Genomic DNA, 54,233 nt, shown 5'->3' on the forward strand with positions numbered 1-54,233 from the left:
GGTGGGTTGGCGGGGGCGTAGAGCGCCATGGATGGCGCGAAACGAGGCCCGCATGGACGCAGTTATTGCCGTCCCCCGCAAACCCACCCCGCCCCGCCAACAGGCAGCCCTGCAGCTGTTGCTGTGGCTGTCGCTGTTGCTCTGGCTTGAAAAAGCGGGCCGCCGGGCCGCAGGCCCGGCAACAACAAGAACTCAGCCCGCGCAGCGGGCGCAGAGTCCGTGCACTTCCAGCGTCTGTGCCTGCGGCTGGAACCCCAGCTCCTTGGCGCGCTTTTCCAGCTGGCTGACGATCTCGCGGTCTTCCAGCTCCACCGCGCTGTGGCAGCTGTTGCAGATCAGGAACGGCACCGAATGCGCCGCACTGCTCGGATGGTGGCAGGCCACGAAGGCGTTCACCGATTCCAGCTTGTGTACGAAGCCGTTGGCCATCAGGAAATCCAGCGCGCGGTACACCGTCGGCGGTGCATCGGCGCCCACGCCCTTGCCACTGCGCACCCACTCCAGCAGTTCATACGCCTTCACCGGCTTGCCGGCCTCGGCGATCAGCCGCAGCACATTGGCGCGGATGGGAGTCAGCCGCAGTCCGCGCTCGCGGCACACGCGCTCGACCACCCCCACGAAGTCCGACGCGTCGTGGACGTGGTGGTGCGGGGCCGTACAGGCGTGCTTGGCGGACATGCGGGTTCTCCAGTTCGGGCGGATTTCAGGCCGCAGCCACTACCTTGGTAATGGCAACATCGATGCGTTTCAAGGCCTCATCGCGACCGGCAAGGTACACCGTCTGCGAAATGTCCGGGCTCACCTGGGTACCGGTGATGGCCACGCGCAGCGGCTGGGCGACCTTGCCCATGCCGATCTCCAGCGCTGCGGCGGCATCGTGCAGCGCCACCCCCACGCTTTCGGCAGTCCACTCCGGCAATGCCGACAGCAGCTCGCGCGCCTTGCCCAGCGGCAGTTCGGCGCCGGCCTTCAGGTGCTTGGCCACGGCCGCCTCGTCGTAGGTTTCCAGCGGCTGGTACCAGACCACCGCCTTTTCGGCCATTTCCTTCAGCGTCTGCACGCGCTCGCGCAAGGCGACCACGACATCTTCCGCGGACGGGCCTGCGTTCAGGTCCAGGCCCAGCTTCTCCAGCTGGTAGACCAGTGCCGGCGCGATGGACGCGGGCGCTTCGGTCTTCAGGAAATGCTGGTTGACCCAGCCCAGCTTGGCCATGTCCAGACGGGCCGCCTTGGAGTTGCAGTTGGTCACGTCGAACAGGTCGATCAGCTCCTGGCGGGTGAAGATCTCCTGGTCACCGTGCGACCAGCCCAGGCGGGCCAGGTAGCTCAGCAGCGCCTCCGGCAGGTAACCGGCATCCTTGTACTGCATCACGTCGGCCGCGCCGGTGCGCTTGGACAGCTTGGCACCCTGCTCGTCCAGGATCATCGGCATGTGGCCGAACTTCGGCACCGGCGCGCCGATGCCCAGGTACAGGTTGATCTGGCGCGGGGTGTTGTTGATGTGGTCATCGCCGCGGATCACCTCGGTGATACCCATGTCCCAGTCGTCCACCACCACGGCGAAGTTGTAGGTCGGGTAGCCGTCCGGGCGGAAGATCACCATGTCATCCAGCTCGCTGTTGGCGATCTCGATCGGCCCCTTGATCAGGTCATCGAACACCACCGTACCGTCGAGCGGATTCTTGAAGCGGATCACCCGGTTCGGGTCATCGCGCCAAGGCAGGTTCTGCTCGCGTGCGGCGCCGTTGTAACGCGGCTTTTCCTGCTTCGCCATGGCCGCCTCGCGCATCGCGTCGAGCTCTTCGCGGGTCTCGTAGGCGTAGTACGCCTTGCCCTCGGCGACCAGCTGTTCGGCCACTTCCAGGTAGCGCGCCACGCGCTGGGTCTGGTAGATCGGGCCTTCGTCATAGCCCAGGCCCAGCCAGTCCATCGCCTCCAGGATCGCGTCGATCGCGCCCTGCGTGCTGCGCTCCCGGTCGGTATCTTCGATACGCAGCACGAACTCGCCGCCACGGTGACGGGCCTCCAGCCAGCAATACAGCGCCGTGCGGGCGCCGCCGATGTGCAGGTAGCCGGTAGGACTGGGGGCAAAGCGGGTGCGGCAGGTCATGGGACGCTCGGGGAACGAATATCCGCCGATTTTAGCAAAAGGGGACGGAGGGGATTAAGTCGCGATCCCCCCACCCTTCACGCCCGACCTGCGCCGTTTACGACTTAATCCCCTCCGTCCCCTTTTTGCGCCTTGCGCGGGAACAGGTCCTCGCGCGTGGCGGCGTTGTAGACGAACGAGGCCACGATCGCGGCGGCCTGCTTCAGGTCTTCCGGTTCGGCGTGGTCCCAGGTATCCAGGTGGCTGTGGTGGACGTTGCTGAAGTAGTCCAGCTTGTCCTGGATGAACTGGAAGCCCGGCAGCCCGACGCGGTCGAAGCTGATGTGGTCGGTGGAACCGGTGTTGCGGGTCGCCACGGTGGTCGCGCCGACATCGTTGAACGGCTTCAGCCAGGCCTCGAACACCGGCATCGCCGCCAGGTTCTCCTGGGCGTAGATGCCACGGAAACGTCCCGAGCCATTGTCCATGTTGAAGTACACCGAGAACTTCTCGTAATCGCGGCGCTTGACCAGTGCACCGGTCGGTTCGCGCAACGACGCCGGCAACGCCTTCTGGCCGGCATCGGTCGGCTCGGGGAACTGCGCGAAGTGCTTGGCCACGTACGCCTGCGAGCCGATCAGGCCCTGTTCCTCGCCGCTCCACAGCGCGACCCGGATGGTGCGCTTGGGCTTGGCGCCGACCGCCTTGAGGATGCGCATGGCTTCCATCATCACCGCCACGCCGGCGGCATTGTCGGCTGCGCCGGTGCCGGTATGCCACGAATCCATGTGGGCACCGAGCATCACCACTTCATCGGCCTTGCCGCTGCCGCGGATCTCGGCCAGCGTGTTGTAGCCGGGCTGGTTGCTGTCATCGGTGAAGCGTGCCGCCACGTCCACGCGCAGCTTCACCGGCTGCTTGGCCAGCAGCGCGCGTACCAGCGGATTGAAGTGTTCGGAGATCATCGCCAGCTCCGGGATGCCAGCTGATTCGCCGGCCTTGCGCGAACCGCCACCAGCGACCCGGATGATGCCGTTGTCCCAGCCGCTGATGCTGATCGCCGCCAGTGCGCCTTCTTCCACGAAGAAGGCATTGACCGCCTTGGCCAGCGCCTGGCGCTCGGTGTACTCCTTGACCCGCTTTTCCTTGTCGGCCGCGGCATTCTTCGGCACCGTGAACGCCTGCAACCCTTCCAGCGAGGTCGCATCGTGGCGATGCGAATCCGGCTCGGTGCCGCGCTTGTACTCGCGTGCCTCACCCAGCAGCAGGATCCTGCCGCGCAGCTTGCCCTTGTACTTTTCCAGGTCGGCCAGCTTCTTGATGTCCACCTGCACCAGCTCGCCTTCCACCGGGCCGTTGGTGCCCGGGGTCCAGGCCTTGGGCAGCGCATGCAGCGGCTGCATGCGATCCCCCTGCGCACCGCTGCCCAGCATCAGCACCGATGCCGAAGTGAACTCCCAGCCGCGCCCGAAATCTTCGAACGCTTCGTCGTGGACGTTGACCAGGCCCCACTCGTTGAACTTGCCGCGCGTCCAGGCGTTGGCCTGGGACATGGCCGGCGAATTGGTCAGTCGCGGGCCGATGCTTTCGGTCAGATGACTGAAGGTATCCATCACCTGCGAGCGATGGAACGCTTCCTGGCGGATCTTGCTGACCATGTCCAGGTCGACCGGCTCGGCGCGCTGCGCCACGGCCGGATTGCTCAACGCCAGCGCGATCGCCAGCACACCCCACTTCCCCATCGTCCAGCCCCCGGCACGCGCCGTCACAGATCAATCCCCGAGTGTAGGGCGAAGGGCCGCGCACGCCAGATGCCTAAGGTCACGCAACGCAGCAGCGCCACATTCCGATCCGGAATGTGGCGCTCTGGCATGCGTGCCGGAAAGAATCAGCCGAGACTGCGCGGCGCGGTGTCCGCAGGCAGCGCCGGGGGCGTTCCCATGCCCAGCGCGTACCAGTCCACCCGGCGGGTCACCCACATCACCAGCGCGAGGATGCCGAACAGCAGCAGCGAGCCCATCAGCAGCGCATTGTTCTCCGACACCAGCAGGCCATACAGCGCGCCGTACAGGACGGTCAGCATCAGGGCGAAGCCCATGCCGCGCTTCCAGTGGCCCAGCACGTTGGCCAGGTAAACCGCCTGCAGGCCGATGCAGGCCAGCGCCGATACCAGATAGGCCTGCCAGAAGGCGATGTGCTCGGACAGGCTGATCAGCAGCAGGAAGAAGATCGCCAGCGCCAGGCCGACCATCAGGTACTGCAGCGGATGGATGCGCAGCTGGCGGATCAGCTCGAACAGCAGGAAACCGACGAAGGTCAGCAGCACGAACAGCACGCCATACTTGGAAGCACGATCAGCCTGGGTATATACATCCACCGGATCCACCAGCGAAACCTCCACCGCCTGCGTCGACGGATCACCGGCACGAAGCTGCCGCTGCGCATCCGAAGCCAGCGAAGACACGGTCCAGCGTGCCTCGAAGCCCTGCGCATCGACGCGGCGCTCATTGGGCAGGAACGCACCGGCGAACGAGGGGTGCGGCCAGCGCGAACGCAGCGCGATCTGGTTGTCATCGCCCACCGGCACCACCGCCAGCGAGCGGCTGCCATCCACCTGCAGGTCCAGCTCGATCCGGCTGGCGGCCAGCGTGCCACCGCGTGCATCGGCGAACCCGGCGACCTCGGCGTGCAGGCCACGCCCCAGCGCGTCGGCCATGCCGACGCCCGGCTGCAGCCGCAACGGGGCACCGTTGACCCGCAGGTCCGGCGTGCCGACCAGGCCGCGCACATCACTCAGGCCGATGGCGAGGTACGGCGTGCCATAGCTGCGCCCCTCCCTGACCGGGTAGTCATCGGCAGCGAAGTCCGCCGCGATGTGCCCCTGCCAGCTGTACACCGGCACCTTGAACAGGCCGACCGAGCGCAGGTCCGGCGCCAGCCGGCCATCCACGCTCAACTGGCGGGGCATCTGCAACCAGTGGCCCTGGGTGATCTGCACTTCGTTGCTGCTCTTGCCTGCCTTGTCGACCACCACCACCGTGGTGCGTTCGATCCACGGCACCACGCGCACCGGGCCGACCAGCTGCTGGGTGCCGGCGCGGCTTTCGGCGACCCGGCGGAACGCCTCTTCGCGGTACTCGCTGCGATCGGTGATCACGCTGCGGATCAGCATCAGCGGAACCAGCAGCAGCAGGATCAGCCCGCCGACAATGGCGAAGCGCAGGAACAGGTGCAGGGATTTCATGGTCCATCCTCGTTGGAGAGGCCTGCAGGATGGACACCCCAGATGTGCGGGGTTTGAGCTGGGTTTGAAGCGAATGTGAAGTGGCCGCTAGCGCGGCAGCCACAGCACCGCGCGGGTCCCGCCGGATGCGCCCTCTTCCACGCTGGCGTGCCCACCATGCAGGCGTGCCACCTCGCCGACGAACGGCAGGCCCAGGCCGGAACTTCGTACGCCGGTGGCCGGGCGTGCCAGCGAATAGAAGCGTTCGAACACTCGCCCACGCGCGAACTCCGGAATGCCGGTGCCCTGGTCGACGACCTGCAGTGCGATGCCGCCGGCCTGCACCGCGGCGATCAGCTGGATGCTGCTGCCGGCCGGCGAGAAATCGATCGCGTTGTCCAGCAGGTTGCCCAGCGCCTGGCGCAGCAGGTAGCCATCACCCTGCAGCGTCATCGCGCCGGCGGGCTGCACCTGCACCTGCACGCCGGCGGCCTGCGCGCGCAGCTGCGCACCCTGCTCCACCGCGGCGAACAGCGTGGCCACCGACAACGTGTCACGCGACTGCAGCCAGCCGTGCTGCTCCACTTCGGCCAGCGCCAGCAGCTTGTCGATGGTCTGGGTCAGCCGCTGTTGCTGGTCGACGATGCTGCGCGCGAAGCGCTCGCGGTCTTCGGCAGGCATCGGCTCCTGCAACAGCTCGGCCGCGCCGCGGATCGCCGCCAGCGGGCTCTTCATTTCATGGGTGAGCGACTGCACGTACTGCTCCACGTACGCCTTGCCTTCCAGCTTCCGGCGCATGGTTTCCAGCGCGCGGCCGAGGTCACCTATCTCATCGCGCCGCGGCTTCGGCGGGGCCACCGGCTCACCGGCACTGACCGCCTGCGCATAACGGTTGAGCCGTCGCACACCGGTCATCAACCACGCCGTCATCAGGATGCCGATCAGCGCCGACAGGCCGATCAGCCACGCACCGCGCAGCATGATCTGGCGCTGGCTGGCGGTGATGAAAGGATCGATGCTTCGGTTGGGCTGGGACAGCGACAGCACGCCGATCAGCGTGCGGCCATCGGCCGGGTCGTACACCGGCGCCGCTACGTGCATCACCGTGTGGGTGGCATCGCCGGGCACCTCCGGACTGGACCGCGCGCCGTACTCGCCACGCAGGGTGCGATGGACATCATTCCAGCGCGAGTTGTCGCGGCCGACGTCACGGCCCAGCGAGTCGTACAAGACGATGCCCTTGGCATCGGTGATGGTCACCCGGTAGTCCAGCGCGCGCTTGGGAAAGCGCCAGACCATCGCCTTCGGGTCGCGGCGTTGCGCGCGGGCCAGGCTGGAGGTGAAGCCACCGCGGGCCAGCGTGCCGGCCTTGAGTTCGGGCGCCGCCAGTTCGGCGAGCACGTTGGCGGCATCCACCAGGGTGGACTCCATCGCTTGGCGCACCCCTGGCTTCACTTCCTCCACGAACACGCGCATCACGAAGAACGCGGCCAGGCCGACGATCAGGAAAAAGCCCAGGAACAGTTTCAGCCCCAGCCGCATGCTCAGGCCTCCAGCGCGTAGCCGACGCCGCGATGGGTGCGGATCGGATCATCGGTGGCCCCGGCACCGCGCAGCTTGGCGCGCAGCGTCTTGATGTGGGTGTCCACAGTGCGGTCGGCGCTGTCGGCGCTGGCATCCCAGCCGCGGTCCATCAGCTGGGCGCGACTGAGAATGGCGCCGGGCCGCTGCAGCAGCGCCGCCAGCAGCGCGTACTCGTAGCGCGTCAGGTCGAGCAGCTGCTCGCCATAGCGGATGCGGCGGCCCTGCCGGTCGATATGGAACGTACCCTGCTGCTGCCAGCGGCCATCGGACGCGGTCCCCGCCACGCCGCTGCGGCGCAGTCGGGCACGCACGCGCGCCACCAGTTCGCGCGGCGAAAACGGCTTGGTGACGTAATCATCGGCGCCCAGCTCCAGCCCCATCACCCGGTCGACCTCATCGTTGCGCGCGGTCAGGAAGATCACCGGCAGCTGTCCCACCGCGCTCGGCAGCGCGCGCAGGCGACGGCAGACCTCGAATCCGCCCAGGTCGGGCAGGCCCACATCCAGCATCACCAGATCGAATGCGCCTTCCTGCAGCTGCTGCAGGGCCTGCCCGCCGAGCAGGCAATGGCTGGCCGCGAAGCCTTCGCTGCGCAGGGCATACAAGACGGTTTCAGCGATGGCGGCCTCGTCTTCGACCACCAGCACGCGGGCAACGGGTTCTGTCATGGGCGGCAGCATAGCCGCTGCGATAGCCGCTGCGCCTGCCGACCCGTACACTGCGCCCCATGAACTACCGCCACGCCTTCCATGCCGGCAACCATGCCGATGTCCTCAAGCACATCGTGCAGCTGGCCCTGATCGACAGCTTCAAGCGCAAGGACAGCCCGTTCTTCGTGCTGGACACCCATGCCGGCCGCGGCCGCTACCTGCTGGCCAGCGAAGAAAGCCGCAAGACCCTGGAAGCCGAGGACGGGGTCATGAAGCTGATGTCCCAGCCGAAGCTGCCCGAAGTGGTCGAGCGCTACCTCAAGGCCGTCCAGGCCGACAACCCGGTCGGGGCGATGATCACCTACCCCGGCTCACCCCTGCTGACCGCCCAGGCGATGCGCCCGCAGGACCGCCTGGCCGCCTGTGAATTGCAGCCAGAAGAGGCCGCCGCGCTGAAGAAGCTGTTCGCCGGTGATGCTCGGGTCGGCGTATACGAAGGCGACGGCTACGAGAAAATCCGGGCTCTGGTCCCACCGAAGGCAAACGGCGCCAAGATCGGCCGCGGCCTGGTGTTGATCGATCCGCCTTACGAGGGCCAGGACGCCGAGTACATCCGCATCCTCGCTGCCCTGAAAGAAACCCACGAGCGCTGGCCGCAGGCCACCTGCGCGGTCTGGTTCCCGATCAAGCAGCGCCGCACCATCCTGCATTTCCTGCGCAAGGCCACCGCCCTGCCCTATAAATCCGCGATGACCATCGAACTGCTGGTGCGTCCGGATGAATCCCCGTTGCGCCTCAATGGCAGCGGCATGCTGATCCTCAACGCCCCGTTCCAGTTCGATCGCATGGTTGGCCCCGCTCTGCCCGCCCTGAAGCAACACCTGGGCGAGCCCGGCGCCAGCACCCGCCTGGACTGGTTGAAGACCGCCGACTAAGGCGTCCCGGCCGCTGCCTCCCGTGAACCTTCCGTTCACGGAATGCGGCCATGGGGATGCCACAATCGCTGGACCACCAAGGAACTACCCGGTATGGCCACTCGCAACCGCATGCCGCCCTGGCACGAGATCTTCAAGGCCCCCAGTGGCCATGAACTGCTGATCCGTCCCATCCGGCCCGAAGACGGCCCGCCGTTGCAGGCGGCCTTCAGCCTGTTCGGCCCGGAAGAAATCCGCGACCGCTTCCTGCAGGCGGTGACCGAACTGTCGCCGGAAACCACCCAGCGGCTGACCCATCCCAACCCCAAGACCGAAATCACCCTGGTCGCGGCCGAGTCGCTGCCTGCCGGCGAAGCGGTGGTCGGTGCCGTCGCGCGTGCCTCGATCATCCAGGGAACCCGTGAAGCGGAGTACGCCATCCTGATCAGCCGCTTCCTGATCGGACAGGGCCTTGGCCGGCAGTTGATGCGCAAGCTGGTGAAGTGGGCGCGCGGCAAATACCTGGATCGCCTGTATGGCGATGTCGCCGAAGAAAACGAGCCGATGAAGCAGCTGGCCGATTCGCTGGGCTTCAAGCCGGTGCCGCATCCGCAGGGCACGCCCGGGCTGGTGCGCATGGTGCTGGAACTGGATAACTGAGGCCGCTGCCGTCGGTAGCGCCGAGCCATGCTCGGCGAGCGCAGCGGTCGATCAGGCAACGCCGAGCATGGCTCGGCGCTACCCCTGCGTGACGTGGTTTTGTCCGGGCCTGCACAGCCGGCTCTGGTAGAATCTGCGGCCAATGTCGCGCTCTCCTTATCCCCTTCCGCCGCTGCCCCGTCCGGGCCAGCTCCGCGCCTGGTGGCGCGCTCCCAGCTCGCCCACCGCGCTGGCCTGGTACCTCGCCCGTGCGGCGCAGGCACACGACGGCCCGGTGCTGGTCGTCGCGCCGGACAACCACGGCGCCAACCAGATCGAATCCGATCTGCGCACGCTGCTCGGCGATGATCCGTCGCTGCCGGTGGTGGCGTTCCCGGACTGGGAAACCCTGCCCTACGATCGCTTCAGTCCGCACCCGGACATCATTTCCCAACGCCTGTCCGCCCTGCATCGCCTGCCCGGGCTGAAGCGTGGGTTGGTGGTCGTTCCGGTGCAGACCCTGATGCAGCAACTGGCGCCGAAACAGTATGTGATCGGAGGCAGTTTCGACCTGGAGGTCGGCCAGCGGCTGGACCTGGACGCGGAAAAGCGGCGATTGGAAAGCGCCGGCTACCGCAACGTGCCGCAGGTCATGGATCCGGGTGATTTCGCCGTGCGCGGCGGCCTGTTGGATGTGTACCCGATGGGTGCCAGCGAACCGCTGCGCGTGGAACTGCTGGACGAGGATATCGACACCATCCGTGCCTTCGACCCGGAGACCCAGCGTTCGCTGGAAAAGGTCCAGGCCGTGCACATGCTGCCCGGTCGCGAAGTGCCGATGGACGATGCCAGCATCTCGCGGGTGATGGATGCCCTGCGCGAACGCTTCGATGTCGATACGCGGCGCAGTTCGCTGTACCAGGACCTGAAATCGCGACTCGCACCGGCGGGCATCGAGTACTACCTGCCGCTGTTCTTCGACCACACCGCGACGCTGTTCGATTACTTTTCCGCCGACGTGCTGCCGGTGATCGCCGCCGGCGTCGGCGAAGCCGCAGCTGCCTTCTGGGCGCAGACCGGCCAGCGCCATGAACAGCGCCGGCACGACGTCGAACGCCCGCTGCTGCCACCGGGGCAGTTGTACCTGTCGCCTGAACTGCTGCGCGAAAAGCTCAACGACCTGCCCCGCGTGGAAGTGTGGCCGCCCGGCCATGCGCGCATCGAGCAGGCCCACGCGCTGGGTGACACCGCGCTGCCGCCGCTGCCGGTCGCTGCGCGTGATGCCGCCGCAGGCCAGGCGCTGGCCACCTTCATCGAGCAGTATCCTGGCCGCGTGCTGATCGCCTCCGATACCGCCGGGCGCCGCGAAGCATTGCTGGAAGTCCTGCAGGCCGCCTCCCTGCGTCCGCCGGTGGTCGCCGACCTGCCGACCTTCCTGGCCGGCAGCGAACGCTTCGCGATCACCGTTGCGCCGCTGGAAGACGGCTTCGCGCTGGACGATCCGCGCATCGCCGTGCTGACCGAACGCCAGCTGTTCCCCGAACGCGCGGCGCACCAGCGGCGCTCGCGCCGTGCCGGTCGCGAGCCCGAGGCGATCATCCGCGATCTGGGTGAACTGACCGAAGGCGCGCCGATCGTCCACGAAGACCACGGCGTGGGCCGTTACCGCGGACTGATCGCGATGGACGTCGGCGGCATGCCCGGCGAGTTCCTGGAAATCGAATATGCCAAGGGCGACCGGCTGTACGTGCCGGTGGCCCAGCTGCACCTGATCAGCCGTTACTCCGGCGCATCGGCGGAAACCGCCCCGCTGCATTCGCTGGGCGGCGAACAATGGACCAAGGCCAAGCGCAAGGCGGCCGAGAAAGTCCGTGACGTAGCCGCCGAGTTGCTGGAGATCCAGGCGCGCCGTCGCGCCCGCGCCGGGCTGGCGCTGGATGTGGACCGCGCGATGTACGAACCGTTCGCCGCCGGCTTCCCGTTCGAGGAAACCCAGGACCAGTTGGCAGCCATCGACGCGACCCTGCGCGATCTTGCCAGCAGCCAGCCGATGGACCGCGTGGTCTGTGGTGACGTCGGCTTCGGCAAGACAGAAGTGGCCGTCCGCGCGGCGTTCGCCGCGGCCAGTGCCGGCAAGCAGGTCGCCGTGCTGGTGCCGACCACGCTGCTGGCCGAACAGCATTACCGCAACTTCCGCGACCGCTTCGCCGATTACCCGATGAAGGTGGAAGTGCTGTCGCGCTTCAAGTCCACCAAGGAGATCAAGGCCGAACTGGAGAAGGTGGCCGACGGCACCATCGACGTCATCATCGGCACCCACCGGCTGCTTCAGCCGGACGTGAAGTTCAAGGACCTCGGCCTGGTCGTGGTCGACGAGGAACAGCGCTTCGGCGTGCGCCAGAAGGAGGCGCTGAAGGCGATGCGTGCCAACGTGCACCTGCTGACCCTGACCGCCACGCCTATTCCGCGAACGCTCAACATGGCCATGGCCGGGCTGCGCGACCTGTCGATCATCGCCACCCCGCCGCCGAACCGGCTGGCGGTGCAGACCTTCATCAGCCAATGGGACGATGCGCTGCTGCGCGAAGCCTTCCAGCGCGAACTGGCCCGCGGCGGCCAGCTGTACTTCCTGCACAACGACGTGGAAAGCATCGGCCGCATGCAGCGTGAGCTGTCCGAGCTGGTACCGGAAGCCCGCATCGGCATCGCCCACGGACAGATGCCCGAGCGCGAGCTGGAACGGGTGATGCTGGAGTTCCAGAAGCAACGCTTCAACGTGCTGCTGTCGACCACGATCATCGAATCGGGCATCGACATCCCCAACGCCAACACCATCATCATCAACCGCGCCGACCGTTTCGGCCTGGCCCAGCTGCACCAGCTGCGCGGCCGCGTGGGACGTTCGCACCATCGTGCCTACGCCTACCTGGTGGTGCCGGACCGCCGCTCGATCACCCCGGATGCGGAGAAGCGCCTGGAAGCCATCGCCTCGATGGACGAACTGGGCGCAGGCTTCACACTGGCCACCCACGACCTGGAAATACGCGGTGCCGGCGAACTGCTGGGCGAAGACCAGAGCGGGCAGATGGCCGAAGTGGGCTTCAGCCTGTACACCGAACTGCTGGAACGCGCCGTGCGCAGCATCCGGCTGGGCAAGCTGCCCGACCTGGATGCCGGCGAGGAAGCCCGTGGGGCCGAAGTGGAACTGCATGTGCCCTCGCTGATCCCCAACGACTACCTGCCCGACGTGCACACCCGGCTGACCCTGTACAAGCGCATTTCCAGCGCGCGCGACAGTGCGTCGCTGCGCGAGCTGCAGGTGGAGATGATCGACCGCTTCGGCCTGTTGCCGGATGCGGCCAAGCACCTGTTCGCCATCGCCGAACTGAAGCTGCAGGCCAACGAGCTGGGCATCCGCAAGCTGGACCTCGGCGAGGCCGGCGGGCGCATCGTGTTCGAGGCCAAGCCGAACATCGATCCGATGTCGGTGATCCAGCTGATCCAGAAGCAGTCGAACCTGTACAGCATGGACGGCCCGGACAAGCTGCGCATCAAGCATCCGCTGCCGCTGCCGGAAGACCGGTTCAATGCGGCCAAGGCCTTGTTGACGACGCTGGCGCCGGGCTGACCCGGCGCACCGCCCGGTAGCGCCGAGCCATGCTCGGCGAGCGCAGCGGCAACAGAGCGACAGCGTGACGACCAACGGTCGTCACCCACCAGGGCAAGAGCGTGACGACCAACGGTCGTCACCCACCAGGGCAAGAGCGTGACGACCAGCGGTCGTCACCCACCAGGGCAAGAGCCTGACGACCAGCGGTCGTCACCCACCAGCGCTACACCGCCGCAAAAGAAAAACCCGGCTTGCGCCGGGTTTTCCAGGCTTCAACAGCAGCGCATGATCACCAGATCACGACGCGCTTGTCGTCGGCCCGCACCATCGGCTGGCCGGCCTTGCACTCGAACGCCGCCGCGAACGAGGGCATGTTCGACGGCGCACCGTTGGCACGGAAGTTCGCCGGCGCATGCGGATCGGTATTCAGGCGTACGCGCAGCTCGCCATCGGTGAAGTTGCGGCGCCACACCGTGGCCCAGTTCATGAAGAAACGCTGGTCCTGCGTGTAGCCGTCCACCGGTACGTTCTTCGAAGGATCTTCCTTCAGCGCCATCTGCAGCGCGTCATAGGCCACGGTCAGCCCGCCCAGGTCGCCGATGTTCTCGCCCAGGGTCAGCTTGCCCTTGACGTTGACGCCCGGCACCGCCTCGTAGCCATCGAACTGCGCCACCAGCTGGTCGGTGCGCTGGGTGAAGGCACTGCGGTCCGCGTCGGTCCACCAGTTGTCGAAGTTGCCGTTGGCGGCGAACTGGCTGCCCGAATCGTCGTAGCCGTGCATCATCTCGTGGCCGATCACCGCACCGATGCCGCCGTAGTTCAGCGCCGGATCGGCCTTGGCGTCGAAGAACGGTGCCTGCAGGATCGCCGCCGGGAACACGATCTCGTTCTTGGTGGCGTTGTAATACGCGTTGACGGTCTGCGGGGTCATGCCCCACTCGGTCTTGTCCACCGGCTTGCCGATCTTGTCCAGCATGTAACGGTAGTTGTACGCACGCGCTGCCTGCATGTTGCCCAGGAAGCTGTCGCCGTTGGTCTGCAGGCCCGACCAGTCACGCCACTTGTCCGGGTAGCCGATCTTCGGGGTGAAGCTGGCCCACTTCTCCAGCGCCTTCTTGCGGGTGTCTTCGCCCATCCACTCCAGCTTCTCCAGGCGGGCCTTGAGCGCTTCGGACAGGTTCTCCACCAGGTGCTGCATCTGCTCCTTGCTTTCGGCCGGGAACACCGCATCCACGTACAGCTGTCCGAGCGCTTCGCCCATGCCGTTGTTGACCGAATCCAGCACGCGCTTCCAGCGCGGCTGCATCTCCTGCTGGCCACGCAGGGTCTTGCCGTAGAAATCGAAGTTGGCCTTTTCCACGTTGCTGCTCAGGTACGGCGCGGCATCGTCGATGGTGTGGAAGCGCAGGTAGGCCTGCCAGGTGGCGGCCGGGACATCGGCCAGCATCTTGTCCACTTCGGTGAAGAACTGCGGCTGGGCCAGCGAGAACTTCTGCGCGGCCGGCACCTTCAGCGTGTCGAACAGCGCGGTCCAGCTGAAGTTCGGGGTGAGCTTGTCCGCGTCGGCGGCACTGACCGGGTTGTAGCGCTTGGAGGGATCACGCATTTCGATGCGCGACAGCGAGGCCTTGGCCAGGCGGGTTTCGAAGGCCAGCACGGCCTTGGCCTGGTCGGCCGCCTGCGCGGCGTCCACGCCGGACAGGGTCAACACCTGGGCGATGTAGGCCACGTAGGCATCGCGGATCTTCGCCTGCGATGCATCGAAGTAGTAGCCCTTTTCCGGCAGCCCCAGGCCACCCTGGCCGACATAGGCGATGACGTTGGCCGAGTCCTTGTAGTCCGCGTTGGCGAACAGCGAGAACAGCACGCCCTGCCCCTGCGCCTGGCTTTCGCGCAGGTACCGGGTGATCGCGGCGGTGTCGCCCAGCGCGGCGATCTTGTCCAGCTGCGGCTGCAGCGGCGCCAGTCCGGCGGCATCGATCTTCGCTTCGTCGCTGCCGGTCTTCCAGATGTCACCGATCTTGGCTTCCACGCTGCCGGCCTTGGCTTCGCTGGCAGCGGCCTGCTCGACCAGTGCATGCTGCACTTCCAGCGAGCGCTCGCGAAGGATCTCGAAGCTGCCCCACGTGGTCTGGTCGCCCGGCACCGGGTTGGCGCTCAACCACTTCTGGTTGACGAAGGCATTGAGGTCGGTACAGGCCGAGATGGCAGTGTCCAGGTCGGCGCTGTTGAGCGAGATCAGCGGCGTCTTGATCAGCGACTGGTCGAAGGCCGGCTTGGCCGCATCGGCAGTGGCGGCGGGCGCGGTTTCGGTCTTGCCGCAGGCCGCCAGCGAGGCGGCGATGGCAACGGTCAGGCCCAACGGGGCCAGGGTGCGCAACTTCATGGGACTCTCCGACAGGTAATCCCCGAGGGTAGCCCGGACACGGGACCCGGGGGACCGCCAAAGGTCACGCCGCGCGCATGACCGCCACACGTGTGACACTGGCGGTCGTCCTTCACGACCAGCGGGCAGGGTTTCACATGACAACAGCGGAAAGACCCCAGGACCGCAAAGTGGCCGACGATATCCGCGCGCACGGCTGGCATTGCCTGCACATCCTGCCCGGACCGGATGGCGAGGCTGGCTTTTCCTATTCGATCGGCTTCCAGACAACCTACAACGCCCCGGAAGTGATGGTGTTCGGGCTGCAACGCTCCAAGGCGCACGCGCTGCTGAGCGAGTGCGCGCAGCTGCTGGCCGGCGGCCACCAGATCCATACCGGCGTGGAGGATGCCGATGTGCTCGATGGCGGGTACAAGGTCATCTTCCGCGCGGTGCGCGAGGACTGCCATGACGACTACCTCGGCATGGCGGTGCGTCATCGCGGCGGGCAGCCCCTGCAGGCCGTGGTCATGTTCCTGCCGGACAAGGAACACCGCTTCGCCTGGCAACCTGATTACGACGATGCCCAGGCCGATGAGGCGCTGGGCATCGTCGTATAGGGGTTACTTCGCCTTGCCCTGGTTGGCCACCGCTTCGGCGGCCTTGCGCGCGGCTTCCGGGTCGCCCAGGTAACGGAACGACTGCACCGTCAGGTCATCGTTGAGCTCGAACAGCAGCGGGATGCCGGTCGGAATGTTCAGTTCCAGGATCTGCTCGCGCGAGACGTTGTTGAGGTACTTGTACAGCGCACGCAGCGAGTTGCCATGCGCGGTGACCAGCACGGTCTTGCCGTCCTTCAACTGCGGGGCGATCGAATCGAACCAGTACGGCAGCACGCGGTCCAGCGTGGTGGCCAGCGACTCGGTACCCGGCAGCGCGTTGCGGTCCAGCGTGGCATAGCGGCGGTCGTGCAGCGGATGGCCGGGATCCTCGATGTCCATCGTCGGCGGCGGGATGTCGTAGGAACGGCGCCAGATCTTGACCTGGTCCTCGCCGTGCCTGGCCGCGGTTTCCGCCTTGTCCAGGCCCTGCAGGCCGCCGTAATGGCGTTCGTTCAAGCGCCAGCTCTTGCTGACCGGCAACCAGTCCTGGTCCATTTCGGCCAGTGCACCCTGCAGGGTGTGGATGGCACGCTTGAGCACGGAGGTATGGGCCACGTCGAACTGCAGGCCTTCTTCGCGCATCAGGCGACCGGCGGCGGCCGCTTCCTGGCGCCCCTTATCGGTCAGCTCCACGTCGACCCAACCAGTGAAGCGGTTGTCCAGGTTCCACTGGCTCTGGCCGTGGCGCAACAGTACGAGTTTACGAGTCACTGCAGGGTCTCCAACGTCGGGAAGGCAGGCGGCCATTGTAGACGGTGAACGAACGCCGGGCGCCGGCTCAGTGGTGGACATGACCGTGATGGCCGTGACGGTCGTGGTCGTGACCATGTCCGTGTGCGGTCGGCGCCGGTCCCACCGCGCAGGCATCGCCACAGTGCTCGGCTTCCAGTTGCAGGGTCACATGGTCGATGTCGTGGCGCTCGTGCAGCGCATCAGCCAGCTCGCGCCGCACCTGGTCCGCATCGGCACCGTCGCGCAGCACCACGTGGGCGCTCAACGCGGGCGTGCTGGAGGCCAGCGCCCATACGTGCAGATCGTGCACGTCCACCACCGCGCCGTGGTTGCACAGGCTGCTGCGGACATCGGCCAGCACGACGCCTTTGGGCACGCCTTCCAGCAGCACGTTGATCGCTTCACGCATCAGCACCCAGGTCCGCGGCAGCACCCACAGGCCGATCAGCACCGCCAGGATCGGATCGATCACCTTCCAGCCGGTCCAGCGGATCAGCAGCGCGCCGATGATCACCGCCACCGATCCCAGCATGTCCGCCCAGACTTCCAGGTAGGCGCCTTTCACGTTCAGGCTCTCGCCGCTGCCGGCCTTGAGCAGGCGCATCGACACCAGGTTCACTGCCAGGCCCACCGCGGCGATCACCAGCATGCCGGTGGAAGCGATCTCCTGCGGCTGGCGGAACCGGGCGATGGCCTCCCACAGGATGTAGCCGGCCACCACGAACAACATGCCACCGTTGAACATCGCACCGAGCGCTTCCAGCCGCGCGTAGCCATAGGTACGGCGGGCATCGGGGGGACGCCGGCTCAGCCGTACCGCGACCAGCGCGATCATCAAGGCCAGGGTGTCGGTGGCCATGTGCGCCGCATCGGACAGCAGCGCCAGGCTGTTGGTGACGAACGCGCCGATGATTTCCACCAGCAGGAACGCGGCGGTCAGGCCCAGTGCCCACCACAGCGGCTTTTCGTGGCGGATTTCAGTGGGAAGATGGTTGTGGTCGTGGCCCATCGGGGTCTCCTGTGTGTTGCCGGCAGGCTACGCCCCGCGTGCAGGGGATACCATCACACCGGTTATAACATCGCCCTCGACGCGTCAGTGGCAGCGCACCGCGACGGCCCTGCGCCAGCGCGCCGCGCCCCACCAGAGGCAGGCCAGCAGCGCAACGCCCGCGCCTGCGATGCAGACCCCCGTCCACCCCACGTGCGCCTGCAGCGCGGGACCGGCTGCCGCCCCCATGCCGCTGCCCACCGCATAGAACAGCATGTACAGCGCGATCAGCTGCCCGTGCACGGGCTCGGCCGCCCGCAGCACCAGCGCCTGGTTGCTCACATGCAAGGCTTGGCCACCGAGGTCCAGCAACACGATGCCCAGCAGCAGCCACCCCAGTGAAGTGGGCAGCTGCCGCAGCGGCAGCCAGGCCAGCAGCATCAGCAACAAGGCCGCCGCGCTCACCGCGCGCCCATGACCGTGGTCCATCCAGCGGCCCACGCGCCCGGCCAGCAAGGCGCCCGCCAGCCCAGCCAGGCCCAGCGCACCGATACCCGTCGTGGACCAGGACAATGGCGGTGCCGACAGCGCAAGCGAAGCCGCACTCCAGAACAGGTTGAGGCCGGCGAACAGCAGCAACGCCAGCACGCCCCGTTCGCGCAGCGTCGCATCCGCGCACAGCAACCGCCACATCGACGCCATAACGCCGCGTTGATGGACTCGCGCCTGCGCCACCGGCATCGGCGGCAAACACCGCCACAGCAGCATCCCCAGCGCAGCAATCAGCACGGCCGAACCCGCGTACACCGCGCGCCATCCCAGCCCGGCGGCTACCGTGCCGGACACCACGCGTGCCAGCAGCAGGCCAACGAATACACCGCCCTGCACGGTACCGACGTGGCGGCCGCGTACCGCTGGCGCGGCCATGGCCGCCGTGCAGGTGATCAACGCCTGCGTGCAGGCCGTCCCGAACAGCCCCACCAACAGCATGCCGACCAGCAGGGACACGCTTCCGCGCGCCGCAGCCAGCCATAGCAGCGACAACGCCAGCAGACCGAACAGCAACAGCAGCAAGCCCCGGCGTTCACGCCGATCAGCAAGCGGCAGCAGGATCAACAGCGCAAGCACACTGCCCACCTGGGTGGCCGCCACCACCATTCCGGCCATCGCGGCATCCATCCGGAAGGCATCGGCCAGGCGCTCCAGCAGTGGCTGTGCGTAGTAGACATTGGCAACGCTGGCGCCGGCTGCGCTGGCAAGCAGGAACAGCGTGGGATCGACAACCGGGGAGGGGGGTGGCTTCTTCATGCACCAGTTTCAAATTGCAACCGCTCGCACCGTAGGCAGTTTGGTTTTAAAATGCAACCAGAATCCATCGCAGAACCGCCCATGCCCAGTTCCTCCCCCTGCCCCGTGGCCCGCGCCACCGCGCTGCTCGGCGACCGCTGGATCCTGCTGATCGTCCGCGACGCCTTCGATGGCGTGCACCGCTTCAGCGACTTCCAGCGCAGCCTGGGGGTGGCCCGCAACATCCTCAGCGAGCGTCTGCGCCGCCTTGTCGACGGGGGCGTGCTGGCACTGCAGCCGGCCGCCGATGGAACCTCTTACCAGCAGTACGTGCTAACCGACGCCGGCACTGCGCTGTTTCCGCTCGTGGTTGCGTTGCGGCAGTGGGGCCAGGCGCAACGCTTCACTCCGGGCGAGCCGCACTCGCGGCTGGTGGAGCGCAACAGCGGCCGCGAACTGCCGTACATGCACCCCCGCACGACAAAAGGTCGCGTGCTGGAGGCCGCCGACACCCTGGTGCTCAAGCTCGACCAGGGCTGATCCGCATCCCCCGACCGAGGGGTCGACAGCACGGCGCTGACCCGGCATCCGCGTAGCGGGTAGGATCACGGGCGGGGCCTTCGCGGCCCTGCCCGATTCTCTCCGGATGTCCCGCCATGAGCCATTGCACCACGCCCCTTCTGCTGCTTGCCGGCCTGCTTGCCAGCACGGCATCCAGCGCGCGCGAAGTCCCCGCGCCAGCCGCCCACGTCGACGCCGATGGTCCTTACATCGTGCGTGACGGCGAGCAGGTGCAGGCGCGCTGGATATGCGATGACAAGGTGGTCACCCGCGAGCAGACCGCCACCCGCGTCGCGCCGGTCTGTGGTTATCCGCACCCCGTGGACGTCGCCCCCGGGGCGGTCGCAGCGGTGGAAGTACTGCCTGCCGTGCCGCGCGTGGTGGTGCTGTCCGACATCCACGGGCAGTACGACCTGCTGGTGCAGCTGCTGCGCGCCAACGGCATCATCGATGCGCAGGACCGCTGGGCGCGGGGTACCGACACGCTGGTCGTGGCAGGCGATGTGTTTGATCGCGGGCCGAAGGTGACCGAGGCCTTCTGGCTGCTGTACGGCCTGCAGCAGCAAGCCAGCGCTGCAGGCGGCGCGGTGCACTTCGTCCTGGGCAACCACGAAACGATGGTGCTGTACGACGACCTGCGCTACGTCAATCCGAAGTACCTGCGCAGTGCGCAGCTGCTGGGTCGCAGCTACCCGCAGCTGTATGGTCCTGACTCGGTGATCGGCCAATGGCTGCGCACCCGTCCGGTCCTGCTGCGCATCGGCGATACGCTGTTCCTGCACGGGGGCATCTCACCGGACGCACTCGCGCTGGCGCTGGATCCGGCGGCGACCAATGCCGCCTACCGGTCCTCGCTGGGCCTCCCGCGCGAGCAGGTGAAGGCCGACCCAGCCACCGCGTCCCTGTATGACGGCAAGACCAGCCCGATCTGGTACCGCGGCTATTTCGATGGCCGTCTGGATACCGATGGCGTGCAGGCGGTGCTGGATCGTCTCGGACTGGAACGCATCGTGGTCGGCCACACCTCGATGCCGCACGTCAGCAGCTTCCATGGTGATCGCGTCATCGCGGTCGACAGCAGCATCAAGAACGGCGAGAACGGCGAACTGTTGTTCATGGAAGAAGGCCGGCTGAGCCGTGGCCTGCTGGACGGTAGCCGGGTGCCGCTCGCGCCTGGCCTGATCGGGCTCGACGACTGAGCCTTCCCTCCCGGCGCACCCTGGCCCCTTCAGCCGCAGTCACAGACGGAAGCGCGCGCCCACCGTGTAGGTGCGCTCGGGCGAGGAGAAATCGCGCGGGAACGCCGGACTGCCGAAGTAGTTGCGGGTTGACCCGCCGAGCAGGTTGGTCGCCTCGGCGAACACGGTGACACGCTCGTTGACGTCGTAGTTCAACGCGACGTCCAGCCAGTCCTCGTCGCCATGCCGGATTTCGCTGGGCTGGTCCCCGGAACTGTTGAAGCTGGCCGTATAGTCGGTACGACGGTTCCACGCCAGGCGGGCCGAGAAGCGGTCGTACTGGTACATCAGCACCGCGTTGAAGGCATGCTTGGACACATTGGTCAGCGGCTGCATCTGCCCGGTCGGCGATTCGGCTTCGGCGCTGATGCGGGTGTAGTTGAGCTGGGTCCCGAAGCCGGACAGCCAGCCCGGCAGGAAGTCGTAGAACTGGCTGTAGCCCACCTCGAATCCCTTCAGCGTGCCTTCGCCGGTATTGCGCGGGCGGGTGATGGAATACGTGGTGCCGCCGATCACCTCATCATCGGCATAGCGCTGCACGTAGCCGTCCAGCCTGCGATGGAACACGGCGGCCGACAACAACGAGCCGGGCTGGAAATACCACTCCAGCGAAGCATCCAGGTTCTTTGATTCCACCGCCTGCAGCTCCGGATTACCGCCGTTGCCACGCGCCGGCAGGGTATCGGTGGACTCATACAGGCTCAACTGCGGATTGAGGTCGGCGAAGTTCGGCCGGGCGATGGTCTGGCTGGCGGACAGCCGCAGGACCAGGTCTTCGCGCAGCGAGAAATTGGCGCTGGCGTTGGGCAGGAATTTCGTCTGCGATGTCTCTATCCGGCTGGGTACGTCCACGCCGTCGAGGGTCCGCGTGCCGCTGAGCTCGGATTCCAGCCGGGTGGCGCGCACCCCGATGCGGCCATCCACCGGGATGCTGCCCAGCGTGGTGCCCCAGTTGAGCTGCAGGTAGGCGGCATAGTTGTCTTCGCGGTTGTCGAAGAACAGCGAGGCCAGCTCGGCCGGTGCCTCCGGCGACTGGCCCATGACCTGGCGCAGCTGCGCGGTCTGCTGCAGCAGGTAGGCCGCGTTGGCAACCGCCCAGCGGTCGGTGGAGAACGCGCGGGCGCCATCCAGCATGCCACCGGGTGACACGTCGGCCAGCCCGGGGACATCGCTGGCGTACACCCGGCTGCCGGTGATGTTGTCCATGGCGCCCGGATCGCCACCGTGGTTGGAAGCGGTGCGACGGCTGATCCGCAGCCCGGCATCGAGTGAACTGAACGGACCGGCGTCGAACTGGAACGTGCTGTCGCCGCGCCATGCCCACTCCTCGCCTTTCTGTTCGTCCCAGCTGTCGTAGTACTGGCTGAGGTACCAGTTGGCCGGGTTGGTGACATCGTATGCCGAGCCATCGGCGTGGGTGACCCACGTATCGGGCACGCCACCGGCATCGCGCATATGCATCAACGGCGCATCCATGCCCATGTCCAGCGTCATCGCACGGTGTTTGTTGGTGCTCCAGGTGTAGGCCAGTTCGGTGGAAAGGCTGATGGTGTCGTTGTGCCACTTGCCGCCCAGTGCGGCCTGGAACGTATCGGAGGTCTGCTTGTGTGCCTGCGTGCTGGACAGCGTGTAGAGGTCGCGCGCGACGAAGCCATCCATCACGTTGCTGCCGGGGCGAAGGCTCACTGATTCCACGTTGCCCGGGTTCACCAGGCCGGGGAACGGCATCCAGTAGTTGACGTTGTTGCGGCCCTCGTAATTGACGTAGAACGTATCGAGATAGACCTCGCTGTTGTCCGTCGGCGCCCATTGGAAGGTGAAGTTGGCCGCGCGGCGCTTGTGTGTGTTGTTCGCCACCAGCCCGCCGGCGTTGTACGGCACGAAGATCTCCTGGGAGGGATCAGCCGGATTGGCAACCCGGTCGTAGGTGCCATGGAAGCTGTTGCTTTCCTGGTAGGGGCGCTGCTGCAGCGAGACGCTGCCCAGCACGCCCATCCGCCCGTGTCCGCTGTCCCAGTTGTGTGCTGTGGTCAGGCTGCCGTTGGGCTTGGTGTCCCCCGCCTGGTCACCGCGGACGGCACTGATGCTGCCGGCAAGCGTGGTGTCCTTGTCCAGGTCGAACGGCTTGCGCAGGTGCACGTCGATGCTGCCGCCGATGCCCCCTTCCAGGAACTTCGCGCTGCCGGTCTTGTAGACATCCACGCTCTGCAGCAGGTCGGCCGGGATGTCCTGCAGGGCAATGCCGCGCCCGCTGGCGGTGAACACGTTGCGGCCGTCGAAGGTCGTCACCACGTCCGGCAGGCCGCGTACCAGCACCGTGCCGACTTCCGCACCGCCACGCGCCACCTGCACACCGGTGACCCGCTGCAGTGCGGCGGCCACGCTGTTGTCAGGCAGCTTGCCGATGTCTTCGGCGACGACTGAATCGCTGATCTCCGCCTTGGCCTGCTTGGCCTCCACCGCCCCGGTCGCACTGCCGCGCACGCCGCGCACCTGCACCGAATCCAGTTGCTTCGCTGCCACCGGCGCGGACGCTTCCGATGCCGTGGCCGGCGCCGGCGCCTGCGCCTGCGCAGTGCCCACCATGCCCATGATCATCGAAGGAAGCAGCGCGCGCCGAAGCAGGAGGGGCGCCGGCATGCGGCAGCGGCGCGGGGGAGCGGATCGGGACATGCAGGGTGTTCCTTTCGAGGTGCGCCGCTAGACGAGGGCGTGCACCTTCCCGGCCGGCAGCAACGGGTGCGCAGGGGGATCCTGGGGGAGCACGCGCCAGGCAGGCAGCGCTGGACGGAGTGACGTGTTGTGTGCCGATCCCGACAGATCGGTCGTGCGCATTAGAACAACCAAAAACGTAAATTTACGTTCGCTGCCGGTGATCGAGTCGTTGCGCGCCGCACATGCCCCTGCACATGCAGTGCACGGATCAGATTCATAAGCCGCAGGCGGGTCGCACGCGGTACGCTTTGCCAATGTCATCCAGTGAAAGGCCTTCCATGAATTTCGGCAGTGACAACCAGTCCGGCGTTTCGCCACGCATCCTCGAAGCACTCATCGCGGCGTCCTCGGGCAGCGCCGCCTCGTATGGCAATGACGCGTGGACCCGCCAGGCCGAACAGGCGATCGCGCGCGTGTTCGAGCACGACGTCAAGGCCTTCTTCGTGGCCACCGGCACCGCCGCCAACTGCCTTGCCCTGTCTGCAGTGGCGCAGCCCTGGAATGCCATCCTGTGCCATGCACAGGCGCACCTGATCAGCGATGAATCCACTGCACCGGAGTTCTTCACCGGTGGCGCGCGCCTGCTGCCGATCGCCACCGACAGCGGCAAGATCACCCCGGCGGCGCTGCGCGATACGCTCAAGCGGCTACCCGATGCGCGTCCGCACAGCATCAAGCCGGCGGCGGTGTCGCTGGCACAGGCCACCGAGAACGGCCTGGTGTACACGCCCGCCGAACTGAAGGCGCTGTGCGACCTTGCCCATGAGCATGGCCTGCACGTGCACATGGATGGGGCGCGCCTGGCCAATGCGGTGGCGGCGCTGGGCTGCACGCCTGCCGAAATGACCGTGCACGCCGGCATCGACGTGCTGTCCTTCGGGGCGTCCAAGGACGGCGCCTTGGCGGCAGAGGCGGTGGTCTTCTTCAAGCCGGAACTTGCCGAAGGATTCGATTACCGGCGCAAGCGCGCGGGCCAGCTGGTATCCAAGGGACGCCTGTTCGGCGCCCAGTTCACCGCCTGGCTGCAGGACGACCATTGGCTGGACCTCGCCCATCAGGCGAACCACGCCGCACAGGTGCTCGCCGTCTCCCTGCAGGCGCATGCAGGCATCCGCCTGGCCTGGCCGGTGCAGGCCAACGAAGTATTCGTGGTGATGCCCAAGGCCCTGCTCGAACGCCTGCTGGCTGCGGGCGCGGAGTGTTATGACTGGTATCCGGACAGCCTGCCGACCTCGATGCCACTGGGCGCCGATGAGGTGCCGGTGCGCTTTGTCACGGCGTGGTCGACAAGCCAGCAGCAGCTGGACGAATTCGCCGAGGTGCTGGGCAGCTGATGCCTGCAGGCGGGTACGCTCCCGGCGTGTTCGTCGGGCGTGCCACGAACGCAGGAGAGCGGCCGAAGCCGCTCTCCCGTTGCTGCTGTCACAGTCGCGGTGCGCCTGTCAGCGGTGTTACCTGTACTCGCGCTCGCAGCGACGCTCGACCACGCGATCACCGGTCTTCTGCTGGTGACGGCCCTGGATGTTGCGGCCTGCCGCGCCGCCGGCCACGGCGCCGGCGACGGTGGCCAGCTTCTTGCCGTTGCCGCCACCGATCTGGTTGCCGAGCAGGCCACCCACCACCGCGCCGGTGGCGGTACCTGCGATGCGGTTGGAATCCTTGCTGTTGCGCTGCACTTCCACGTTGCGGCAAACCACGCGGCTGCCGTCGTCGAAGCGGCGGCCCTCATCGCGCGGCCCGTACGTCTGCGCGGACACCGCCGAGGATGCGGCCATCAGGGCGCCAGCGCACAAAAGAGGGATGGACATCTTCATCGGGGGACTCCTTCACGGTCCGGGTGTATGCCGACAGTCTTCCTCTGACGTTGGCAAACCCGGGTGAATTCCCGTGCAGGGACTGTGCAGGCGGGTCGCCCTGTTCAGCCAGCGGTGGGCCGTGGCGACCGAGGCGCGTCTTCGCTGCGCGACAGCAGTGCGTCCGCGCGACGCACCAGCTCGGCCGCGGAAAACGGCTTGGCCAGTACCTCCATCCCTGCCTCCATGTGCCCGGCGCCGACCGCCGCACTGGCCGCGTAGCCGGTGATGAACATGACCGGTAAGCCGGGGCGGCATTGCCGGCCGGCGTCGGCGACCTGCCGGCCATTCAAGGGCCCGGTCAGCCCGACGTCGGTCAGCAGAAGATCGATCGGCTCCACCGAGCGCAACACGTCCAGGGCAGGCGGTCCCTCGGAGGCTTCGATCACCCGATAGCCTGCCGACACCAGCACCTCACTGACCAGTACGCGCACCGCGGTTTCGTCTTCCACCAGCAGCACGGTGCGCATCGGCCCGCGCCGCACTTCGTTCTCGGCCACCGCCGCCGCTGGGTCCGCCGGCGCCTGCGTGCCTTCGGCCATCCGCGGCAGGTAGAGATGCATCGTGGTGCCCTGCATGGGACGGGAATCCACTTGGACCTGACCACCGGACTGCCGCGTGAATCCGTAGATCATCGAAAGCCCGAGGCCGGTGCCCTGGCCGATCGGCTTGGTGGTGAAGAACGGCTCGAACACCTTGGCTACGACGTCCGCTTCCATGCCCGTGCCGCTGTCGCGTACCGACAAGCGCACATAGGGGCCAGGCGGAAGTTCAAGCGCTGCTGCATCGGTACCGGCCAGTTCGACGGCGTGGCTGCTGATGTCCAGTGTTCCGCCATCAGGCATGGCATCGCGTGCATTGATGCACAGGTTCAACAGCGCATTCTCCAGCTGTGGCCCATCGACCTGCACCGCGGCACCGCCATCGTCGAAAGCGGTGCTGATGGCGATCGAAGGCCCCAGCGAGCGCGTGATGATCTCCATCATCCCGAGCACCATCTGCTCCACCACCACACCGGTGGGGGCGAGGGTCTGCCGCCGCGAGAACGCCAGCAGTCTCTGGGTCAGCGCCGCGGCGCGGTCGGCACCGGAACGCGCCATTTCCACGTAGCGGCCCAGGTCGTCGATACGTCCCTGCGCGACCCGCATTTCCAGCAGTTCCAGTCCCATCGACACCGACGTCAGCAGATTGTTGAAATCGTGCGCGATGCCGCCGGTAAGCTGGCCGACCGCTTCCATTTTCTGGCTCTGCCGCAGCTTTTCTTCGGTCATCAACAACTCGGCACTGCGCTCGCGCACGCGCTCTTCCAGGGTGACCGTCAGCTGCTGCAGCCGCTCTTCGGCCTCGCGTTTCCCGGTGATGTCCGTGGCCGTGCCGAACCATTCGCTGACCGCCCCGTCCGCATCCAACATGGGGACCACGCGCATCAGCACCCAGCGATGGCTGCCGTTGCGCAGCGGCGTGCGGTGCTGGATCTCGAACGGCTTCTTCTGCCGGTCCGCCTCGGCGATGGCGGCATCCACCATGGCGCGGTCATCAGGATGTACGAAGGCTTCCCGCCAGTTCCAGTCCGGCGGCAACAATTGCGCGGTATCGCCCTGGCGCAGGATCTGCCGGCGCTCGCGCCAGTCCGCCGACAGCGCATACAGTACCTGCGAAGAGGCAGCCACCAGCGCGCCAAGCCGCCGCTCGCTGGCAGCAAGGGCATCGACCGCAGCCCGCTCCAGGGTGCGGTCGCGCAGCACGATGACGAAGCCGATCGCAGTGCCCTCCTCGTCGCGCAGCAGGGTCAGTGCGCCCTGCGCCCAGAAGGTTTCGCCGGTCTTCCGCAGCAAGGGGCGCTCGCCGGACAGCCCGCCTTCGGCCAGCGCCACCTTCATTCCGTGCTGGAACCGGCCTGCCCGGCGATCCTTCTCCAGGTAGAAGCGCTCGGGGGTCTGCCCCAGCATCTCCGCTTCGGTCCAGCCAAGCGTATGCCGTGCACCTTCGTTCCACAGCGTGATGCGCCCTTCCAGGTCCATGGCGAAGATGGCGTAGTCCATCGCACTGTCCATGATCTGCCGGTGCCGCGCCTCGCTGCGCCTGAGCCTGCGCTGCAACGCCACCTGCGAGGTGACATCCAGGCCCTGCACGAACACGCCGATCGACTGGCCCGCCTCGTCCTTGACCGGCTGGAACACGATGTCCAGCTTGCGCGGCTCGGCCGTGCCGCCATCGGCAGCGAGCGGGTCATAGGTGACCTCCGTGCCGATGTATGTCTCCCCGCTGCGGTACACCTGGTCCAGCAGCGGCAGGTAGCCCTGGTCGATGACTTCCGGGATCGCATCGGCCAGCCGCTGGCCGATCACCGGCCGATTCCCGACCATCTCGGCGTATCGCGGATTGGCCAGCTCCACCCGGTGCTCCGGCCCACTCAGGAAGGCCATGAACATCGGTGATTTCTCGAACAGCGCGATCAGCCGCTCGTTCTCATGGGCCAGCCGCCGCTGCGCCACGATGGCCTGGGTGACTTCGCGGGTCACGCAGAACACGCCGCCGATGCTGCCATCCTCACGATGGATCGGCGAGAACGAGAAGGTCCACCAGGTCTCCTCTTCGACGCCATAACGGTTCATCCGTACCGGCATATCGACATACCGCGATGATCCGCCGGCCAGGGCCTGTTCCACCGGCCCCTTCACTGCATCCCAGGCGTCCGCCCACAGCGTGCGCAGCGGTGCGCCCATCGCCTGTTCCAGCCGCGGGCCGAGGATCGGGCTGTAGGCATCGTTGAACAGGAACACCAACTCATCGCCCCACACCAGGTACATGCTCTCCGGACTGGCCAGCATCAGGCTGGTGGCATGCCGCAGCGCGAGTGGCCAGCCATCCGGATGGCCAAGCGGACCAGCGTGCCAGTCATGGCAGCGCACGCGATCGGCCGCCTCCCCGACAGTGAAGGGGAATCCGCGTTGGGCCTTGCCCAGGTAGGGGGAAGTCGACAAGACTGCGCACGCCAGGACCAGGAAAGCGGGCAATCTAATGCAGAAGTGGCGGCGACAGGTGTCAACGCGCTCCCTCGTGGGGCCTTGCATGAGCATCGAATTCACGCTGCACGGCAGCGTTATTCTCGATATTCCCTCGCTCTACGCCGAGCTCAACCGCGTGTTCATGGCAGACGAGGACTGGGCGCTCGGCAACAGCCTGGACGCGCTGGATGACCTGCTGTATGGCGGCTATGGCGCACTGCAAGGCCACAAGGCAGTGACGGTGGTCTGGCAGGACATGGAAACCAGTCGCGCCGCGCTCGGCGTGGCAGCCACCACAGCCTGGCTCCAGCAAAAGCTCGACCAGCCAGGGCGTTTCAACAGAGCATCCCTGCAGGCACAGCTGCTCGCCCTACAGCAAGGCCACGGCCAGACCTACTTCGACATCGTGCTGGACATCTTCGCCAGCCACCCGCATATCCACCTGCAGCCCGCATAACCGTCCGGGCGCCGAGCCATGCGCAGCGGTTCTGCGCTGGCCGTGGTAGCGCCGAGCCATGCTCGGCGGATGCCTCAGGTGACGACCAAGGTCGCCACTACGGTGCGGACTTGCCCGGCAGCAGATAGCGCAACCCCAGCGTGAAACCACGAGGGGCGATGCTCAGGTGGTCCTCGTCGTTCAACACATCCAGCCGCATCACCAGCGAGGGATAGCCGCGGCTGCGCAGCGTGCGCTCCATGCGGCGCGCATCCTCCACCATGTCATCGTCCTGCAGGTAACGCGGATCGCCGACCCGCTTCGCCTCGTATTCGCCGATGTAGAAGTACACCTTGGCCGGTATGTCCTTCAGGGTTGCCGCGGATGCCTGTTCCATGCGCTCCATCACGTGCTGGTCGAACCAGTACGACGGGCTGCCCAGCACATAGCCGGCAAACAGCGATGGCTCGCTCAGCAGGATCTGCGTGCCCAGCAGTGCGCCGTAGGAATGGCTCAGGAACAGGCGCTGCGTCTCATCGGTGCGCAAGCGCCTGGCCACGAACGGCAGCACCTGGTCGCGCAGGTAAGCGGCGTGAGCCGCCCCGCCGCCATGCACCGCATCGGCCGGCGCACCGTCTGCGCCGTTGACGGTCGGGGTGTAGTCGCGGCGGCGGCTCGGCATGCCTTCCTCACCCACTGCGTAGGACACCCCGACCAGGATGAACTCCTGCACCGAACTGCCCAGCCGGCGGCCAACCTGGCGTAGTACCGGGAAGGCATAGTCGGCATCGGTGACATACAGCACCGGGTAGCGGCGCGCAGGCTCCTTCTCATACGAAGCAGGAAGCTGCACGAACACCTGGTAATCGCGTCCGGAGACGGGATCCGGCACGTCCCATACCTGGCTTCCGATGATTTCGTACGGTTGGCCGTGTCCGCGCTGTGCAGGGGCGCGCTCACCCGCGCTTGCACCGCCCACCAGCAGCACGGCGAACAAACTCGATACCAGCAGGCGCATCATTCCAGCTCCCCGATGCGCTCAAGCACCGGCGCAGTGGACATGTCGTTCGGGTTGGTGCCCGGCGCCCCCTGGGGCACGTCCATGCCGCGGCTGCGGTAGAACTCCACCCAGTACGGCGACACGTCTCCCGTCTGCAGGTTCTTGAAGTTCATCGGCTGGGTGGCGAATACCTGTTGCGCACGGAACGCACGTTCGATGAAATCCGAGCAGTAGTAGCTGTTCTCATCCTGCACGTAGGTGTCGTTGTAGGGCTTGCCCAGCAGGGTGCGCGCCTTAGCGATGGCCGCCGGAATGGCCGCACGCTGTTCGCCCTTCAGGCGGTACAGCACCACGTGGCGGTGCTTGGCACGGGCATCATCGAGGAAGCTTTCCAGCGTCTGTTCGCGCGATCCCTTGTCATCGGCATGCAGCACGACCGCGCCGCCGGATGGGCGTGCGATCAGTGCGACGTGGTCGTAGCTCAGGGTACCTGGCTTGCCGGTCGCATCATTGATCGCACCGCTCAGGCCGGTGGTGGCGGCGGTGACGAACAGCAGGTCCCCGTTCTGTGGCTGGGGCGGCGCGGCCTGCGCCGGCAGCAGCGGTGCAAACAACAAGGCAAGGCATAGCAGGGCGACTCTCATGGACGATCACACGGCAGGACAAGACCGTGATGATGCCATGCCACTCGTGCCGCGGGAGGGTCCGCAGTGCGCCCTGCACGCAGCCGGCACGGCCGTTTGCCGATGATGTAGCCCCCCACCCGTCTGCCCTGCCATGGCCAAGCCGTCCGGTTCCCGTCTCGTCATCTACGCCGCCCTCGCCGGCAACCTCGCCATCGCCATCGCCAAGTTCATCGCCGCCGGCCTGTCCGGCAGCTCGGCCATGGTCAGCGAAGGCGTGCATTCGCTGGTGGACACCATCAACGAGCTGCTGTTGTTGTACGGCCTGCGCCGCGCCGAACGCAAACCCGATGCAACGCATCCGTTCGGCCATGGCCGCGAGCTGTACTTCTGGAGTTTCATCGTCGCGCTGCTGGTGTTCGCCGCCGGCGCCATCGTGTCCGGCTACCAGGGCGTGCAGCACATCCTGCACCCGGAGCCGGCCACCAACCACCTGGTGAGTTACATCGTGCTCGGTGTTTCGATGGTGTTCGAAGGCACTTCGTGGTGGATCGCGCTGCGCGAATTCCGCGCTACCAAGGGCAGCATGGGCTACTTCGAAGCCTTCCGGCGCAGCAAGGACCCCACCACTTTCACCGTGCTGCTGGAAGACAGCGCGGCGCTGCTCGGGCTGGGCTTTGCGATGGTCGGCCTGCTTGCCGCACAGCTGCTGGACATGCCGGTGCTGGATGGTGTGGCGTCGCTGTGCATTGCCGCCGTGCTGGCTGCCACCGCCTTCCTGCTGGCCCGCGAAACCAAGGGCCTTCTCGTTGGCGAGGCCGCACACCCGCATGTGGCTGAGCGCATCCTGGAAGTAGCCAGCGCCGATCCGGACGTGCGCCGTGCCAACGGCCTGAGCACCATGCAGATGGGACCCAACCAGGTCGTTGCGATGCTCAGTGCAGAGTTCGAAGACGACCGCACAACGCCGCAGATCGAGGAATGCATCACCCGCATCGAGCAGGCGGTGAAGCGCGAGTATCCCGAGCTGACGGCCTTGTTCATCAAACCGCAGACGCCGGAGGTCTATCGCGCGCGTCGGGCGGCGATTCTCGCCGGGCCGCCCTGACAACAACGCATGGTCGTCCGGCCGTAACTTGTCAACCGGCGCGTGCGTTGGCGTGCCGAAGCCGATTCCTCACCGCTTGAAGAAGAAAACACCGGCAGCGGCAGACTGCACGCCGCTGAGGATCATGACCCACTGCCGATGGCCACGGTGACAACCTGTAGGCGAACAAGCAATCCACCGTCATTCGCCCCGCGGCTCAGCGCGAGGGGGCGTTGAGTTCCCGGTTGAGGGCAACGATCGCCGCGTGGTCCGCGTCGGGGCCGAGACGGCTGCCATAGTCGCTCATCATCCGGTCCCGTTTGGACGGGGCTTCGCCCTTCCTGGCTGCTGCAATCGCTCTCTGCATTTCACTGGCATCGAAATCGCAGCAGTAGGCCGGGGTCGACGGCTGGATTCTCCAAGAGTCCTCCAGGCTGCCCGCATCCACGACGTCAAAGCCCATATCGTCAACGATGCGGCTGGCAATGGCCTTTGCTTCACCATCGTCACCGGCGACGGCGACCGCCAGGCGACCAGGCTGCCCTTTGGGCTTGCCCAGCGCGGCAAGCGAGTGCGCCAGAATGTTGTTGAATGCCTTGGTGACCGGGCGACCGAGTTGCCCCGAAACCCAAACGCTCTCCGTCATCCCCTCATCGATCGCGGCAATGTTGGGATCGCGCATCCCAGGGTAGTAGTTGCCTGTGTCAATGAGCGGCGCGTGCTTCGGAAGGGCGCCAAAGAGACCCTTTGGGAGGGCCGCAACGGCCGGCAACGGGATCGACAGGATGACAGCGTCTGCGCCTTCCACCGCGCCGTGGATGTCGACCGGCTCCGCTCCAAGGTCCGCTGCAAGCGCACGCACGCCCTCAACGCCACGCGAGTTTGCAACGCGAACCTCATGTCCTGCCGCGACCAGCTTTCGTGCCAGCGTGCTGCCGATATTGCCAGTGCCTATGATGCCAATTTTCATGTCGGATCCTTATTCGGAAGAGAGTCTGGGGTGGTGACAGGCATAGCTTTGCCGATCTGACTTTTCATGCACTCACTCGCGGGTCGAGCCCGTATTGCACGGGCGCGCCCAGATGCTCACGCAGCGTTGCCCCCTCATAGTCAAGCTGGAACAGCCCACGCTCCTGCAGAATCGGCACCACGCCATCCACGAACGCGTCGATGCCGTCGTCGTTGACATCCGAGGAGATCCAGAAGCCGTCTGCCGCCCCCGCCTCGAACCACGCTTGCATGTGGTTGGCTGCCTCCTCAGGGGGTCCCACGATCACGGGGTGATAGTCGATGACGCCATGAGCCAGGATGTCCCTCACGCTCCACCCTTCCTGAGCGGTTTTCAGTGCATGCGCTGAACGCGGATCGCGCGGCGATGGTCTTGCCGCAGCGAGCTGGGAGGCCGACAGGGGTTGATCGAGCGCATTGGGATCAACCCGAATGCCGAGCATATGTTGCAAGTAGGCCACGGTCCGCGGGAAGGAACGCTCCGCCAAGGCGATGCGGCGATCCAGAGCCGTGCGCCGATCCTTGGCGATGGTGGTCATCAAGCCCGGGATATATTTGATTTCGTCCGGGTCGCGCCCGGCCCGTTCTGCCGCATTTCGGAACGCCATTCGCTGCTCACGGGCGTCTTCAATCGTGAACGATGCGCCGATGACCGCATTGGCGAAGCGGCCTGCCAACTCATGCGCGTTGGGGCTCCCCCCGGCATGGAAGATGATGGGCTGCCCTTGCTCAGAAGGCGGGATGTAGAGCGGTCCGCGCGAACCCACGAACTTTCCGCGCAGGTTTATCGGCTTGATCTGATCAGAGTTGGCGAACTGTCCTGATTCTTGATCGTGAAGCCATGCGTCTTTACCCCAGCTGCCCCAAAGCGCCTGAACCAGCTGCACGAACTCGTGTGCGCGACCGTAGCGATCAGCACTCGACGGGATCTGTCGACCATAGTTGGCGGCCACATCCTCCCCGCTTGAGGTGACGGCATTCCAGCCGGCTCGACCGTGACTCATGACATCAAGCGCTTTGAACTGGCGCGCTAGATTGAACGGCTCGTTGAAGGTCGTCGACCCTGTAGCGACCAGGCCAATACGCTCGGTCGAACGTGCCACGGCCGCCAACGTCATCATGACGTCAAGATTGAAATGAGGCGGCTCGTTGGCAATGTCAGCCACTGCGCTCGGACCATCGGGCAGAAAGATGAACTGGAATTTTCCGCGTTCGGCAGCCTGCGCTTGGCGAACGCGTGCATCAAAGCTTGTGTAGTTGGTCGGGTCGACCCAAGGCATACGCCAAGCGCCGGATTGCGACCCGTAGCCGTTGCCCAAGTGGAGCCCGAGGAGCATTTTCTTCGCGTGGTTCACGGTGTTCGACCTTGGAGCCGGGGTGTGGGGGCTGCATCCATCGGGAGGCTGTGCAGTGCTGTCTCGACGAAAAGGAGACTGTCTCCGCTTTATGGATGGACTATATGGAGATACACTCCGGATATCAACCCCGCCGTCGACCTCATGTCAAAACTTCCTCAAGCTCGCCGTCCCCGTGCTGATGCGCAACGCAACCGAAGCCACATCCTGGATATCGCGCGGATCGCGTTTGGAGAGGAAGGGATCGACGTGTCCATGGACAGCATCGCCAAACGGGCCGGCGTAGGTCCCGGGACGCTCTATCGCCATTTCCCGACCCGCGACGCGCTGCTGGCGGCGCTGCTCGAAAAGCACTACGCGGATCTGGAAGACATACGCGTTTCCATCGAAGCAGACGAGCCCGAGCCGGCCGCGGCGCTACAACGCTGGATCGGCGCGCTCGGCGAATGGATGAACGCCTACGAGGGATTGCCTGAACCCCTGCGCGCGGCATGGTCTCAACCGAGCTCGGTACTGATGCCGACGTGCCAGTCGCTGGTCGACGCGTCAGAGCGTTTCCTCAATGCTGCGCAGCACGCTGGCAGCGCCAAGGCGTCCCTCACCGGGCGGGATATCTTTCTTGCCGCCATGGCTGTCGCGTGGGCGAGCTCGACGAAAAACGCCGATGGCAACGCGGTTGCCGCCCTGCAGGAAATGCTGCGCACGGGCTGGGTGGCGCGTGGCTGTCCGTAGCGGCGTTGGCGGTTCCTATCGATAGTTGCGACTGCGATGAACAATGAGTTCATGCCAGAAGGGCTTCTGCTTCCTGCCTTCCAATCCTATCGTTCTCCTGGTGCCCGGCGCCCTTGGATCAGCCTGATCAAGCGCAGGGCCATCCATGCAAACCGTCAGTCACTGCCATCAACAGGCGGCTGAACAAACAGGAGAATCCAGATGGCACGTCATGTCCGCTTCCATGAAACCGGTGGTCCCGAAGTTCTCAGGATTGAAGAGGTCCCCACCCCGGAACCCAAGGCCGGCGAGGTTCGGATAAGTGTCCGCGCCTTGGGCTTGAACCGGGCAGAAAGCATGTATCGGACGGGTCGTTACGTCATCGAACCACGGTTCCCGGCCACGATGGGCTATGAGGCTTCGGGCGTTGTCGATGCGATCGGGCCGGAGGTCAAAGAGCTGAACGTGGGTGATGCAGTCAGCGTGATCCCGGCCTTCATGTTCGATCAATACGGCCTCTACGGTGATCTGGTGATTGCCCCCGCCCGTGCCGTGGTGAAGAACCCCGACAACCTGTCATGGGAGGCTGCCGCAGCCACCTGGATGCCGTTCACCACCGTGTGGGGGGCCCTCATCGACCTCGCCAAGCTGGGAAAAGGTGACTACGTCGTTCTTTCGGCGGCATCCAGCAGCCTGGGCCTGGCCGCCCTGCAGGTGGCGAATTCTGTCGGCGCCACCGCGATCGCGATCACGCGGAAAGGGGAGAAAGTCGAAGAACTGAAGAGCGCTGGCTTCGCGCACATCGTTCAAACCGGTTTGGATGACGTCACCGCTGAGATCATGAAGATCACTGATGGTGCGGGCGCTCGCGTGGTGTTCGACCCGGTTGGTGGCCCGGACTTCGAAGGCATCGTAAAGGGCACGGCCAAGGATGCCTTCGTCTTCATCTATGGCGCCCTCAGCCACGACGTCACGCCGATCCCGGTCCTCCACGTCCTGGCCAAGCACACCACCATTCGTGGCTATGAGTTCATCGAAGTAACGGCCGACGATGAAAAGCTCGCGCGAGCGAAGGCTTTCATCACTGACGGCCTGGCCAAGGGCGTGTTCAGCCCGCAGATCGCGAAGGTTTTTCCCTTCGAGGAGATCGTTGAAGCCACCCGTTTCCTCGAGTCGAACACGCAGTTTGGCAAGATCGTGGTCACGCTGTAAGCCGGCGTTGCACCAACGCTGAAGCCCGGCCCGGTTCCAACGAGTCCGACTGTCGGGGTCCGGGCCTTACCGTTCGCTCCCCCTGTTGGCACCAAGCCATCTGGGATCAAGGGTCGCAACGTGTTCCGACACCCACTCTGCAAAGGCTTTCAGCGGGGGCGCGAGGTGTGCTCGGCTGTGGTATACCAGCGACACAGGCCGGGCTGCTGGACGGAAGCTGCCAAGCACCTCAACCAGGCTGCCGTCCTGCAGATACCGGTCCACGAGCAGACCAGGCACCTGGATGACACCAAACCCTGCGCGCGCACACTGGACATAGGCGGACGCATCGCTGACCAGCATGGTGCTTCTGGGCGCAACGACGGCGTCCTGCCCTTGAATCCGGAAATGCCACGGCAATGCCCGCCTGCTGAGTCCCGACAGGAAATTCACGCATGCCTGGTCAGCCAAGTCGCTCGGCAGCTTGAGGGCCGGAGCGGCTTGGACGTAACCAGGAGAGGCGCAGGTGATCATCTCCAAAGCGCCAAGCCGTCGCGCCACAAGGCTTGAGCTTGGCAGCTCTCCGATCCGCAGAACGCAATCGACGCCCTCGGCGATCAAGTCGACTGATCGGTCGCTTACTCCCAGCGTCATGGAGACCGCGGGATAGGCCTGTTTGAACCTGCCTATCATCGCCATGAACGATTCGACGGCGAATGCAGAAGGGACATCAATTCGCAAACGGCCGCGCACCGTGTGGCTCGGCGCGCTGAACATGGTCACCGCCTCGTCCACGCCGCCGAGGATCTCTTCTGCCTTCGCAAGGAAGGCTTCGCCTTCTGCCGTGAGGCTCACCCTTCGCGTCGTTCTCTGAAATAGGCGAACCCCCAAAGACGCCTCCAACTGGTTGATCGCCAGCGTGACCTGGGGCCGCCCGATCTGAAGGGCGTCGGCCGCTTTGGTGAAACTCTGCAACTCAGCGAGTTTCGAGAACAGACGGATCGACTGAAGCAGCTCCACAGCGTTCTCCTGGTGGGCCTGGCGGGAAGCCAAGGCGACCACGCCCTGACACCCGATGATTAGACAGCACCCATTGTAAGTTCTACGCGCAACAACGATGGGTCCGGCCCACGCCGTAGCTACGCAGAAAAAGAGCGACGGTTGCAGCACTGTCGGCGACGGGCCACGCCCCGGGAGGCAGGCCACGCTCCAGGAGTATGAGCGTGAGAAACATCTCGCTGTCGCGTGCGTTTGCCGAGCGCACTGATGCCTGCGCAAAGACCCGCTCTGCAACGTCGAGATACGGTTCCAACAACACCCCCCAGCGGTTCAGATAAACATCACGGGGCCAACCTGAGCGCGACAACGCCTTGCAGAACGCCTGGCAGGAGGAGTCCGCCGCCGTTCTTTCGATTGCGTCTGTGATGCGAAGCAGCGCGTCGCCAGGATCGGTCACTGCATGAAGGTCGAGCTCACAGGAAGGCATCGATGCCAGATGACCGTCCATGACCGACGTGTAGAGATGCTCCTTGTCGCGGAAGTGTGCATAGAGGGTCACCTTGCTGAGGCCACAGACCTCAGCGATCCGCTTCATCGTGGCGCGCTCGAAGCCTTCCTCCGCGAACACCGCTCCGGCCGCGTCCAGGATGCACTGGCGGCTCAGCGCCCGGGCGGCCTCCCAGCGCAGCGCGGTTCTGCTCGGGAAGCGGGCAGTTGCGGAAGTCTTCACAGGCGCCGGAACACCGCGCTGGCATTCACGCCGCCAAAGCCAAATCCGTTGGTCAGCGCAAACGCGATGTCCGCCTTGCGGGGTTCCCCGGCGACGATCGCCAGCCCTTCGGCCAATGGATCCGGGCGAACCAGATTGAGCGTCGCGGGCGCGACCTGATCACGCAACGCGAGCACGGTGAAGATGGCCTCGATGCCCCCCGCCGCCCCCAGCAGATGCCCGGTGCTGGACTTGGTGGCAGAGATCAGAAGGTCGGGACGGGAGCCAAATAGCGCACGCATCGCCGCGAGTTCTGCGCGGTCGCCCACCTGGGTGGACGTGGCATGCGCGTTGATGTGATCGACCTGCGCCGGCGTAATGCCTGCCTGTGCCAGCGCGATCTCCATCGCCCGCCGCGCCCCGCTGCCGTCGTCGGGCCCGGCTGTCAGATGGTAGGCATCGGAGGTCGTGCCGTAGCCAACCAGCTCGGCAAGCGGCTTGGCGCCGCGCGCCAAGGCGTGGTCCAGGCGCTCGATCACCACCAGCCCTGCCCCTTCGGACATGACAAACCCGTCCCGCTGCTCATCAAATGGGCGAGATGCAGCTTCGGGCGAGTCGTTGAACGACGTGCTGAGCGCCTTGGCCGCCGCGAAGCCGCCCAGGCTGACCCGGTGCATCGCCGCTTCCGCCCCGCCGCACAGCGCGATGTCCGCCTCACCGGACCTGATCAGCCGTGCTGCATCACCGATGGCCTGGACACCCGCCGCGCACGCCGTGACCGGCGCCCCCTGCGGGCCCTTGAACCCGTAACGGATCGACGCCTGCCCGGACGCCATGTTGGCCAGGAAGGTCGGTGCGGTGAAGGGCGACAGCCGCCCAGGTCCACGGCTTTCGGTGGTGTGCACCGCATTGACGATGGAGCCGAACCCGCCTATCCCGGTGGCAATCACGGTCGCCGTTCGCAGCAGCCCGCGCTCATCGGCTTCACGCCAGCCCGCCTGCTCCAGCGCTTCGTGAGCGGCGACCAACGCGAACTCGACGAACCGGTCCATCTTCTTGAGGTCCTTCGGCGCGATGATGCCGGTGGAATCAAAGCCCGCCTCGGGATCTTGAACGCGGTCAGGCACGCGGCCACCGACTGCACAGCCGGTGCCCTCTGCAAGGTCTTCGCCCAGCGATCCGATCCCGGAGTGCCCCGCCAGCAGGCGCGACCATACTGTTTCAACCCCGCATCCGAGCGGACTCACCACGCCCATTCCGGTCACCACGATGCGGTCTTTGTCAGCAATGCTCATGAATCAATTCCCATATAAAAGAGGTCCGCGCCAATGTCAGGCAACGGGGGTCTTCTCCGCTCGGACCTTGAACCAGATGGCATACATCGCCGGGAGGAAGACCAGCGTCATCACGGTGCCGGCGATGGTGCCGCCGATCAACGTGTAGGCAAGCGTTCCCCAGAACACCGAATGGGTCAGCGGAATGAAGGCAAGCACCGCCGCCAACGAGGTCAGGATCACCGGGCGCGCGCGGTGGACCGTCGCTTCGATGATGGCGTGGAAGGTGTCCATCCCCGCTTGTTCGTTCTCGTGGATCTGACCGATGAGGATGAGCGTGTTACGCATCAGGATGCCTGACAGCGCGACCAATCCCACCAGCGCGTTGATGCCGAATGGCTGCTGGAACAGCAGCAGGGTGGGCACCACCCCGATCAGCCCCAACGGACTGGTCATGAAGACCATGATCATCGCGGAGATGGACCGCACCTGCAGGATGATGATGAGCAGGGTCACCGCCAGCATGATCGGGAACAGCGGCAACATCGCACTCATTGCCTTGCCCGATTCCTCGATGGAGCCGGCCTGGGCGATGGCGTAACCCGCCGGAAGCGAGGCGATGAGCGGCTCAAGCTGTCTGCTGATCGCCGCCGATACATCCGGTGGCTGCAACGCATCGTCGATGTCACCGCGCACGGTGATGGTCGGCACCCGATCACGACGGCGCAGCAGCGGCTCTTCCATCCGCACCTCGACCGAGCCGATCTGGGACAGCGGCACACGCTGGCCACCGGCGCCGACCAGGGTGAAGTCCGCAATCCGCGCGGGATCCAGGCGTGTGTCCCCGCCCGATCGAGCGACAACCTCGACGGTGCGGATGTCCTCGCGTACGGCAGTGACCGGCACCCCGCTCAGGAAGAACTGCAACTGCTGCGAGACCGACGCCGAGGTCATGCCCATCGCTTGCAGCCGATCCTGATCCAGCGTGAAGTGCAGCGTCGGCGTGCGCACGCCCCAGTCCGTGTTGACCGTGCGCATCATCGGGCTGGCGTGCAGGGTCTGCTCGACTTTGGCCGCGATACCACGGATGACGTCCGGATCCGGACCGCTGACCCGATAGGCCACCGGATAGGGCGAGTAAGGCCCGAACACCAGCTGCGTCACACGCACGCGTGCTTCGGGCGCCAGGCCCTCCGCCACGGCCTGACGCAGGCGTGCTTTCAGGGCATCGCGCTGGTCCTGGCTGTCGGTGCGCACCACGATCTTCGCAAACGCCGGATCCGGCAATTCCGGTGAGATGGCCAGATAGAAACGGGGCGCGCCCTGGCCGATGTAGGCGGTGACGATCTTCGCTTCTTCCTGCCCAGCGAGCCACTGTTCCACCTTCCTCGTGGCCAGGCTGGTCTGTTCGATAGCCGTGCCGTAAGGCATCTGCACTTCGACCAGGACCTCCGGACGGTCAGAGATCGGGAAGAACTGTTTCTTCACCACGCCCATGCCCACCACCGAAAGCACGAACAGGCCGATCACCGAACCTGCGGCAAGCCACTTGCGGGCGATCACACGCGCCAGGATCGAACGGAAGCGGTTGTAGCGCGGCGTGTCGTAGAGGCTGTTGTGGCCGCCTTCCACGGTCTTGAGTTCCGGCAGCAGCTTCACCCCCAGGTAGGGCGTGAAGAACACCGCGACCACCCACGACACGATCAGCGCGATGCCCACGATCCAGAACATGTTGCTGGTGTACTCGCCAGCCGTGGAGCGGGCGAAGCCGTTGGGCATGAAGCCCACTGCGGTCACCAGTGTGCCGGCCAGCATGGGCGCTGCCGTATGGCTCCATGCGTAGGCCGATGCCTTGACCCGGCTGTAGCCTTCTTCCATCTTCACCACCATCATCTCGATGGCGATGATCGCGTCGTCGACCAGCAGGCCAAGCGCCAGGATCAACGAACCGAGCGTGATGCGGTCGAAGTTCTTGCCGGTCGCAGCCATCACCATGAACACCGCAGCCAGCGTCAGCGGCACGGCTGCGGCCACCACGATGCCGACCCGCCAGCCCATGCTGACGAAGCACACCAGCATCACCACCAGCAGCGCGGCGAAGAACTTCATCATGAACTCGTCGACCGACGCACTGATGTTCACCGCTTGGTCGGTGACCTTGTCCAGCGTCATCCCCACGGGCAGCCCTTCGTTGATCGACTTGACCTCCGCATCCAGTGAGGTACCAAGATCCAGGCCGTTCCACCCGTCACGCATGACGATGCCCAGCAGCATGGCGGGCTCGCCACCGTTGCGGATCATGAAGGTCGACGGATCTTCATAGCCACGCTTGACGGTGGCGATGTCACGCAATTTGAGGGTCTTTCCCTGCGCGACGATGGGCGTGTCGCGGATCTTTTCCAGCTGGTCCAGCGCGCCATCCAGGCGGATGAATATCTGCGGTCCTTTGGCTTCGACGGAGCCGGCCGGCGTCAGGGCGTTCTGCCCGTTCAGCGCTCCGAATACCTCCTGCGGCGTGATCCCGAGGTTGGCCAGCCGCTCATGCGAAAGCTCCACATAGATGCGCTCGGGCTGCTCACCGATGATGTTGACCTTCTTCACGCCGGGCACGTGCAGCAGGCGCTGGCGCAGGGTTTCGGCGTCGCGTGCCAGCGCGCGGAATGGTTCGCCCTTCGCTTTCAACGCAAACAGCGCAAACGTGACATCCGCGTACTCATCGTTGACCATCGGGCCGATCACGCCTGACGGCAGGTTCGCCGCTTCGTCGTCCATCTTCTTGCGCGCCTGGTAGAACTCCTCCTGCACCTGCGAAGGCGGCGTGCCGTCCTGCAATGTCAGCGTGGTGAAGGACAGGCCAGGCCGCGTGTAGGTTTCGCTGCGGTCGTACCAGCGCAGTTCCTGCAGGCGCTTTTCCAGCTTCTCGGCGACCTGGTCCTGCATTTCCGTGGGCGTGGCGCCCGGCCAGGCCGTCACGATGGTCATGACCTTGACGGTGAACGCGGGGTCCTCGGCGCGACCGAGCTGGAAGAAAGAAACAATGCCGGCAACGGAAACCAGGAAGATCAGAAAGACCGTGATGGCGCGCTCGCGCACCGCAAGCGCCGACAGATTGAACCCACTCACTGCTGGGCCCCGTTCGCAGGAGCAGCGCTCGTGGCCACGTCGGCAAGCCGGACCACCTGCCCTTCGCGGAGCAGGTGCGCGCCAAGCGCCGCCACGCGGTCCGACGCTTTCAAGGCGCCCTCGACCAAGGCCTGGTCATCGCCCAGCTGCTTGACTGCCACCGGCTTCCAGCTGGCTTTGAGTGGCTCGCCGCTGACCACCCATACGCCGGTTCCGGTGCCGGGATCAAACAGCGCCCCCAGCGGAACCTCAAACCCGGCGGAGACGCCGGCGGGTGCGGCGCCTGCAAGCTCGACCGCCACCGTGGAGCCCAGCGGCAACGGCGCATCGGTGTCTTCCAGCGTGTAACGGGCTTCAAACGTGCGGGTTGTGGGGTCTGCCGACTCAGAGAGCACGCGCAACCGCGCAGGGATCCTCCCGGCTCCTCCGAACGAGGACGCCGACGCCACCGAGCCGATTTGCGGACGCAGCGTTTCGGGCAGCTGGACCACGGCCTCGCGATGGCCTGCACGGGCAAGCCGGGCGACGATCTGCCCCGCCGCCACCACCTGGCCGGGCTCGGCGGAAATGGACATCACTACCCCATCGGCATCGGCGACGAGCGCGGTGTACTGGCTCGCATTGCGCGCAACCCGTGCCTGCGCTTCGGCCGCCTTGAGCTGCGCCGCTGTGGCATCGGCCGACGCTTTGATCTGGTCATAGGCCGATCGGGACACCACGCCCTTGGCCGCCAGTTCGCGATAGCGCGCCTCGTCGGCGGTGGCCTGCATGCTTTGCGCGCGGGCTGCGATGACAGCCTGCTGCTGGGAGGCCGCTGCCAGATCCAGGTCGATCGGATCAATCCGGTAGAGCACATCGCCGCGCTTGACCGCCTGCCCGGTATCGACGAGGCGTTCGGTGACCTTTCCACCGACCCGGAAGGCCAGATCGCTCTGTACCCGTGCGGCGACCGTGCCGGTGAGTGTGCGTGCGTTTCCCGCGCCCGTCTGGACCTGGGCAACCCGGACGATGGGCGGCGCAGTACGCGGGTCGCTGTCGACCGACTTTGCACAGGCCACAAGCACGAGCGGAGCGACACAGGAGATGGCTATGACTACAAAGCGGCGACGCATACGGCCTTCCGGAGTGGGGTATCCGGACGCATTCTGTTCCTTGTGACCAATATAGTCAACAGTCACTAACTACGGGGCAAGACTCCTGAGAACCAGCTCCTGCAGTGCCGTAGGCGCTTCCTCATGCAGGCCAGACAAGTGCGGAAGGGTCACCGGGTTCAGGTAGGGGACGAGTACCTGATAGACCGCGCGGCTGGTGTGGTCGAGCGGGGTCCTGCGCTCGAACGCCCCGGCGTCGCGCCCATCTTTCAGGATCTCTTCGACAAGTCCGCGGATGCGGCTCTGGTACGCCTGGGTGGACGGCCACCGGTCGGTCGCGGCCGCAACGGCGATTTCATAGAGCCGACGATCGTGCAGGAACAGGCGAAGACTGGCGTCCACGATGGCGGTGAAGAGCACCCGCAGCCGGTCCGGGGCTGCTTGAACCCCCTGCAGGGCCTCACGCACCTCGCTTTCGATCTGGGCCAGGCAGTTGGCGCAGATCACCTCCCCGATCGCCTGCTTCGAGGCAAAAAACTTGTAGATGTAGGCCTTGGAGAAGCCAATGGCTTTGGCCAGGTCGGAGACCGTGGTCTTGTCGTAGCCAAAGTGGCTGAAATGGGCGGTGGCAGCCTCGATGATCTGGGTGCGCACGTCATGCTCAGCGGGGCCACGCCCGGCATCGAACGCTGCGGAAAGTGAAGTAGGCATGCGGCAAGGGTAGCGCCGTGACGAAGTGCGGGCAAACGGTGACCAGTCGAGTATCAGGTCACAACACGCCCCGATAGGTGACTATTGACTTGCTTGGTCACTGGAATAAGAATCCGCCAGAGCCTGCCGGCCGACGCGCCAGGCAGGCCAGACACGCGGTAGGAATGACGTCTGGCTCCCGGATATCTCCTTGCATGCGAACCGTCGGACCTACCTTTGCCTGTGGAGGGCAAGCAATGACCACAAAAACACTACTCGCACTTGCGTTGCTCGGTGCCTTGGCCAGCGTGGCCAGCAACGCAGGGGCCGCTGCATTCCAGTTGAAGGAAAAGAGCGCCAAGGGTATGGGGCGGGCGTTCGCGGGATCGATCAGTGCGCCAGGGGACGCATCCGTCATTGCCGACAACCCCGCCGCAATGCGGCTGCTGGATGGTCGGGTCTTCCAAGCCGATGCCAGCGTTGTGAACTACACCATCAACTTCAAGGGCCAAGGCCGCGATGCGCTCGGCCGCCCTCAGTCTGGCGGGGATGGCGGTGATGCCGGCGACACGAGCCCTGTTCCGGCCCTGTATTTCCACACGCCTTTGGGTGACAACGCTCACCTGGGACTTTCCGTGACCGCACCATTTGGCTTCAAGACCGAATACGACAGCAACTGGGTGGGGCGATACAACGGGATCAAGACGGAGATCAAGGCGGTCGACCTGGGCCTCTCGTTCTCTTACGACATAAACCCCTATGTGTCCTTGGGTGCGTCAGTCTTCGTCGAACGCGCAGAAGCCGAGCTCTACGATGCCGTCGACTTCGGTGCGGTCCTGGCCGGCGCGCGGGCGCCGGGCTTTGCCCCCGGCAGCGCCGATGGCTACACCCGCATCGAGGCCAAGGATGATGCGGTCGGCTTCACGCTGGGCGGTCTTTTCACGCCGGTGGAAGGCACCAACATCGGCATTGCGTACCGGTCCAAGGTCGACCACAGGCTCAACGACGCGGATATCAGCTTCGACGTTCCAGCCAGTGCCGCTCCCTTCCTGGCAGCGGCCCGTCCAGGGTGGTTTGTCGACACACAAGCCAGCACAGCGCTCAATCTTCCCGCCACGCTGACCGGCAGCATCAGTCATCACGTCAATGATCGTTGGACGCTCATGGCCGATGTCACGCGCACCGGGTGGTCAAAGTTCGCGGAAGTGCGACTGGACTTCGACTCGGCCCAGCCCACACGGGCTTTGGACTTCGGCTATCGGGATACGACCTTCGCCTCGATCGGTGCAGAGTACCGCTATAACGAGAAGCTGACCCTGCGTGCGGGCCTGGCCACCGACCAAAGCCCGGTCACCGACGATACCCGTGATGTCCGCGTGCCGGACACCGACCGCAAGTGGGTCTCCCTGGGCGCGACCTATCGTGTTTCCGGATCAGCCGAATACAGCGTTGGTTACACCCACCTCTTCCTCGACGAGCCGGAGGTGTCACTGGTGTCGGCGACGGGCAGTACGCTGCAAGGCAAGTACGACGTCGGCACGGATATCGTGGCTTTCTCTGCGGCTTACTATTTCTGAAGCATCGGGCGCGTCCCCTCCCGCGTCCGTAGGCTGGCGGTGCAAGCCGCCAGCCGCTCTTTCGTGCCTCCCATGCTACGTGGGATCCGCACCGCCCCCTGCAGTGCATCGAGGACGAGCCGCTGCCTTGATGGCAACCGGGGATGCCCGGGGGCGGCGCCGTCCGGGACCCTATCTGACGCTCCGGCCCATGGCTCCCCAGCACGCCATTGGGACCTGTGTGACAGGCTGTGGCATGACGATCGGCCTGCCCTGCCCTCCTTCTGCCGGCTCCCTGACCACACAGTTCGCGGATTTGCCGGTGGGTCAGCTTAAACTTGGTGCCTGGGCGATGCGGGCAGCCGCCTCCGTCGCAACAACCGTATCCCTGGTCGATCCGCTCGGTGTCCGTCGCAACATCAGACCTGACCCGTTCGAGGCGCCGCCGCAACAGCGGTGCCAGCGAACAACGCTACTTGCCGCCAGCGACCCGGACCGACCGCTACACCCCGTAAGGACGCTTCTTGCAAACTGCTGATTCCAATTCGAAATCCTCCTCGTCCAAGAACGCCGCCGAGCACACCCCGCTCATGAAGCACTATTCGCGTATGGCTCGCCGCTGCCGCACGCCAGAGCGGCCAGCCGCTGACCACGGTCAGCCGCCGGATCAAGGCGCTGGAGCAAGCACTGGGCGTGCAACTGCTTCACCGCACCACGCGTCGGCTGAGCGTCTCCGAAGCGGGCCGCGCATTCTATGGCGGCTGCGTGCAAGCCGAGGATGCACTGGAGGACGCCATACTCGGCGCACGCAACCTGCGTGGCACCGCGCAGGGCACGCTGCGGGTGTTGGTCCCGTATGCGCCAGGCCTGCTGGCACTGGAACCGCGGCTGGCCGAATTCCACGAGCGCCATCCCGAGGTGCAGCTTGCGCTGACCTACAGCAACGAACCGCTCGATCTGATCGAACATGGCCTGGACCTGGCGATCCGCACCGGTCCGCTGGCCGACTCCGGCTACGTCGCCCGCATCCTTGGCGTCTCGCGTGCGATCCTGGTCGCCAGCCCAAGCTACCTGACGCGGGCCGGCACGCCCTTGCATCCCCAGGAACTCGGCAGCCACACCGTGCTCGCGGTCGGCAGTGATGCGCCGCTCGTGACCTGGCAACTGCGCCACGGAGAGATCGAGCCGATCGAACTGACCTTGCGTCCGGTCCTGGTCTCCAACGAATCGGCCACGGTCATCCGGCAGGCACGGCACGGCGCCGGCATCGCCCTGCTCTCCCGACACCTGATCGGCGAGGCGCTATGCGACGGTGCGCTGGTTCAGGTGCTGCCCGGCTGGCAGCGCTGGCCCGACGTCGAGATCAGCGCGCTCTTCCACAAGCGCGCGACGCTGGACGGCAAGCTGCGCGTGTTCCTGGAATTCCTTCAGGAAGTCTTCCGCAGCTGGCGTTGAACTTGCGCACTCCGGCGCGCCATGTCAGGCGGCAATGGCGTGCGCATGCACGGACCAAATCTACCTGTCGACCCTCGCCTTGAAGCTCCAGGTGAAGAAGAACTCGGCGACCTGGTCGCCCTGCTCGTCCACGCCCACGCTTCGCAGCCGGAGGCTCTGCGCCTCTCCCGTCTCGATGGCCCGGCGCAGGACTGCGTCAACCTCGGCGCCCTGCTCGCAAGTGAAGATGATTTTCCCGACGGCCTTCTTGGTAAAGCCGGCCTCCAGGTTCGCCACCAGCATGGACACCGCGATCCCGGCCTTACGAATCTTGGACATGCACAGGGTGCCGGTGGAGAACTCCGCAGCCATGCCCTCCACTGCCCAGAACATGCTCTTGAACGGATTCTGGTTCAGCCACCCCAGCCTCACCGCGATCTGGCACCGCTGGTCGTCGAGGGCGTGGAGCTTGAGGCCGGCGATCCTGGCGATCGGGACCTTGCTCAGCAGGAAGGCATTGAAGAAATGTTTGTTCATGCATGAGGCTCGCGTGGACGGATTGCCAAGGTTGCCGACATCACTTCCCTGGGCGCAGTTGCGCCGAGCCGTGGATCACGACCCGAGCACCCGTCGCCTAGCGGCGGCGTACTGCCGCTTCAGCTGTTCCACGTAGCGGCCTGCCGGCTGGACAGTCTCGATGGCGCCGATGCCCTGCCCGCACCCCCATATGTCGTTCCACGCCTTGGCGCCGGCGCTCTCGCCGAAGTCCATCTTCGCCGGATCGCTTGCCGGCAGGTGGTCCGGGTCCAGTCCCGCGGCGGCGATGGACGGCTTCAGGTAATTGCCATGGACACCGGTGAAGAAGTCCGTGTACACAATGTCATCCGAGCTGCCACCGACGATGGCCTGCTTGTATGCGGGCACTGCACGCGCCTCCTCCGTCGCGATGAAGGGCGAACCGATGTAGGCGAAGTCGGCCCCCATGGCCTGGACGGCCAGGATCGCATCGCCCGTGGAGATGGCACCAGACAGGGCCAGCGGCCCGTCGAACCAGCGGCGGATCTCCTGGACCAGGGCGAACGGGCTCTTGGTACCGGCATGACCACCGGCACCGGCGGCGACGGCAATCAGGCCGTCCGCGCCCTTGGCAATGGCCTTCCTGGCGAATGCATCGCTGATGACGTCGTGCAGGACAACGCCGCCATAGCCGTGCGCCGCCTCGTTGATCTCAGGGCGCGCGCCCAGCGAGGTGATGATGATCGGCACCTGGTACTTGATGCACAGTTCCATGTCGCGCTCGAGCCGCAGGTTGCTCTTGTGCACGATCTGGTTGACCGCGAACGGAGCGGCCGGGTTGTCCGGATCGGCGCGGTCATGGGCCGCCAGCGCCTCGGTGATCTCGGCGAGCCATTCGTCCAGCTGTTCGGCCGGCCGCGCGTTCAACGCGGGCATCGAGCCGACGATGCCCGCGATGCATTGCGCGATGACCAGCGCCGGGGTACTGACGATGAACATCGGCGAGCCAATCACGGGGAAGGAAAGACGGTCGAACGGAGAGGGCAAACGGGACATGGTCATGCTCCTTCGCTATTCCGGTAAATATCGCGGTATAGAAGGCCCATCACGGACCCGGATCGAGCTTGAGCGAAGCATCGAGGTCGAGCAGCGCCTGCGCCGCGCCATCCAACGCAGGAGACGAGGCATCCTTGACGCCCACGCTCTCGAAGATGACGTCGAGGGGCACGTAGCGGCGCGCGTTGCGGTCGTAGAGCCCGGCCAGGACCAGTCCCCGGGTCGCGACCACTTCGTCCGCCCCGGTGAGGATGCGCTGCTCGAAGATCACCCGCGAGTCTGTCCAGGCGAGCAGCCGGGTCTCCAGCGTGAACGGCTGGAACAGCTTGAGTTCGCGCCGGAAGCGGATCGCGCCACCGCCCACGATGGGCATCCACCTGTTCTTGATCACGGCCTTCAGCAGCCCCATGCGCACGATCAGGTCGGTCCGGCCAAGGTCGAAGAGCGTCCAGTAGCGGCCGTTGTTGACGTGGCCATTGGTGTCCAGGTCGTTGAACCAGACCCTGAAGCGAAGGCGCGAGACGCCGCCCGGAGCCGCCAGGCGGGGCTGGAATGGCGTGCGCAGAAGGAGAAGCAGCAGGCGGAACCATAGATTCATGTGCGGGGGAGTCGGTGGGCAACGTGCGGGGGAATGTGTTTCAGGCGCCGGGCGGGCGCCGTTCCATGATCAGCAGGGTCGAGGTCGCCGACGCCATCAGCCGGCCCTGGCCATCGACAAGGCGGGCCTGTGCGAACGCGACCCGCCGTCCGCTGCTCAGGATTTCGCCGATCGCGTCTATCCGCCCGGTCTCGCGCGTGATGGCCTTGTGGAAGGACACCTTCAGCTCCAGCGTGGTGTAGGCCTGGTGCGCCTGCAGCAGGGTATGGGTCGCACAGCCGCAGGCCGAGTCGAGCAGCGTGGCTACGTAGCCGCCATGGACCGTTCCGATCGGGTTGTAGGCGTGGGTGTCGGGAAGGCCCGTAACCTGCACGCGTCCACGGGCCACCTCGCCGAATTCCAGCTTCAGCGACTCGAAGATGCCGACCTTTCGCGACGAACGGAACAGCGCCTGCATCTGCGACAGACCATCCTCGCCGGGCGCGATCTCGTCGATCAGCGATGGTGTCGTCTGCATGGAAGTGATTTCCTTTGATGAGGAACGGAGGATAGATGGCCAAGGCGGCCGACGCTCGTCAGGTGCCCGGGTACGCGGCGCTGCTCCGCCCCATCGCCCAGGTCCCCGTCATCGCCACGGCCACGCCCACCAGGACCAGGAGCGTCAGGATCGTCCAGCTGATCCAGTCCGCCCCCAGCACGAAAAACGTCTTGTTCCAGATGCCCCAGACACCAAAGGTCGGCTTCCACAGGTGGACCTTGGCGAACAGGATGGCGATCAGCAGCGCGGCGGCCGAGGTCGCGACCGCGGCGAAGCGATGGCGGCGCAGGGTCAGAACCAGCGCGGCAAGACTGGGCAGCTAGACCGCGACGTTCACGACCCACAGCGTGGCGGTGATGGTGTAGCACCATCCTGCCGCCTGGCGGATGTGGTCGGCATCGTGGACGGTGATGGCCAGCAGCATGGCGATGTTGGCGACGATCAGGGCCTTGCGCGACTTTGCGTCCAGTGGCGGCAGGAAGGTCATGGCGTGGATCTCTTCAGGTAGGGGAGAAACAGGAAGGCGACCAGCAGGCCCGCCAGCACGGCTTCGAACAGAATGAGCACATGGATGCGCATGGAGATCTCGTGCATCGGCGCGTAGAGGTAGTGCCCGAGAGTGAGCAGGTTACAGACGGCATAGATCAGCAGCACGAACGTGCCAGCGTGGTGCGAGCCATGCTGGATCAGGCGATACCCGATCCACGCCAGCGGTGTCATCAGAATCCAGAACGCGTCGATGATGGATCGGTCGATCCATGCCGGCTCGGGATACTGCTCGAAGAACAGCAGGTTGTCGGCGTAGTGCAGGATGCTGCCCGCCACCGTGGCGAGCACGAGCCACTTCAATACATGGCGCCAGCGCTGCGATGCAGTCACTGCGCCGCTGTCCGCGGCAGGCTCGAGAACCACGTCAGCACATCCTCCCAATATGGCTCGGCGAGCTGGCGGAAATAGCCCATGTGCCCAACCTTGCCGCCAGCCTGGCGGGGGTCGAGGTCCCTGCGTGTCAGCGGCGCGTTGCGGTAGCCCTGAACGAAGGCATCACGTGATTGCGGCGGGGCCCACAGGTCGTCCAGCGCGTTGGCCGCCACGATCGGCGTACGCACCTCGGCGTAGCTGCGCTCGATCCCGCGCATGGCCGGGTCGTCGAAGAAGTAATGCGGGAACCGGCACCAGTGCCGCCATTGGCGATAGACATCGGCCGGGATGTCCTCGCCCATGCCCAGCATCTTCCAGGGACAATAGCCCTTCCACCGGGTCAGCGCCGGCAGCACCAGGTTCCACATCGCCAGCACGCGCACGCGCTCGCCCCACGGCATGTAGCCATGCCAGCCGGCGCCGGTACCGAAAACGTAGAACCCGGCGACCCTGGCCGGATCGGGCAGCAAGCCGAACGCATGGCCGCCGTAGGAGTGGCCGACGAGGTAGAGCGGAACGGCGTCGTCCGCCATCGCCTCCACCGCCGCCGCCAGGTCCAGGCGTCCCCAGTCCAGCAGGTCCATGCGGAAGCCCTTCAGCGAGGCCGGACGCGAGCGGCCGATGCCGCGGTAGTCGAACGTCAGCGTCTCGAAGCCGTGGGCGGCGGCGAACTGGGCGAAGCGCCGGTAGAACCCCTGCGGCACGGCGGTCGCCCCGGACACGATCAGGCGGCCTTTCAGCGCCGCCTGCGCGGGATAGCGGGTGGCACCCAGCGGGTAGCCATCGGCGGCGGTGAGGACGATTTCAAGAATCTCAGTGGTCATGGCCTGTCTTACGTGTATAACGACCGTCATAGTGCTGCAATCTAGTCTATGACAACCGTCTTAGCAAGACAGCTTCGTACACGTTCGCTCCACACCCGTCCCTCTGCACCGAAGTTCGATGTACGACAGCGCTATCCGCCCGATGGCGCGCGAAGCTGCTGCTTGAGGATCTTGCCGACCGCATTGCGCGGCAGGGCATCGACGAAAGTGACCGCCTTCACGCACTTGTAGCCGGCCAGGCGTTCACGACAGGCCCGGATCACATCCGCCTCGATGATCCGGGCATCGGGTCGGCACACCACATAGGCCAGCGGGATCTCGCCCCAGCGCTCGTCCGCGCGGCCGACCACTGCGACCTCCGCAACACCGGGCAGCTCCGCGATGGCCGCTTCCAGTTCGGCCGGATAGATGTTCTCGCCGCCGCTGATGATCATGTCCTTGAGCCGATCGACAACATGGACAAAGCCCTGCGCATCGACGTGGCCCACATCGCCGGATCGATACCAGCCATTGTGGAAAGCCGCGCGCGTGTCCGCCTGGTTGCGCCAGTAGCCGGAGAACGCCATCGGCCCGCGGCAGCATATCTCGCCGTCCTCGCCGGCAGGCAGTTCGCGCAGCGTCAGCGGATCGATCACCCTCACCTCGCCATGCATGAGGACCTTGCCCTGCGTGTGCGCGCTGTCCACACCCATCTCCGGCGTCCAGAAGCTCACCGCACCGCAGAACTCGGTGATGCCGTATACCTGCTGCACGGCGATGCCCATGCCGAGGCCGGCCTCGATCAGCGGCCGGGGCACCGCCGATGCGCCGCAGGTCGCCCACACCACGCTGGAGGCATCGACGGGCATCTTGCGCGCTACTTCGAGCAGGGCCTGGAGCATCAGCGGCACGCACATCAGGGTGGTGATCCGCTCCCCGGCGATGACTTTCCACACCTGCACCGGATCGAAATCGGGCGACAGCACGCTGGTGCACCCCTTGAGTACGTTGGTGAACATCGACGACATCCCGCCGATGTGGAACAGCGGGGCGACGAGCAGGAAACGATGGTCCTGGTTCCATTCCAGGGTGGCGCCATTGGCCTGCGCGGCCCATGTCAGGGCCTCGTGCGAAAGCATCGCCCCCTTCGGCCGTCCGGTGGTGCCCGAGGTGTACATGATCAGTGCAATGGCGCTGCCGCCCGTGCCGCGTGCATCCGCGGCGTCGGGCGGCGTATCGCGCAGGATGTCGGCATAACTGGCGTCCCCGCCCTGTCCGCCGTTGCGGATGCGGACAGGCAGCGGGCGGACCGCCAGCAGCGGCTGTACCGCCGCCGCGAAGGCAGCGTCGTACAGCAGGCCGACGGGCTCGCTATCGGCGAGGACGTACACAAGTTCGGTGGCCTGCAGCCGCCAGTTCAGCATGATCGCGGTTGCGCCGACGCGCGCAGCGGCAAAAACGGCATTCATGGCGAATTCGCCGTTCTTCGCCAGGATGGCAATGCGGTCGCCTTCACGCACGCCCTGCGCAATGAGGTGAGCGGCAAGTTTCCGGCAACGCCCGTCGAACTGCGCGTAGGTCCATCGCCCGCCGGGATCGACCACCGCCTCGCGCTGCGGCGAGAGCGTCGCCCGGCGTGCGAGCAGTCGAGCAAGATGCTGTGCCATCGGAGTCCTCCTGGCTATGCCTGATCACAGCATCGGCATGGCACGCTCGATCAGCACCGACAACGGCGCCTGCGCATCCAGCGTGCCGTACACGCTGCCGCGGTCCTCGCCGAGCCGCGCGCGGCAGAAGGAGTCGGCGATGGCGGCATCGCCGTGCCGCAACAGCAGCGAGGCCTGCAGCAGCAGCGCGACGCGCTCGACGACCAGCCGGGTGCGCGCCTGCAGCGACCCGGCATCGCCCAGCGCGCGCGCCAGCCAGCCGAGCTGGGCGTCGTAGAGGGCATGCGCGCCGCGGGCGCGCTGCAGCTCGGCCAGCAGCGCGTCGCGGGTCTCAGGTTCCCTGTGGAAGGCGCGCAGCACGTCCAGGCACTGCACGTTGCCGCTGCCTTCCCAGATGGAGTTCAGCGGGGCCTGGCGGTACAGCCGCGGCAGGATGTTCTCCTCGACGTAGCCGATGCCGCCCAGGCATTCCTGCGCCTCGTTGACGAAGGCGGGCGTGCGCTTGCACACCCAGTACTTGCCGATCGCGGTGGCGACGCGCGCGAACGCGGCCTCCTGCGGGTCGCGGGGCGAAGCGTCCACCGCGCGCGCCACCCGCATCGCCAGCGCCACCGCCGCCTCGCTCTCCAGCGCCAGGTCGGCCAGCACGTTGCGCATCAGCGGCTGGTCGACCAGCAGGTGGCCGAAGGCACTGCGCTGGCGGACGTGGTGCAGCGCCTGCACCAGCGCCTGACGCATCCCCGCCGCCGAGCCGAGCAGGCAGTCCAGCCGGGTCAGCGCCACCATCTCCAAGATGGTCGCCACGCCGCGCCCCTCCGCACCGACCCGGTGCGCGGTCGCCCCCAGGAACTCGACCTCCGACGAGGCGTTGCTCCAGTCGCCCAGCTTGTCCTTGAGGCGCTGGATGCGCACCGCGTTCAGCGTGCCGTCGGGCAGCACGCGCGGCAACAGGAAGCAGCTCAGCCCGCCGTCGGCCTGGGCCAGCACCAGGTGCGCGTCGCACATCGGCGCGGAGAAGAAGAACTTGTGCCCGACCAGCTCGTAGCTGCCGTCGGGCTGCAGGTGCGCGCGCGTGCTGTTCTGGCGCACGTCCGAGCCGCCCTGCTTCTCGGTCATGCCCATGCCGATGGTGCAGGCAGTCTTCTGCTCCGCCGGCAGGGTGCGCGGATCGTATTCGCTCGCCAGCAGGCGCGGGATCCAGTCCTCGGCGATGGCCGGCGCATGGCGCAGCGCCGGGATGGCCGCGTGGGTCATCGTCAGCGGGCATCCGGTGCCCGCCTCGGGCTGGCTGTTGAGGTACATCAGCGCCGCGCGCACCACATGCGCGCCGGCCCGCTCGGGGTGGCGCCAGGAGAAGCTGTGCACCTGCCCGCGCATCGCCCGCCGCATGATCTCGTGGTAGGCCGGATGGAACTCGACATGGTCGGTGCGCCGCCCGTAGCGGTCGAAGCCATGCAGCACGGGCTTGTGCCGATTGGCCAGTTCGCCCAGCTCCACCAGTTCGCCGCCGGCCAGTGCGCCGTGGGCGGCAAGGTGCTCGCTCGCCCACGCACCGCCGTTGCGCTCCACGGCCTCGCGCAGCGGCGCGTCGCTGCTCCAAACGTTGCAGGCCGGCAGCGGCAGCGGCTGGTTACTGACTTCGTGGGTCTCGAACTGCGCCTTGAGCGACATGGCAGCACCCGGGTATCTTGATATTACCCAGTTATACCCTCGCTGCATTTGCATGTAA

The 54,233-nt window shown here is 66.0% G+C and carries 46 protein-coding genes; 14 read left to right on the forward strand and 32 right to left on the reverse strand.

All coding sequences use genetic code 11. The features are described 5' to 3' along the window. Positions 1 to 192 precede the first annotated feature (192 nt). From CXG43_RS01380 to creB, 6 genes are all read right to left on the reverse strand, one after another. Complete coding sequence (locus tag CXG43_RS01380; RefSeq protein WP_042612667.1) at positions 193 to 678, reverse strand: Fur family transcriptional regulator; 486 nt, start codon at positions 676 to 678, stop codon at positions 193 to 195. A 25-nt stretch (positions 679 to 703) separates the two neighbouring features. Beyond that, on the reverse strand, positions 704 to 2,110 hold the full coding sequence (gltX, locus tag CXG43_RS01385) for a glutamate--tRNA ligase (RefSeq protein WP_101098365.1): 1,407 nt from the start codon (positions 2,108 to 2,110) through the stop codon (positions 704 to 706). A gap of 104 nt (positions 2,111 to 2,214) precedes the next feature. Then, positions 2,215 to 3,831: a M20/M25/M40 family metallo-hydrolase gene (locus tag CXG43_RS01390; protein ID WP_101098366.1), complete on the reverse strand. Its 1,617-nt coding sequence runs from the start codon at positions 3,829 to 3,831 to the stop codon at positions 2,215 to 2,217. A gap of 146 nt (positions 3,832 to 3,977) precedes the next feature. Next, entirely contained in the window at positions 3,978 to 5,333 is a 1,356-nt protein-coding gene (gene creD / locus CXG43_RS01395) for a cell envelope integrity protein CreD (protein ID WP_101098367.1), read from the reverse strand. A gap of 87 nt (positions 5,334 to 5,420) precedes the next feature. Then, the gene (gene creC, locus CXG43_RS01400; protein WP_101098368.1) at positions 5,421 to 6,854 is read right to left on the reverse strand and encodes a two-component system sensor histidine kinase CreC; all 1,434 of its coding nucleotides are present in this window, start codon (positions 6,852 to 6,854) and stop codon (positions 5,421 to 5,423) included. A 2-nt stretch (positions 6,855 to 6,856) separates the two neighbouring features. Next, positions 6,857 to 7,576 carry a two-component system response regulator CreB gene (creB, locus tag CXG43_RS01405; protein WP_101098369.1) on the reverse strand — a complete coding sequence of 240 codons (720 nt, stop codon included), beginning with the start codon at positions 7,574 to 7,576 and terminating at the stop codon, positions 6,857 to 6,859. Positions 7,577 to 7,623: 47 nt separating this feature from the next. Between creB and rlmJ the strand changes: the two genes are divergently transcribed. From rlmJ to mfd, 3 genes are all read left to right on the forward strand, one after another. Then, on the forward strand, positions 7,624 to 8,481 hold the full coding sequence (gene rlmJ, locus CXG43_RS01410) for a 23S rRNA (adenine(2030)-N(6))-methyltransferase RlmJ (RefSeq protein WP_101098370.1): 858 nt from the start codon (positions 7,624 to 7,626) through the stop codon (positions 8,479 to 8,481). A 93-nt stretch (positions 8,482 to 8,574) separates the two neighbouring features. Continuing rightward, positions 8,575 to 9,120: a GNAT family N-acetyltransferase gene (locus CXG43_RS01415; protein WP_101098371.1), complete on the forward strand. Its 546-nt coding sequence runs from the start codon at positions 8,575 to 8,577 to the stop codon at positions 9,118 to 9,120. Positions 9,121 to 9,262: 142 nt separating this feature from the next. After that, positions 9,263 to 12,727 carry a transcription-repair coupling factor gene (mfd, locus tag CXG43_RS01420; protein ID WP_101098372.1) on the forward strand — a complete coding sequence of 1,155 codons (3,465 nt, stop codon included), beginning with the start codon at positions 9,263 to 9,265 and terminating at the stop codon, positions 12,725 to 12,727. A 271-nt stretch (positions 12,728 to 12,998) separates the two neighbouring features. Here mfd and CXG43_RS01425 read toward each other — a convergent pair whose 3' ends face one another. Beyond that, on the reverse strand, positions 12,999 to 15,095 hold the full coding sequence (locus CXG43_RS01425) for a M13 family metallopeptidase (protein ID WP_101098373.1): 2,097 nt from the start codon (positions 15,093 to 15,095) through the stop codon (positions 12,999 to 13,001). A 170-nt stretch (positions 15,096 to 15,265) separates the two neighbouring features. On the opposite strand from CXG43_RS01425, the gene CXG43_RS01430 reads away from it, so the two are divergent. Further along, entirely contained in the window at positions 15,266 to 15,694 is a 429-nt protein-coding gene (locus CXG43_RS01430; protein WP_157825139.1) for a DUF4262 domain-containing protein, read from the forward strand. Positions 15,695 to 15,697: 3 nt separating this feature from the next. On the opposite strand, the gene gpmA is transcribed toward CXG43_RS01430, so the two are convergent. From gpmA to CXG43_RS01445, 3 genes are all read right to left on the reverse strand, one after another. Then, positions 15,698 to 16,447 carry a 2,3-diphosphoglycerate-dependent phosphoglycerate mutase gene (gene gpmA, locus CXG43_RS01435; RefSeq protein WP_101098375.1) on the reverse strand — a complete coding sequence of 250 codons (750 nt, stop codon included), beginning with the start codon at positions 16,445 to 16,447 and terminating at the stop codon, positions 15,698 to 15,700. 67 nt (positions 16,448 to 16,514) lie between these two features. Next, entirely contained in the window at positions 16,515 to 17,477 is a 963-nt protein-coding gene (locus CXG43_RS01440) for a cation diffusion facilitator family transporter (protein WP_101098376.1), read from the reverse strand. 84 nt (positions 17,478 to 17,561) lie between these two features. Beyond that, a complete protein-coding gene (locus CXG43_RS01445; RefSeq protein WP_101098377.1) occupies positions 17,562 to 18,764 on the reverse strand; it encodes an MFS transporter in 1,203 nt (400 codons plus the stop codon). An 81-nt stretch (positions 18,765 to 18,845) separates the two neighbouring features. Here CXG43_RS01445 and CXG43_RS01450 point away from each other — a divergent pair, with 81 nt between their 5' ends. Both CXG43_RS01450 and CXG43_RS01455 read left to right on the forward strand, forming a co-directional pair. Then, positions 18,846 to 19,283, forward strand: coding sequence for a helix-turn-helix domain-containing protein (locus tag CXG43_RS01450; RefSeq protein ID WP_101098378.1), 438 nt, complete (start codon positions 18,846 to 18,848; stop codon positions 19,281 to 19,283). Between the two features lie 116 nt (positions 19,284 to 19,399). Next, the gene (locus tag CXG43_RS01455) at positions 19,400 to 20,503 is read left to right on the forward strand and encodes a metallophosphoesterase (protein WP_101098379.1); all 1,104 of its coding nucleotides are present in this window, start codon (positions 19,400 to 19,402) and stop codon (positions 20,501 to 20,503) included. Positions 20,504 to 20,542: 39 nt separating this feature from the next. Here the strand turns inward: CXG43_RS01455 and CXG43_RS01460 are convergent, their stop codons facing one another. After that, positions 20,543 to 23,140 (reverse strand): TonB-dependent receptor, encoded by a 2,598-nt coding sequence (locus CXG43_RS01460; RefSeq protein ID WP_101098380.1) that lies wholly within the window; start codon positions 23,138 to 23,140, stop codon positions 20,543 to 20,545. A 395-nt stretch (positions 23,141 to 23,535) separates the two neighbouring features. On the opposite strand from CXG43_RS01460, the gene CXG43_RS01465 reads away from it, so the two are divergent. Beyond that, positions 23,536 to 24,591 carry a low specificity L-threonine aldolase gene (locus CXG43_RS01465; protein ID WP_101098381.1) on the forward strand — a complete coding sequence of 352 codons (1,056 nt, stop codon included), beginning with the start codon at positions 23,536 to 23,538 and terminating at the stop codon, positions 24,589 to 24,591. Positions 24,592 to 24,708: 117 nt separating this feature from the next. Here CXG43_RS01465 and CXG43_RS01470 read toward each other — a convergent pair whose 3' ends face one another. Together CXG43_RS01470 and CXG43_RS01475 are read right to left on the reverse strand one after the other, a co-directional pair. Next, positions 24,709 to 25,071: a glycine zipper 2TM domain-containing protein gene (locus CXG43_RS01470; protein ID WP_101098382.1), complete on the reverse strand. Its 363-nt coding sequence runs from the start codon at positions 25,069 to 25,071 to the stop codon at positions 24,709 to 24,711. Between the two features lie 104 nt (positions 25,072 to 25,175). Next, the gene (locus CXG43_RS01475) at positions 25,176 to 28,022 is read right to left on the reverse strand and encodes a PAS domain-containing protein (protein WP_269801218.1); all 2,847 of its coding nucleotides are present in this window, start codon (positions 28,020 to 28,022) and stop codon (positions 25,176 to 25,178) included. Positions 28,023 to 28,182: 160 nt separating this feature from the next. On the opposite strand from CXG43_RS01475, the gene CXG43_RS01480 reads away from it, so the two are divergent. Then, complete coding sequence (locus tag CXG43_RS01480; protein WP_101098384.1) at positions 28,183 to 28,575, forward strand: barstar family protein; 393 nt, start codon at positions 28,183 to 28,185, stop codon at positions 28,573 to 28,575. A 97-nt stretch (positions 28,576 to 28,672) separates the two neighbouring features. On the opposite strand, the gene CXG43_RS01485 is transcribed toward CXG43_RS01480, so the two are convergent. Further along, positions 28,673 to 29,575 (reverse strand): alpha/beta hydrolase-fold protein, encoded by a 903-nt coding sequence (locus CXG43_RS01485; protein ID WP_198551456.1) that lies wholly within the window; start codon positions 29,573 to 29,575, stop codon positions 28,673 to 28,675. After that, positions 29,572 to 30,198 carry a YiiX/YebB-like N1pC/P60 family cysteine hydrolase gene (locus CXG43_RS01490; protein WP_101098386.1) on the reverse strand — a complete coding sequence of 209 codons (627 nt, stop codon included), beginning with the start codon at positions 30,196 to 30,198 and terminating at the stop codon, positions 29,572 to 29,574. Before CXG43_RS01490 ends, CXG43_RS01485 begins: the two co-directional genes overlap by 4 nt. 133 nt (positions 30,199 to 30,331) lie before the next feature. Here CXG43_RS01490 and CXG43_RS01495 point away from each other — a divergent pair, with 133 nt between their 5' ends. Beyond that, on the forward strand, positions 30,332 to 31,285 hold the full coding sequence (locus CXG43_RS01495) for a cation diffusion facilitator family transporter (protein WP_101098387.1): 954 nt from the start codon (positions 30,332 to 30,334) through the stop codon (positions 31,283 to 31,285). Positions 31,286 to 31,481: 196 nt separating this feature from the next. Here the strand turns inward: CXG43_RS01495 and CXG43_RS01500 are convergent, their stop codons facing one another. Both CXG43_RS01500 and CXG43_RS01505 read right to left on the reverse strand, forming a co-directional pair. Then, entirely contained in the window at positions 31,482 to 32,234 is a 753-nt protein-coding gene (locus tag CXG43_RS01500) for an NAD(P)-binding domain-containing protein (RefSeq protein WP_101098388.1), read from the reverse strand. Positions 32,235 to 32,298: 64 nt separating this feature from the next. Further along, positions 32,299 to 33,627: an NtaA/DmoA family FMN-dependent monooxygenase gene (locus CXG43_RS01505; protein ID WP_198551457.1), complete on the reverse strand. Its 1,329-nt coding sequence runs from the start codon at positions 33,625 to 33,627 to the stop codon at positions 32,299 to 32,301. Positions 33,628 to 33,882: 255 nt separating this feature from the next. On the opposite strand from CXG43_RS01505, the gene CXG43_RS01510 reads away from it, so the two are divergent. After that, on the forward strand, positions 33,883 to 34,359 hold the full coding sequence (locus CXG43_RS01510; protein WP_232767535.1) for a TetR/AcrR family transcriptional regulator: 477 nt from the start codon (positions 33,883 to 33,885) through the stop codon (positions 34,357 to 34,359). Between the two features lie 201 nt (positions 34,360 to 34,560). Continuing rightward, positions 34,561 to 35,550 carry a zinc-dependent alcohol dehydrogenase family protein gene (locus tag CXG43_RS01515; protein WP_101098389.1) on the forward strand — a complete coding sequence of 330 codons (990 nt, stop codon included), beginning with the start codon at positions 34,561 to 34,563 and terminating at the stop codon, positions 35,548 to 35,550. Positions 35,551 to 35,616: 66 nt separating this feature from the next. Here CXG43_RS01515 and CXG43_RS01520 read toward each other — a convergent pair whose 3' ends face one another. The 6 genes from CXG43_RS01520 to CXG43_RS01545 form a co-directional block, all read right to left on the reverse strand. Beyond that, on the reverse strand, positions 35,617 to 36,549 hold the full coding sequence (locus CXG43_RS01520; RefSeq protein ID WP_101098406.1) for a LysR family transcriptional regulator: 933 nt from the start codon (positions 36,547 to 36,549) through the stop codon (positions 35,617 to 35,619). 82 nt (positions 36,550 to 36,631) lie between these two features. Further along, positions 36,632 to 37,258 carry a TetR/AcrR family transcriptional regulator gene (locus CXG43_RS01525; RefSeq protein ID WP_157825140.1) on the reverse strand — a complete coding sequence of 209 codons (627 nt, stop codon included), beginning with the start codon at positions 37,256 to 37,258 and terminating at the stop codon, positions 36,632 to 36,634. Then, positions 37,255 to 38,532 (reverse strand): beta-ketoacyl-ACP synthase II, encoded by a 1,278-nt coding sequence (gene fabF / locus CXG43_RS01530; RefSeq protein WP_101098391.1) that lies wholly within the window; start codon positions 38,530 to 38,532, stop codon positions 37,255 to 37,257. Before fabF ends, CXG43_RS01525 begins: the two co-directional genes overlap by 4 nt. A 36-nt stretch (positions 38,533 to 38,568) precedes the next feature. Beyond that, a complete protein-coding gene (locus tag CXG43_RS01535; protein WP_101098392.1) occupies positions 38,569 to 41,634 on the reverse strand; it encodes an efflux RND transporter permease subunit in 3,066 nt (1,021 codons plus the stop codon). Continuing rightward, positions 41,631 to 42,746 (reverse strand): efflux RND transporter periplasmic adaptor subunit, encoded by a 1,116-nt coding sequence (locus CXG43_RS01540; RefSeq protein ID WP_101098393.1) that lies wholly within the window; start codon positions 42,744 to 42,746, stop codon positions 41,631 to 41,633. Before CXG43_RS01540 ends, CXG43_RS01535 begins: the two co-directional genes overlap by 4 nt. Before the next feature lie 69 nt (positions 42,747 to 42,815). Next, positions 42,816 to 43,436 carry a TetR/AcrR family transcriptional regulator gene (locus tag CXG43_RS01545; RefSeq protein ID WP_101098394.1) on the reverse strand — a complete coding sequence of 207 codons (621 nt, stop codon included), beginning with the start codon at positions 43,434 to 43,436 and terminating at the stop codon, positions 42,816 to 42,818. A gap of 236 nt (positions 43,437 to 43,672) precedes the next feature. On the opposite strand from CXG43_RS01545, the gene CXG43_RS01550 reads away from it, so the two are divergent. Further along, complete coding sequence (locus CXG43_RS01550; RefSeq protein ID WP_101098395.1) at positions 43,673 to 44,992, forward strand: outer membrane protein transport protein; 1,320 nt, start codon at positions 43,673 to 43,675, stop codon at positions 44,990 to 44,992. Between the two features lie 579 nt (positions 44,993 to 45,571). Further along, positions 45,572 to 46,426: a LysR family transcriptional regulator gene (locus CXG43_RS01555; RefSeq protein ID WP_101098396.1), complete on the forward strand. Its 855-nt coding sequence runs from the start codon at positions 45,572 to 45,574 to the stop codon at positions 46,424 to 46,426. Positions 46,427 to 46,486: 60 nt separating this feature from the next. Here the strand turns inward: CXG43_RS01555 and CXG43_RS01560 are convergent, their stop codons facing one another. The 4 genes from CXG43_RS01560 to CXG43_RS01575 form a co-directional block, all read right to left on the reverse strand. Further along, entirely contained in the window at positions 46,487 to 46,942 is a 456-nt protein-coding gene (locus tag CXG43_RS01560; RefSeq protein WP_101098397.1) for a DUF4442 domain-containing protein, read from the reverse strand. A 75-nt stretch (positions 46,943 to 47,017) separates the two neighbouring features. Further along, positions 47,018 to 47,977, reverse strand: coding sequence for a nitronate monooxygenase family protein (locus CXG43_RS01565; protein WP_101098398.1), 960 nt, complete (start codon positions 47,975 to 47,977; stop codon positions 47,018 to 47,020). A 49-nt stretch (positions 47,978 to 48,026) separates the two neighbouring features. After that, the gene (locus CXG43_RS01570) at positions 48,027 to 48,575 is read right to left on the reverse strand and encodes a thioesterase family protein (protein WP_101098399.1); all 549 of its coding nucleotides are present in this window, start codon (positions 48,573 to 48,575) and stop codon (positions 48,027 to 48,029) included. A 40-nt stretch (positions 48,576 to 48,615) separates the two neighbouring features. Then, positions 48,616 to 49,092 carry a PaaI family thioesterase gene (locus CXG43_RS01575; protein ID WP_101098400.1) on the reverse strand — a complete coding sequence of 159 codons (477 nt, stop codon included), beginning with the start codon at positions 49,090 to 49,092 and terminating at the stop codon, positions 48,616 to 48,618. A gap of 35 nt (positions 49,093 to 49,127) precedes the next feature. On the opposite strand from CXG43_RS01575, the gene CXG43_RS19255 reads away from it, so the two are divergent. Next, positions 49,128 to 49,436, forward strand: a complete 309-nt coding sequence (locus CXG43_RS19255; RefSeq protein WP_198551459.1) for a hypothetical protein — start codon at positions 49,128 to 49,130, stop codon at positions 49,434 to 49,436. Here CXG43_RS19255 and CXG43_RS19260 read toward each other — a convergent pair. The 5 genes from CXG43_RS19260 to CXG43_RS01600 form a co-directional block, all read right to left on the reverse strand. Beyond that, positions 49,433 to 49,600, reverse strand: coding sequence for a hypothetical protein (locus CXG43_RS19260; protein WP_198551460.1), 168 nt, complete (start codon positions 49,598 to 49,600; stop codon positions 49,433 to 49,435). The genes CXG43_RS19255 and CXG43_RS19260 overlap by 4 nt on opposite strands. After that, on the reverse strand, positions 49,597 to 49,992 hold the full coding sequence (locus tag CXG43_RS01585) for a hypothetical protein (protein ID WP_101098401.1): 396 nt from the start codon (positions 49,990 to 49,992) through the stop codon (positions 49,597 to 49,599). The genes CXG43_RS19260 and CXG43_RS01585 overlap by 4 nt, the downstream gene beginning before the upstream one ends. Continuing rightward, the gene (locus tag CXG43_RS01590) at positions 49,989 to 50,858 is read right to left on the reverse strand and encodes an alpha/beta fold hydrolase (protein WP_101098402.1); all 870 of its coding nucleotides are present in this window, start codon (positions 50,856 to 50,858) and stop codon (positions 49,989 to 49,991) included. Before CXG43_RS01590 ends, CXG43_RS01585 begins: the two co-directional genes overlap by 4 nt. A gap of 131 nt (positions 50,859 to 50,989) precedes the next feature. Next, positions 50,990 to 52,504: an AMP-binding protein gene (locus tag CXG43_RS01595; protein WP_101098403.1), complete on the reverse strand. Its 1,515-nt coding sequence runs from the start codon at positions 52,502 to 52,504 to the stop codon at positions 50,990 to 50,992. Between the two features lie 24 nt (positions 52,505 to 52,528). After that, positions 52,529 to 54,175 carry an isovaleryl-CoA dehydrogenase gene (locus CXG43_RS01600; RefSeq protein ID WP_101098404.1) on the reverse strand — a complete coding sequence of 549 codons (1,647 nt, stop codon included), beginning with the start codon at positions 54,173 to 54,175 and terminating at the stop codon, positions 52,529 to 52,531. Positions 54,176 to 54,233: the final 58 nt, after the last annotated feature.

It is taken from the genome of Stenotrophomonas sp. Bg11-02 (assembly GCF_002836635.1).
Lineage (GTDB): Bacteria > Pseudomonadota > Gammaproteobacteria > Xanthomonadales > Xanthomonadaceae > Stenotrophomonas > Stenotrophomonas lacuserhaii.

Coding starts and splice junctions, on each gene's coding strand:
- creC (WP_101098368.1), bottom strand. CDS start 6,854: ATGCGGCTGGGGCTGAAACTGTTCCTGGGCTTTTTCCTGATCGTCGGC.
- CXG43_RS19255 (WP_198551459.1), top strand. CDS start 49,128: ATGGCCAAGGCGGCCGACGCTCGTCAGGTGCCCGGGTACGCGGCGCTG.
- CXG43_RS01480 (WP_101098384.1), top strand. CDS start 28,183: ATGAGCATCGAATTCACGCTGCACGGCAGCGTTATTCTCGATATTCCC.
- CXG43_RS01595 (WP_101098403.1), bottom strand. CDS start 52,504: ATGGCACAGCATCTTGCTCGACTGCTCGCACGCCGGGCGACGCTCTCG.
- CXG43_RS01550 (WP_101098395.1), top strand. CDS start 43,673: ATGACCACAAAAACACTACTCGCACTTGCGTTGCTCGGTGCCTTGGCC.
- gltX (WP_101098365.1), bottom strand. CDS start 2,110: ATGACCTGCCGCACCCGCTTTGCCCCCAGTCCTACCGGCTACCTGCAC.
- CXG43_RS01485 (WP_198551456.1), bottom strand. CDS start 29,575: ATGATGCGCCTGCTGGTATCGAGTTTGTTCGCCGTGCTGCTGGTGGGC.
- creD (WP_101098367.1), bottom strand. CDS start 5,333: ATGAAATCCCTGCACCTGTTCCTGCGCTTCGCCATTGTCGGCGGGCTG.
- fabF (WP_101098391.1), bottom strand. CDS start 38,532: ATGAGCATTGCTGACAAAGACCGCATCGTGGTGACCGGAATGGGCGTG.
- CXG43_RS01490 (WP_101098386.1), bottom strand. CDS start 30,198: ATGAGAGTCGCCCTGCTATGCCTTGCCTTGTTGTTTGCACCGCTGCTG.
- CXG43_RS01545 (WP_101098394.1), bottom strand. CDS start 43,436: ATGCCTACTTCACTTTCCGCAGCGTTCGATGCCGGGCGTGGCCCCGCT.
- CXG43_RS01570 (WP_101098399.1), bottom strand. CDS start 48,575: ATGAATCTATGGTTCCGCCTGCTGCTTCTCCTTCTGCGCACGCCATTC.
- mfd (WP_101098372.1), top strand. CDS start 9,263: ATGTCGCGCTCTCCTTATCCCCTTCCGCCGCTGCCCCGTCCGGGCCAG.
- CXG43_RS01455 (WP_101098379.1), top strand. CDS start 19,400: ATGAGCCATTGCACCACGCCCCTTCTGCTGCTTGCCGGCCTGCTTGCC.
- CXG43_RS01510 (WP_232767535.1), top strand. CDS start 33,883: ATGGACAGCATCGCCAAACGGGCCGGCGTAGGTCCCGGGACGCTCTAT.
- CXG43_RS01390 (WP_101098366.1), bottom strand. CDS start 3,831: ATGGGGAAGTGGGGTGTGCTGGCGATCGCGCTGGCGTTGAGCAATCCG.
- CXG43_RS01575 (WP_101098400.1), bottom strand. CDS start 49,092: ATGCAGACGACACCATCGCTGATCGACGAGATCGCGCCCGGCGAGGAT.
- CXG43_RS01470 (WP_101098382.1), bottom strand. CDS start 25,071: ATGAAGATGTCCATCCCTCTTTTGTGCGCTGGCGCCCTGATGGCCGCA.
- rlmJ (WP_101098370.1), top strand. CDS start 7,624: ATGAACTACCGCCACGCCTTCCATGCCGGCAACCATGCCGATGTCCTC.
- CXG43_RS01600 (WP_101098404.1), bottom strand. CDS start 54,175: ATGTCGCTCAAGGCGCAGTTCGAGACCCACGAAGTCAGTAACCAGCCG.
- CXG43_RS01415 (WP_101098371.1), top strand. CDS start 8,575: ATGGCCACTCGCAACCGCATGCCGCCCTGGCACGAGATCTTCAAGGCC.
- CXG43_RS01425 (WP_101098373.1), bottom strand. CDS start 15,095: ATGAAGTTGCGCACCCTGGCCCCGTTGGGCCTGACCGTTGCCATCGCC.
- CXG43_RS01540 (WP_101098393.1), bottom strand. CDS start 42,746: ATGCGTCGCCGCTTTGTAGTCATAGCCATCTCCTGTGTCGCTCCGCTC.
- CXG43_RS19260 (WP_198551460.1), bottom strand. CDS start 49,600: ATGACCTTCCTGCCGCCACTGGACGCAAAGTCGCGCAAGGCCCTGATC.
- CXG43_RS01380 (WP_042612667.1), bottom strand. CDS start 678: ATGTCCGCCAAGCACGCCTGTACGGCCCCGCACCACCACGTCCACGAC.
- CXG43_RS01565 (WP_101098398.1), bottom strand. CDS start 47,977: ATGTCCCGTTTGCCCTCTCCGTTCGACCGTCTTTCCTTCCCCGTGATT.
- creB (WP_101098369.1), bottom strand. CDS start 7,576: ATGCTGCCGCCCATGACAGAACCCGTTGCCCGCGTGCTGGTGGTCGAA.
- CXG43_RS01460 (WP_101098380.1), bottom strand. CDS start 23,140: ATGATCATGGGCATGGTGGGCACTGCGCAGGCGCAGGCGCCGGCGCCG.
- CXG43_RS01500 (WP_101098388.1), bottom strand. CDS start 32,234: ATGAAAATTGGCATCATAGGCACTGGCAATATCGGCAGCACGCTGGCA.
- CXG43_RS01465 (WP_101098381.1), top strand. CDS start 23,536: ATGAATTTCGGCAGTGACAACCAGTCCGGCGTTTCGCCACGCATCCTC.
- CXG43_RS01515 (WP_101098389.1), top strand. CDS start 34,561: ATGGCACGTCATGTCCGCTTCCATGAAACCGGTGGTCCCGAAGTTCTC.
- CXG43_RS01450 (WP_101098378.1), top strand. CDS start 18,846: ATGCCCAGTTCCTCCCCCTGCCCCGTGGCCCGCGCCACCGCGCTGCTC.
- CXG43_RS01560 (WP_101098397.1), bottom strand. CDS start 46,942: ATGAACAAACATTTCTTCAATGCCTTCCTGCTGAGCAAGGTCCCGATC.
- CXG43_RS01445 (WP_101098377.1), bottom strand. CDS start 18,764: ATGAAGAAGCCACCCCCCTCCCCGGTTGTCGATCCCACGCTGTTCCTG.
- CXG43_RS01440 (WP_101098376.1), bottom strand. CDS start 17,477: ATGGGCCACGACCACAACCATCTTCCCACTGAAATCCGCCACGAAAAG.
- CXG43_RS01495 (WP_101098387.1), top strand. CDS start 30,332: ATGGCCAAGCCGTCCGGTTCCCGTCTCGTCATCTACGCCGCCCTCGCC.
- CXG43_RS01590 (WP_101098402.1), bottom strand. CDS start 50,858: ATGACCACTGAGATTCTTGAAATCGTCCTCACCGCCGCCGATGGCTAC.